Annotated in this window: 43 protein-coding genes, 19 tRNA genes, 1 rRNA gene, 1 pseudogene, 1 riboswitch and 2 other annotated features; of the genes and pseudogenes, 6 read left to right on the plus strand and 58 right to left on the minus strand. The window is 31.6% G+C overall.

The features are described 5' to 3' along the window. Nucleotides 1-439 precede the first annotated feature (439 nt). From HV819_RS08875 to srtB, 19 genes and pseudogenes are all read right to left on the minus strand, one after another. Nucleotides 440-1,240 (minus strand): class I SAM-dependent methyltransferase, encoded by an 801-nt coding sequence (locus HV819_RS08875; protein ID WP_154540908.1) that lies wholly within the window; start codon nucleotides 1,238-1,240, stop codon nucleotides 440-442. Between the two features lie 165 nt (nucleotides 1,241-1,405). After that, nucleotides 1,406-2,252, minus strand: a pseudogene (locus tag HV819_RS08880) (KilA-N domain-containing protein). Nucleotides 2,253-2,426: 174 nt separating this feature from the next. Continuing rightward, nucleotides 2,427-3,281 (minus strand): hypothetical protein, encoded by an 855-nt coding sequence (locus HV819_RS08885; RefSeq protein ID WP_154540906.1) that lies wholly within the window; start codon nucleotides 3,279-3,281, stop codon nucleotides 2,427-2,429. A 127-nt stretch (nucleotides 3,282-3,408) separates the two neighbouring features. Continuing rightward, complete coding sequence (locus HV819_RS11640) at nucleotides 3,409-3,669, minus strand: Fic family protein (RefSeq protein ID WP_229771222.1); 261 nt, start codon at nucleotides 3,667-3,669, stop codon at nucleotides 3,409-3,411. A gap of 739 nt (nucleotides 3,670-4,408) precedes the next feature. After that, nucleotides 4,409-4,885, minus strand: a complete 477-nt coding sequence (locus HV819_RS08895) for an NUDIX hydrolase (protein ID WP_154540904.1) — start codon at nucleotides 4,883-4,885, stop codon at nucleotides 4,409-4,411. 601 nt (nucleotides 4,886-5,486) lie between these two features. Then, nucleotides 5,487-6,353: a MetQ/NlpA family ABC transporter substrate-binding protein gene (locus HV819_RS08900; RefSeq protein ID WP_154540901.1), complete on the minus strand. Its 867-nt coding sequence runs from the start codon at nucleotides 6,351-6,353 to the stop codon at nucleotides 5,487-5,489. Between the two features lie 15 nt (nucleotides 6,354-6,368). Beyond that, entirely contained in the window at nucleotides 6,369-7,241 is an 873-nt protein-coding gene (locus tag HV819_RS08905; RefSeq protein ID WP_154540899.1) for a MetQ/NlpA family ABC transporter substrate-binding protein, read from the minus strand. An 18-nt stretch (nucleotides 7,242-7,259) separates the two neighbouring features. Further along, nucleotides 7,260-7,925, minus strand: coding sequence for a methionine ABC transporter permease (locus tag HV819_RS08910; RefSeq protein WP_154540897.1), 666 nt, complete (start codon nucleotides 7,923-7,925; stop codon nucleotides 7,260-7,262). After that, the gene (locus HV819_RS08915) at nucleotides 7,912-8,940 is read right to left on the minus strand and encodes a methionine ABC transporter ATP-binding protein (RefSeq protein ID WP_154540895.1); all 1,029 of its coding nucleotides are present in this window, start codon (nucleotides 8,938-8,940) and stop codon (nucleotides 7,912-7,914) included. Before HV819_RS08915 ends, HV819_RS08910 begins: the two co-directional genes overlap by 14 nt. 12 nt (nucleotides 8,941-8,952) lie before the next feature. Further along, nucleotides 8,953-10,167, minus strand: a complete 1,215-nt coding sequence (locus HV819_RS08920) for an amidohydrolase (protein ID WP_229771221.1) — start codon at nucleotides 10,165-10,167, stop codon at nucleotides 8,953-8,955. Nucleotides 10,168-10,230: 63 nt separating this feature from the next. Beyond that, nucleotides 10,231-10,454: a binding site (T-box leader), on the minus strand. A gap of 498 nt (nucleotides 10,455-10,952) precedes the next feature. Then, nucleotides 10,953-12,773 carry a glutamine--fructose-6-phosphate transaminase (isomerizing) gene (gene glmS / locus HV819_RS08925; RefSeq protein ID WP_154540893.1) on the minus strand — a complete coding sequence of 607 codons (1,821 nt, stop codon included), beginning with the start codon at nucleotides 12,771-12,773 and terminating at the stop codon, nucleotides 10,953-10,955. A gap of 356 nt (nucleotides 12,774-13,129) precedes the next feature. Next, nucleotides 13,130-14,473 (minus strand): alanine/glycine:cation symporter family protein, encoded by a 1,344-nt coding sequence (locus tag HV819_RS08930; protein ID WP_154540891.1) that lies wholly within the window; start codon nucleotides 14,471-14,473, stop codon nucleotides 13,130-13,132. 10 nt (nucleotides 14,474-14,483) lie between these two features. Beyond that, nucleotides 14,484-15,200 (minus strand): glycerophosphodiester phosphodiesterase, encoded by a 717-nt coding sequence (locus tag HV819_RS08935; protein ID WP_154540889.1) that lies wholly within the window; start codon nucleotides 15,198-15,200, stop codon nucleotides 14,484-14,486. Between the two features lie 335 nt (nucleotides 15,201-15,535). Next, nucleotides 15,536-19,066 carry a pyruvate:ferredoxin (flavodoxin) oxidoreductase gene (gene nifJ / locus HV819_RS08940; RefSeq protein WP_154540887.1) on the minus strand — a complete coding sequence of 1,177 codons (3,531 nt, stop codon included), beginning with the start codon at nucleotides 19,064-19,066 and terminating at the stop codon, nucleotides 15,536-15,538. A gap of 77 nt (nucleotides 19,067-19,143) precedes the next feature. Beyond that, nucleotides 19,144-20,352 (minus strand): dicarboxylate/amino acid:cation symporter, encoded by a 1,209-nt coding sequence (locus tag HV819_RS08945; RefSeq protein ID WP_176270022.1) that lies wholly within the window; start codon nucleotides 20,350-20,352, stop codon nucleotides 19,144-19,146. 580 nt (nucleotides 20,353-20,932) lie between these two features. Next, nucleotides 20,933-22,546 carry a chaperonin GroEL gene (gene groL / locus HV819_RS08950; RefSeq protein ID WP_154540883.1) on the minus strand — a complete coding sequence of 538 codons (1,614 nt, stop codon included), beginning with the start codon at nucleotides 22,544-22,546 and terminating at the stop codon, nucleotides 20,933-20,935. A 10-nt stretch (nucleotides 22,547-22,556) separates the two neighbouring features. Beyond that, nucleotides 22,557-22,838: a co-chaperone GroES gene (locus HV819_RS08955; RefSeq protein WP_154540881.1), complete on the minus strand. Its 282-nt coding sequence runs from the start codon at nucleotides 22,836-22,838 to the stop codon at nucleotides 22,557-22,559. Between the two features lie 84 nt (nucleotides 22,839-22,922). Next, complete coding sequence (locus HV819_RS08960) at nucleotides 22,923-23,828, minus strand: DNA-3-methyladenine glycosylase family protein (protein ID WP_154540879.1); 906 nt, start codon at nucleotides 23,826-23,828, stop codon at nucleotides 22,923-22,925. Between the two features lie 10 nt (nucleotides 23,829-23,838). Next, nucleotides 23,839-24,603, minus strand: coding sequence for a class B sortase (srtB, locus tag HV819_RS08965; RefSeq protein WP_154540877.1), 765 nt, complete (start codon nucleotides 24,601-24,603; stop codon nucleotides 23,839-23,841). Nucleotides 24,604-24,685: 82 nt separating this feature from the next. Here srtB and HV819_RS08970 point away from each other — a divergent pair, with 82 nt between their 5' ends. Together HV819_RS08970 and HV819_RS08975 are read left to right on the plus strand one after the other, a co-directional pair. Further along, entirely contained in the window at nucleotides 24,686-24,919 is a 234-nt protein-coding gene (locus tag HV819_RS08970; protein WP_176270023.1) for a glutaredoxin family protein, read from the plus strand. Nucleotides 24,920-25,058: 139 nt separating this feature from the next. Continuing rightward, nucleotides 25,059-25,886, plus strand: coding sequence for a Cof-type HAD-IIB family hydrolase (locus HV819_RS08975; RefSeq protein ID WP_154540873.1), 828 nt, complete (start codon nucleotides 25,059-25,061; stop codon nucleotides 25,884-25,886). Nucleotides 25,887-25,922: 36 nt separating this feature from the next. Here HV819_RS08975 and HV819_RS08980 read toward each other — a convergent pair whose 3' ends face one another. The 13 genes from HV819_RS08980 to thiD all read right to left on the minus strand — a co-directional run bounded on the left by HV819_RS08980 (nucleotide 25,923) and on the right by thiD (nucleotide 33,800). Further along, nucleotides 25,923-26,150, minus strand: a complete 228-nt coding sequence (locus tag HV819_RS08980) for a hypothetical protein (RefSeq protein ID WP_176270024.1) — start codon at nucleotides 26,148-26,150, stop codon at nucleotides 25,923-25,925. A 10-nt stretch (nucleotides 26,151-26,160) separates the two neighbouring features. Beyond that, a complete protein-coding gene (locus tag HV819_RS08985) occupies nucleotides 26,161-26,334 on the minus strand; it encodes a hypothetical protein (protein WP_176270025.1) in 174 nt (57 codons plus the stop codon). 123 nt (nucleotides 26,335-26,457) lie between these two features. Continuing rightward, nucleotides 26,458-27,156 carry an aldose epimerase family protein gene (locus tag HV819_RS08990; protein WP_154540869.1) on the minus strand — a complete coding sequence of 233 codons (699 nt, stop codon included), beginning with the start codon at nucleotides 27,154-27,156 and terminating at the stop codon, nucleotides 26,458-26,460. Between the two features lie 176 nt (nucleotides 27,157-27,332). Beyond that, nucleotides 27,333-27,818, minus strand: coding sequence for a ferritin (locus tag HV819_RS08995; RefSeq protein ID WP_154540867.1), 486 nt, complete (start codon nucleotides 27,816-27,818; stop codon nucleotides 27,333-27,335). Continuing rightward, a complete protein-coding gene (locus tag HV819_RS09000; protein WP_154540865.1) occupies nucleotides 27,811-28,113 on the minus strand; it encodes a UDP-N-acetylmuramoyl-tripeptide--D-alanyl-D-alanine ligase in 303 nt (100 codons plus the stop codon). The genes HV819_RS08995 and HV819_RS09000 overlap by 8 nt, the downstream gene beginning before the upstream one ends. Before the next feature lie 52 nt (nucleotides 28,114-28,165). Beyond that, a complete protein-coding gene (locus HV819_RS09005; protein WP_176270026.1) occupies nucleotides 28,166-28,795 on the minus strand; it encodes an epoxyqueuosine reductase QueH in 630 nt (209 codons plus the stop codon). An 8-nt stretch (nucleotides 28,796-28,803) separates the two neighbouring features. After that, on the minus strand, nucleotides 28,804-29,361 hold the full coding sequence (locus HV819_RS09010; protein ID WP_154540861.1) for a chromate transporter: 558 nt from the start codon (nucleotides 29,359-29,361) through the stop codon (nucleotides 28,804-28,806). Further along, nucleotides 29,351-29,914: a chromate transporter gene (locus HV819_RS09015; protein WP_154540859.1), complete on the minus strand. Its 564-nt coding sequence runs from the start codon at nucleotides 29,912-29,914 to the stop codon at nucleotides 29,351-29,353. The genes HV819_RS09010 and HV819_RS09015 overlap by 11 nt, the downstream gene beginning before the upstream one ends. Nucleotides 29,915-30,038: 124 nt before the next feature. After that, on the minus strand, nucleotides 30,039-30,431 hold the full coding sequence (gene rpsI / locus HV819_RS09020; protein WP_154540857.1) for a 30S ribosomal protein S9: 393 nt from the start codon (nucleotides 30,429-30,431) through the stop codon (nucleotides 30,039-30,041). A gap of 11 nt (nucleotides 30,432-30,442) precedes the next feature. After that, nucleotides 30,443-30,883, minus strand: coding sequence for a 50S ribosomal protein L13 (gene rplM / locus HV819_RS09025; protein WP_154540855.1), 441 nt, complete (start codon nucleotides 30,881-30,883; stop codon nucleotides 30,443-30,445). A gap of 174 nt (nucleotides 30,884-31,057) precedes the next feature. Further along, nucleotides 31,058-31,801 (minus strand): sirohydrochlorin cobaltochelatase, encoded by a 744-nt coding sequence (locus tag HV819_RS09030; protein ID WP_154540853.1) that lies wholly within the window; start codon nucleotides 31,799-31,801, stop codon nucleotides 31,058-31,060. A gap of 17 nt (nucleotides 31,802-31,818) precedes the next feature. Beyond that, nucleotides 31,819-32,991 (minus strand): putative hydroxymethylpyrimidine transporter CytX, encoded by a 1,173-nt coding sequence (gene cytX, locus HV819_RS09035; protein ID WP_176270027.1) that lies wholly within the window; start codon nucleotides 32,989-32,991, stop codon nucleotides 31,819-31,821. Further along, the gene (gene thiD, locus HV819_RS09040; RefSeq protein ID WP_176270028.1) at nucleotides 32,988-33,800 is read right to left on the minus strand and encodes a bifunctional hydroxymethylpyrimidine kinase/phosphomethylpyrimidine kinase; all 813 of its coding nucleotides are present in this window, start codon (nucleotides 33,798-33,800) and stop codon (nucleotides 32,988-32,990) included. Before thiD ends, cytX begins: the two co-directional genes overlap by 4 nt. A 150-nt stretch (nucleotides 33,801-33,950) precedes the next feature. Next, nucleotides 33,951-34,053, minus strand: a riboswitch (TPP riboswitch). 230 nt (nucleotides 34,054-34,283) lie between these two features. Next, nucleotides 34,284-34,510 (plus strand) — a binding site (T-box leader). 85 nt (nucleotides 34,511-34,595) lie between these two features. Here thiD and ilvB point away from each other — a divergent pair. The 4 genes from ilvB to ilvD are packed head-to-tail and all read left to right on the plus strand — an operon-like array spanning nucleotide 34,596 to nucleotide 39,425. After that, nucleotides 34,596-36,257, plus strand: coding sequence for a biosynthetic-type acetolactate synthase large subunit (gene ilvB, locus HV819_RS09045; RefSeq protein WP_176270029.1), 1,662 nt, complete (start codon nucleotides 34,596-34,598; stop codon nucleotides 36,255-36,257). Between the two features lie 3 nt (nucleotides 36,258-36,260). Then, entirely contained in the window at nucleotides 36,261-36,740 is a 480-nt protein-coding gene (ilvN, locus tag HV819_RS09050; protein WP_176270030.1) for an acetolactate synthase small subunit, read from the plus strand. A 16-nt stretch (nucleotides 36,741-36,756) separates the two neighbouring features. Next, the gene (gene ilvC, locus HV819_RS09055; protein ID WP_176270031.1) at nucleotides 36,757-37,761 is read left to right on the plus strand and encodes a ketol-acid reductoisomerase; all 1,005 of its coding nucleotides are present in this window, start codon (nucleotides 36,757-36,759) and stop codon (nucleotides 37,759-37,761) included. Further along, on the plus strand, nucleotides 37,761-39,425 hold the full coding sequence (ilvD, locus tag HV819_RS09060; RefSeq protein ID WP_176270032.1) for a dihydroxy-acid dehydratase: 1,665 nt from the start codon (nucleotides 37,761-37,763) through the stop codon (nucleotides 39,423-39,425). Before ilvC ends, ilvD begins: the two co-directional genes overlap by 1 nt. Nucleotides 39,426-39,590: 165 nt before the next feature. Here the strand turns inward: ilvD and HV819_RS09065 are convergent, their stop codons facing one another. The 26 genes from HV819_RS09065 to rrf all read right to left on the minus strand — a co-directional run bounded on the left by HV819_RS09065 (nucleotide 39,591) and on the right by rrf (nucleotide 48,783). Next, a complete protein-coding gene (locus HV819_RS09065) occupies nucleotides 39,591-41,051 on the minus strand; it encodes a TrkH family potassium uptake protein (RefSeq protein WP_154540841.1) in 1,461 nt (486 codons plus the stop codon). Between the two features lie 2 nt (nucleotides 41,052-41,053). Continuing rightward, nucleotides 41,054-42,421: a Trk system potassium transporter TrkA gene (trkA, locus tag HV819_RS09070; RefSeq protein ID WP_154540839.1), complete on the minus strand. Its 1,368-nt coding sequence runs from the start codon at nucleotides 42,419-42,421 to the stop codon at nucleotides 41,054-41,056. Between the two features lie 187 nt (nucleotides 42,422-42,608). After that, entirely contained in the window at nucleotides 42,609-43,511 is a 903-nt protein-coding gene (locus HV819_RS09075) for a helix-turn-helix domain-containing protein (RefSeq protein WP_154540837.1), read from the minus strand. 81 nt (nucleotides 43,512-43,592) lie between these two features. Then, nucleotides 43,593-44,216: a hypothetical protein gene (locus tag HV819_RS09080; protein ID WP_154540835.1), complete on the minus strand. Its 624-nt coding sequence runs from the start codon at nucleotides 44,214-44,216 to the stop codon at nucleotides 43,593-43,595. A gap of 9 nt (nucleotides 44,217-44,225) precedes the next feature. After that, nucleotides 44,226-44,513 (minus strand): hypothetical protein, encoded by a 288-nt coding sequence (locus HV819_RS09085; RefSeq protein WP_176270033.1) that lies wholly within the window; start codon nucleotides 44,511-44,513, stop codon nucleotides 44,226-44,228. A gap of 212 nt (nucleotides 44,514-44,725) precedes the next feature. Beyond that, nucleotides 44,726-46,039, minus strand: a complete 1,314-nt coding sequence (locus HV819_RS09090; RefSeq protein WP_154540831.1) for an alanine/glycine:cation symporter family protein — start codon at nucleotides 46,037-46,039, stop codon at nucleotides 44,726-44,728. Nucleotides 46,040-46,469: 430 nt separating this feature from the next. Continuing rightward, nucleotides 46,470-46,546, minus strand: a tRNA-Ile gene (locus HV819_RS09095). 24 nt (nucleotides 46,547-46,570) lie between these two features. Further along, nucleotides 46,571-46,647 (minus strand) — tRNA-Ile (locus tag HV819_RS09100). A gap of 16 nt (nucleotides 46,648-46,663) precedes the next feature. Next, a tRNA-Trp gene (locus HV819_RS09105) sits at nucleotides 46,664-46,739 on the minus strand. 63 nt (nucleotides 46,740-46,802) lie between these two features. Then, nucleotides 46,803-46,878, minus strand: a tRNA-Phe gene (locus tag HV819_RS09110). 3 nt (nucleotides 46,879-46,881) lie between these two features. Further along, nucleotides 46,882-46,975, minus strand: a tRNA-Ser gene (locus HV819_RS09115). A gap of 25 nt (nucleotides 46,976-47,000) precedes the next feature. Continuing rightward, a tRNA-Ser gene (locus HV819_RS09120) sits at nucleotides 47,001-47,091 on the minus strand. Between the two features lie 6 nt (nucleotides 47,092-47,097). Continuing rightward, nucleotides 47,098-47,173, minus strand: a tRNA-Lys gene (locus HV819_RS09125). Between the two features lie 95 nt (nucleotides 47,174-47,268). Next, a tRNA-Lys gene (locus HV819_RS09130) sits at nucleotides 47,269-47,344 on the minus strand. A 3-nt stretch (nucleotides 47,345-47,347) separates the two neighbouring features. After that, nucleotides 47,348-47,423: transfer RNA gene (locus tag HV819_RS09135), tRNA-Gln, on the minus strand. 5 nt (nucleotides 47,424-47,428) lie between these two features. Beyond that, nucleotides 47,429-47,505 (minus strand) — tRNA-Arg (locus tag HV819_RS09140). Between the two features lie 3 nt (nucleotides 47,506-47,508). Next, nucleotides 47,509-47,582 (minus strand) — tRNA-Gly (locus HV819_RS09145). A 4-nt stretch (nucleotides 47,583-47,586) separates the two neighbouring features. Beyond that, nucleotides 47,587-47,672, minus strand: a tRNA-Tyr gene (locus HV819_RS09150). 75 nt (nucleotides 47,673-47,747) lie between these two features. Next, nucleotides 47,748-47,823: transfer RNA gene (locus HV819_RS09155), tRNA-Thr, on the minus strand. A gap of 66 nt (nucleotides 47,824-47,889) precedes the next feature. Then, nucleotides 47,890-47,966, minus strand: a tRNA-Asp gene (locus HV819_RS09160). 66 nt (nucleotides 47,967-48,032) lie between these two features. Then, nucleotides 48,033-48,108 (minus strand) — tRNA-Val (locus HV819_RS09165). Between the two features lie 64 nt (nucleotides 48,109-48,172). Then, nucleotides 48,173-48,247, minus strand: a tRNA-Glu gene (locus HV819_RS09170). Nucleotides 48,248-48,270: 23 nt separating this feature from the next. Further along, nucleotides 48,271-48,347, minus strand: a tRNA-Met gene (locus HV819_RS09175). A 4-nt stretch (nucleotides 48,348-48,351) separates the two neighbouring features. Continuing rightward, nucleotides 48,352-48,440: transfer RNA gene (locus HV819_RS09180), tRNA-Leu, on the minus strand. A 57-nt stretch (nucleotides 48,441-48,497) separates the two neighbouring features. Further along, nucleotides 48,498-48,572, minus strand: a tRNA-Asn gene (locus tag HV819_RS09185). Between the two features lie 94 nt (nucleotides 48,573-48,666). After that, a 5S ribosomal RNA gene (rrf, locus tag HV819_RS09190) occupies nucleotides 48,667-48,783 on the minus strand. Nucleotides 48,784-48,790 lie beyond the last annotated feature (7 nt).

A 48,790-nucleotide genomic window follows, 5' to 3' on the forward strand; every position in this document is an offset into this window, starting at 1 on the left:
ATGGAATTATGAAATCTTTGGGTAAGTTCGTGACTTTCAGGCAGATTAATAATCCTTCCTATTTTATCAAAATCATTTATATCTTTATTTTCTATCCTAGGCCATAAATTAAAATCAGAAAACTTGGTGACTTCTTCAATAAGATTTTTTATCCTAAATTACTTTCTATCGAGCTTTTTACATCCTTATAAAGCTGCATTATAAAATTGTCCCCTAATTCCTTGTACTTACTATCAAACTTATCATTTTCTAAATATCTATTATTCTAATTTTTGTAAATAAGCTATCTCTTAGCACTTCGTTTTTCATCAAAGATTTTAATAACAAGATGTCACTACAGGGTAAAAAATCTAAAACAATATCAATAAACTTAAAAACTTAATTGTTTTTTATTTTGGTGGTTATTAAACATTATGTCTTTTAGCATTTTATTCTATATTCACTTTTTGCAAACAAAAAGATAATGATTACTTGCTCCTAGTAACTCTTCTTTATCACAATGAGCAAGGTGCCAATCAATATATCTTCCATAAGATAAGTTACTCATATCATTAATCTGATTTTGTAATAATTCAGAATATCCACTTGTGGCAACTTTTCTAATGATTATAAGATTTTCCTTTTCAAGCATTTCAATGCACTCTGATAATGTAAAGAAAATAAAGGGTCTATTTATAAGTCTTTGCTTTGTGGGATTATATCCTTCAGTTTCAAAAAAATTTGAATTATAGACCATTTCTGTCATTGGAATCATGTCATGGTTGATAAAAGATACTAGTATATGTCCTCCAGCTTTAACAACACGCTTTGCTTCACTAAGTGTATGTACTCTGTCTTCTTCGCTTGATAAGTGATACATAGGTCCAAATAGCAGGACTATATCGAAATATTCATCTTTTAGCTCTTCCATATTAAGTGAACTTTTATTTTCAACTGTAATATTCTGCAAATTATTCTTTTTGATTTTTTCTTTTATTTGTATATAGTTATTAGTTGCAGGTTCATAAGCAATAACTTTATTTACTTTTTCAGCCAAAGGGATACTGTAAACCCCAGTTCCTGCTCCAACATCTAGAATTTTTGAATCTTGACTAATATAATTAGAAATTTCTTTTAAGGTAGTAATTTTTTCAATCTGACCTGATTTACTAAATAGTCTTTTTTCTTCGTCAAAAAATTTATACAATTTCTCATTTCTAATAAAATCATTATCTATTTTTGAAATTTCTTTAAAATCCATTTTTTATTCCTCTTATATTTTTCGCAGATAACTCTAAAATCCATTCATCATCTTTACTATATGCCGTTGTCATAATTATGAAATAAGGTCCACTTCTTACATCTTAAATAAAATATTAGTACAATTAATAAATACATTTATTTTCATCAAATCTATTTTTTATACTTAATTTTCTCTATTCTGATAACTCTTTAATTCTAAATTATTTAACCTTTCTAGAGAAATTAGTTGTGCTCTAGCCAAGTTTCTTAGCTCAATCATTCTTTCTTTTTGACAAATTCCCTTTTCAATTAAAATCACATTATATGACTCCATATGGCAAGTACTAAGAGTTCATTAAGGCTTGCATAGTCCTTCATGTTTCTTTTTAGTTTTGGATTTTCTTCTCTCCGCTGTCTGGCTATTTTTTTAAATAATGCCACGTTTAACATATCAGCTTCACTTGCATATTTAAATGACAATTGTTCATTCGTCAAATCTTTTATCAAATATTCTTTGCTTGCATAAGTATGAATTTTATAATTTATCTTTAATATTTCTCTATGAAGATTCCATGATAGAGATAATTTTAAATTTTCATCTTCCTTTAATCTCTGATAATCTTTTATTATATATAGTTCAAACTCAGCTGATATCCAAAATGCAAATTTAAACGCAATATCTTTATGGGCGAAAGTTCCTCCGCATCTTCCAAGTTTTGCAAATAATCCAATTACATTTGTTGTTTTTTGCCACTTTTGAGGTGATAGAGTAAAAGCATCGCTACCTGCTTCTTGTAATACCACTCGAATTCGAGGGGGTTAAAATTTGGATTGTTTAACTTACTCTCATATCCCTAAATATTCATAGTATTATAATTTCTCATACAATTGGCTACAACGACATTGAACTCTTGCTTATTTTTATATTTAGCTATATCTGTTAAGCTAATATAATCATTCTTAAAGTCTTCAGTATAAACTTGAATGCTAAATCCCTTAGCAGTAATCTTTTCCTTTCTAATCTTTGTCAACTTACTTCCTCCTTATACTGGTATACTCCTTACAATAATTATATTATTACCCTAAGCAGCACACCAACTATTTATTTTTTGAGTTTTAAACTTTGGTAGAAACTCTAAACTCCTTATATTTACATAACTATTTTCCTCTATCATTATTATGACACAAAAGCCGGGTTTCTTAATCTAATTGTGAAAGTATTCTAAATATGAATCGACTTTGTTTATGATAGTATCTTTAGCATCCTGAGTCCAGGATAGATAAACATTTCTTTCCATTGCAATAATCAATGCAATAAATGGCGCAATTAACTTTTCTAAATTTAACAATTGGTAATCAATGCCACCATACTCATCAATGAATAATTGTTTGTTTTCTTTAGAAAACCAATAAGTAACATTCAAAATATCCGATATATATGAACCTTTGCCAAGCATATTATAATCGAACATAAATGCTTTACTTTCATCTATGCTAACCACCATATTTGTATAATAGAAATCCTGATAGATAAGAGTCTTCTTAGCATTTCTCATTTTTTCACAAATTCTAGGATAAAAGTTCATAAAGTTTATAAACGATTTTTCATTAGATAAATCAAATTTATTAGCCATCTTATATAAATTTAATTCAGACAGATAATCCCATTGAGAATATAAATTGTTATCCTCAGCATATTTCATACCATTTTTATGGAGAAGTTTATACCATCTCGCCAAGGCCTTAATAATATTTTTATTTTCAAAATCTTCCTTCTGACCTAAACGAAATTCAAATGATCCATTAATATTTTCAAGAAGAATTGAAGATTGTGTACTTCCAAACACTTGAATTGTCGGAATATTCAAGGATTTTAGAGTTTGATAATAACTAATTTCTCTACGAAATTCTTTATTGTAGAAATATTTTAATACATATGAATGACCTGGTGTTTCAACACGATATACACCAATTCCATCTTTTTCTCGAATCAAATTGACTTTAGTATTTTCTAATTGGTATTCTATTAATTCTTCTATAATTTTTTTATCATTAGTCATATAAATATCCTTTTCCAATAAATTATGAACCATCTCTTATTAGTTTTCTAGTAGAATGATTGAAAGCCAATGTCCATCTTACTATCTGCCATTATCACAATTATGACAAGAGACCCAGGCGTTAAATCTACTCATCACTTAATATATTAATGTAATATTTAGGCCTTTCAATTAAATAACCAGCAAATAAATTTTCCATATCTGATAAATCTCCTTTAGTATGATGTTCGTTAAAATCTTTATAGTAAGAAACTCTATTAGTAAACTTAATATCAATAGGAGGGTAGCCTGTTTTAATTAGCTCTAAGTTGACCAAGAATCTTCCAGTCCTTACATTTCCATCTATAAATGGATGAATTGCTTCATATTCAATATGGAATTTATTCAAATTTGAAACAATATTTTCTGAAGCTTCTTGATATCAATTTAATAACTCATTCATCTTGGGCTCTCTTAAATAGGGTTGCACTGATTCATACTTAACTCTCATTATACCTTAACTCTCATTATACGAGCAGGAACTGTTCAATAAACTTCTCTATCATCTTTTTTATCTGATAAAATCAAATAATGTATTTGCTTAATAATACTCTCTGTTAATTGTGCTTTCTCTTTTACTAAGGACCTTACAAAATCAAAAGCTTCTTTGTGACCTATTGCTTCGAGGTAATATTTTAAGGGTTTTCTGTCAATCGTCAGCCCCTTAAAACCATATCTTTTTCTCTTAGGGTTAGTGTATTCCTTTCAATAGCATTAGAGTTAAAAGTATATTCAACTTTAAATTCTTCGTTTAGTCCTCTAGCCTTCCCCAAGTTAGTGGACGTTTGTTATCTAATATCTTTTTATTCTTTTCAATTTTAAACAGTAAATCATCAACTTTTTTCAAACATCCATCTTAGATTTTTTTTACTTGAAGGAATCTACCAAAGTTTGCCTCTACGAAAAGCAACTGGAATTTTTTCCTCTTTCAAGAGCACTCATATTCTTCTATCTGAAATTTCCCATTTCTCTGTGGCTTCTTTTATACTAATACATTTTCATCACATAAAGCATATTATAAAAGGCTTTTTCAGAATGAAATAAATCGTTTTTCGGAATAAAGGAATCTATGTAGGTAAATAAAATAACTACTCTATTTCAGTAAGTAGTGTAAATGTCTCAGGAATATTAAATATTTCATCTTTTAAAAACAAAGGATAAAAATATAAATCTGTTAGTGAATCAAAGTATAACCATTCAAAGTCATGGGTATGGTTACCTTCTTGTAAAGTAAATTTATTTCCCTTTTGTGAAATAGATGTATTTTCAATATCCATTAAAAAGTAAATACACAGCTCATGATATTGAAGTTTATCTACATTTTCTCGAAAGAAAGCTTGGTTAAGCCATAGCGGTCTAATAATCGAAGCATCTATTTCAAGCTCTTCCTTTATCTCACGAATGATTGCATCTTCTGCTCGTTCCCCTATCATAACTCGTCCACCTGGCAAATAATAATAAGAGGATCTCTCGTCTTTCATCGCCAAAATTTTATTTTCTTTGATGATTATCCCACATACTCTATAATTAAATTTTTCTTTATTATTTATAAAACTAATATCCATCTTCTCTCCTAATACACGTTATTTCAAGTTGGTTTTTAAATTATCGTTCAAATTCTATTAATTGTTATTTTTATTTTTTTGTAGAGGCTCTAAAACCAAGTATCCATCGTAACTATCTGACGTTGTCATAAGGTGAAACGAAACTCACAAGCTGGATCTATTATTAAATCATCAGCTTTTGTCTAACTAGTTCTACTATCATTTTTATAATATATCTTGGTGTGCGAAGAAGTTTGGATAAAAGGTATTCGTAGATATTTCCTTTTATGTCGTTATCTTCTGTAGGAAGTTCATCTATAGCCTTCTACTATTTTTTGTAAAGTTTTAGCCTTATTTATTTTGACGTTTTCATCTTTTTCGAGGTTTATATCTCTTTCATCAAGACATTTAATAAAAAATAGGTATGTAATTTGCTCTATATTTGTAAGTGGTTGGTTTAACCCTCTATACACAAGGTAGTCCAGATGGAGTCCACCTTATTTCTAATTTCTCCTATTAACATAAATCTCTAATTTTTTATGTCATTATACTATAATTTATGTAAATTTAAGCAATAGAAAAGACCCAGCAAGGGCCTTTCTACGATTATGGTTTGATATTTTTACCAAGCAGGTATCCAAGCTCCACCTGTGAATTTCTCGTAGTCTTTTTTTGTTTCGTCTGTTTGATAGTAGTTTCTAACAAAGTCATTTAATACTTTATCATCTTTTCTATCTTTTTTAGCTACGATTATATTAACATATGGGTTGTCATCTGTTGGTTTTGATTCTTCAAATTTTAGTGCTGGAAACTCTGTTGCAATCTTTGAGTCAAGTGCAAAGGTGTCATTTACTACAGCAAGAGCTGCCGATTCTAGGTTTCTTGCTGTTTGTGAGGCATCTACTTCAATTATTTCAAGTTTTTTAGGGTTTTCTGAAATATCTGTTACAGTTACTGGATCTCCTTTTTTGCCATTTACTTTTATAAGCCCTGCATCTTGAAGTAAGAATAAGGCTCTTGCTCCGTTTGATGCATCATTTGGAATTACTACTTTATCACCGTCTTTTACTTCATCAAGTGACTTGTATTGTTTAGAGTAGATTCCTAAAGGTGCAAGCATTGTATTTCCTATAGATACTAAATCTGTTCCATGGTCTTTGTTAAATCCTTCTAGGAACTTTTTGTGTTGATAGGCATTTAGGTCAATATCACCTGCTTCTAGAGCTTCGTTTGGCTGGTTATAGTCGCCGAATACTACAATTTCAATTTTATTGCCTGTTTTTTCTTCATATCTTTTAGCAACTTCTTTTAATACATCATTAAATTCTCCAACAACACCAATTTTTATGGTTTGTTTTTCACTTGCTTGTGTAGAATTTGATGTATCATTTGAAGCTGCCTTTTTGCTATCATCTTTATTATTATTTCCACACGCTGTTATTCCAATAATTAGTGCAAGACTTAATCCGATTTTTGCTAGTTTTTTCATTATTCTCTCCTTATTTTACCATGCTGGTATTTCTGAACCTTTTGATTCTTTTTCTACTATTTTTTTTGTTTCGTCTGTTTGATAGTAGTTTTTAACTATATTTTCTAAAGTTTTTGAGTCCTTATCTTCTTTTTTAGCTGCTATTATATTTACATAAATTGCTTTTGCCGGATCATTTTTATCTTCAAGATAGATTGCATCTTCTGTTGGAATAAATCCTGCATCTACTGCCATCCCTGAGTTTATTACTGATGCCTTAACTTCTGTTAGGTTTCTTGCTGTTTGTGAGGCATCAAGTTCTATTATCTCAAGGTTTTTAGGGTTATTTTTAATATTGGCAACTGTAATAGCATCTCCTTCTTTTCCATTAAGCTCTATTAGGCCTGCTGATTGAAGTAAGAAAAGTGCACGTGCTCCATTGGTTGGGTCGTTTGGAATAGCGATTTTATCACCAATTTCAATTTCTTTTACATCTTTAATCTTATCTGAGTATATTCCCATTGGTGCAAGTAGGGTGTCTCCTATAGATACTATGTCTGTCTTATGGGATTGATTATAGTCTTCCAAGAATTTCTTGTGTTGGAAAGCATTAATGTCAATATCTCCTGAATTCAATGCCTCGTTTGGTTGATTATAATCTGAAAAAGATATGATTTCAATTCTCTTCCCTGTGTCTTTTTCATATCTTTTGGCTATATCTTGCCATACCTCGTTTTTTTCACCAACTACACCAAGTTTAATAGTATCAGCATTGGCAAATCTGTCTTCTGCTTGACTTTGATTTGAAGAGTTATTACTTTCTACATTTTTATTACTACTATTATTTGAACAAGCTGTAACTGAAAGTATAAGTCCAAATGTAAGTGCTAGTTTTGTAAGTTTTTTCATCATTTCCTCCTATATTTATTAATGTGATGTTTTCTTTATTAATAAATTGGCTATACCCTGTATAGCATATACAATTATTAAAATTACTATTACTGAAATTATTACAACATCATTTTTATATCTGTTATAGCCAACTGCTATGGCAAGATTTCCTATTCCTCCTGCCCCTATAGTTCCAGCCATAGCTGTAAGACCTAGAAGGGAGATAAGAGTTATGGATGATGCCCTTATAAGTGAAGGAAGACCTTCTCTTAAGTAAACTGCTGTTATTATTTCAAAAGGGGAGTTTCCCATAGCTTCTGCAGCCTCTATTACTCCTGGATCTACTTCTGCAAGTGCTTGTTCTACTTGTTTGGCAAAAAATGGCACACATGAGAAAACTAAGGGTACTATTGCAGCTGTTGGCCCTATCCTTGTTCCTACTATTATATTTGTAAGAGGGCTTATTACAGCAAGAAGTATGATAAAGGGTATAGCTCTGAAGAGGTTTGTTATTTTATCAAGGATTGAGTAAACTTTTTTATTTTCTAAAATCCCCCCATCATTTGTTACAACTAAAATAACTCCTATTATAAGTCCAAATATTCCAGAAAATATAGCTGATAAGATAAGCATATAAAATGTTAGGCCTATATCCTCAAATATCCTATCTTTTATTGAAAGTGCATAATCAAAGTATTCCATTACTATCTCCTAAAAAAGTTACATTCGTTCCACCTGATATTAGATACTCAACGGCTTGATCAATTTTTTCTTTATCTCCCTTAAAGGTTACTATTAGGTTTCCTACAGGAGTTCCTGTTATAAACTCGATATTTCCTGCAAGTACATTTGTCTTTATAGAAAATTTCTCATAGATTTCATTTATAACTGGTTCTGTTGTACTCTCTCCTACATAAGAAAGTTTAACTAGGGACTCATCAGGTCCAAGTGCTGATATATTATTTTTGACTTCTTCTATGGTTTGGTTTACATTAGTTGAAGTTTCAACAAAATCCTTAGTGAGTTTGTTTTTTGGATTTGAGAAAATTTCAAGCGTTGTTCCCTCTTCTACAACTTTCCCATCCTGCATTACTGCAACCTTATTACACAAGTCTTTTACAACTTCCATTTGATGAGTGATTATTACTATAGTAAGGCCGATTTTATCTTTTATTTCTTGTAAAAGGGCAAGGATCTGCTTGGTTGTCTTTGGGTCAAGGGCACTTGTTGCCTCATCACAAAGAAGAATCTCAGGATCAGATGCAAGAGCTCTTGCTATGGCACATCTTTGTTTTTGTCCTCCTGAAAGCTCTCTAGGATAAGAGTTTGCCTTATCCCCTATTCCTACAAGCTCTAGCAACTTTTGAGCCTTTTCTAGTTTTTCTTTTTTACTCTTTTGATCTTTTCTTATCGGAAATATCACATTGTCTATTACAGTAAGATTATTAAGTAGGTTAAAATGTTGAAAAATCATTCCGATTTTTTTACGTCTTTTTCTTAATTCTTTATCTGAAAGCTTTAGAAAATCTTCTCCATTTACTATTACTTCGCCTTCTGTTGGTTTTTGTAGAAGATTTATACATCTTACTAGGGTTGACTTTCCAGCCCCCGAAAATCCCACTATGCCAAAGGCATCTGCCTTTTCTATTTTAAGACTTACCTTATCGACTGCCTTAAAGCCATCAAAGTCGACACTTATATCTTTTAATTCTATCATTTATTCCTCTTTCTAATTATTTAAAAAGTCTTTTACAAAATTAACTGCATTAGCTATTGCATAGTATAGTGCATCATTATCAAGATCAAATATATCTGTGTGGACTCCTGCTCCAGCTCCAACATCTTCATTTCTAACTCCAATTTTTACGAAAACTGTAGGACATAGTTTAGCATATCCAAAAAAGCTTTCTCCACCAAAGGATCTTTCTACCTCAACAAGAGAGTCTTCAAATAAGTTTTCTAGAGAATTTCTTGCAAATAGTGCAAGCTTTTTATCATTAAAGACTGGGTAGGCAACAATTCTTGTAAAGTCATTAAATCTTACCTTACAGCCATAAACTGAAGCAGTGGCACTAACCACTTCTTTAAGCTTATCTAGAGCCCTTTCTCCAACCTCATCTTTGAAAAATCTTAGGGTTGCCTTGAGATTTGCCTTATCTGGTATTACATTTGAAGCATGACCTGCATTTATAGCCCCTATACCTAAAGTAATAATCTCCTCAGGATTAAAACCTGTTGCCCAAGTTGTTGTTAGAGCATTTATGATGCTTGTGAGGGCTGTTATAGGAGAAATTAGTAAATCAGGTCTTTTACCATGACCACCACGACCTATAACATCAAAGTCAACTCCTACGCTTCCTGCATAGACTGAATCAAGAGGTATACCTATTTTTCCAACAGCAAGGTCTGTATCAATATGGTTTCCATATATTGCATCAAATCCTACATCCTTTAGATGCTCAATCATTGGATAGATACCAGAACCAGTTTCTTCACCTTCTTCAAAGATAAAGTATATTTTTCCAGAAAGTCTATCTTTAAGGTTTGTTAGAATTTTTGCACTTGTAAGTACTATTGCCATATGAGCATCGTGACCACAAGCGTGCATTACGCCAGGATTTTTAGATACTTTCTCTTTTTTTCTATTTAAGTTAAATTCACTTTCATCTATAGGAAGGGCATCTATATCTGTCCTTATTCCTACAATTTTACCTGGCCTTTTAGTATCAAGAATTGCAACAAAGCCAGTTGAGTTTTGTACTTCTTCAATTTCAAGGCAAAGTTTTCTACACTCACTTATCAGAAATTTTCTTGTTTTAAATTCCTTACTTGATAGTTCAGGAAACTCATGCAGGTAATTTTTGACATTCTTAGCAAAGTCTAGATTTCCTTTAGATAAATCTTTTATTTCTTGACCACTTATTCCTATATCTTTAACTGCCATTTTTATATCCTTTCTCTTGATTTTTATTTGTAATAAAAAAGTCCTTATCATAGCCTAAGCTACAATAAGGACGAAAATTTTCCGCGTTACCACCTTTTTTGCATTAAAAAATGCCACTTCAGATACTAGCATATCCTAACCCTGTAACGGGAGTTCCCGTATAAGTCTAACTATCGACTTATCCCATCTGAGGCCATCTTCATCACATTTCTCATCCACCCTTCTCAGCTAAACAGGGCTCTCTGTAGAATAATCCACGTAATTACTCTTCTCTTTGTCTGGTTTATTTTAGTCTAATTCGATTTGATATTGTAATAATACTATTTTTTCTTGAAGCTGTCAAATATTTTTTTATAATTTATTATTAAACTCGTAATTTATGAAAATAAATGCCTATTTTAAAGGATTTTTTATATAAGGCTAATATATATAGTTCGATGATTATTACAAATTTTTGAAAAATTTTAGCTATACTGTAGGCAAGTTAATAGGAAATCCATATATAATGATAAGTAAAGTATAATACTTGATACTTTTATAAGTTTTATCCTTATTTTTTAAAAAGATAACTAATCTTAAAGATTAATATAGGAAATTTGATTATATATTATAATTAATAAGCAATATATAGTAGTATCATCTTTTAAAATTTCTCATTTATCCAAAGTCTTATAATCTTATATAAAATATAAATTTATACAAAAAAAGAAGTCCTAAAGGACTTCCCCATGGTTTTGGTAAAATAAATTCACTAATAATATACTGTATTTAAACATTTGTGCAAGTTATTCTACAGTAACTGATTTAGCTAAGTTTCTTGGCTTATCTACATCTATCCCCTTAGCATTTGATGTATAGTAGGCAAGTAATTGTTGTGGAATTACTGCAAGTACTGGATAAAGAGCATCAATTGTCTTAGGTAAGATGTAGGCATAATTTGATATTTCTTCAAGATGGTCATCTGGAGTACAGATTGCAAAAATATTTGCTCCTCTTGATATTACCTCTTTTACATTGGATATAGTTTTTTCTATAATATTTGATTGGGTTGCAACAGTTACAACTGGAGTACCTTCTTCTATTAAGGCTATAGTTCCATGTTTAAGCTCTCCTGCAGCAAAGGCTTCTGAATGGATATATGAAACTTCCTTTAGTTTAAGTGCACCCTCTATTACAGATGAATAGTCAAGACCTCGACCTAAATAAAACATTGATTCAAAGTCTTTAATTTCTTGAGCATATTTTTTAATATCTTCAATATTGTTTAGGATTTCTTTTACCTTTTCTGGTATAGCCTTAATCTCTTCTAAGATATTTTTATATTCATCTTCTGAGATTGTTCCTAGTTTTTTGGCAAAATCTAGAGCAAGCATATATAAAGATATAATTTGGGTTGTATAAGCCTTGGTTGATGCTACTGCAATTTCAGGACCTGCATAACAATATATTGTCTTATCAGCTTCCCTATCAAGAGATGATGCTACCACATTTGTTAAGACTAAAGTTTTTGCTCCCTTTTCTCTTGCAAGTCTTAGTGCCGCTAGAGTATCTGCTGTTTCACCTGATTGAGATGGAAGGATTATTAGAGAGTTTTTATCTATAAATGGATCGTTGTATCTAAACTCACTAGCTATATCAGTTATAACTGGAATTTTAGCAAACTTTTCAAAGGCATAAGCTCCAACTATTCCTGCATTGTAGGCAGTACCACAAGCTACCATATAGATTTTATTAAAACCTTCAATCTCCTCTTTAGTAAAGGCATTTTCCCCAAAATCAATATCTCCCTCATGCATCTTATATTTTATAGTATCAGCTATAGCTCTTGGTTGTTCATTGATTTCTTTAATCATGAAATGGTCATAGCCTTCTTTTGTTGCATCTTCAAATGAAAATGTAACCTTTGATATTTCTCTTTCAATTTCTTCATTATCTCTATTATAAATTGTGTACTTATCTCCATTAATATCTACAAGGTCGCCATTGTCAAGATAAATTACATCTTTAGTATATTTTATAATAGATGGAAGGTCGCTTGCTGCAAGGATTCCACTTTCTGTAAGACCTAAAACTAGTGGACTTTCTTCCCTTAACACTATAAGCCTATCATCTTCATTTTCTGAAATAATTCCTAAAGCATAGGAACCTCTTAAGTCAAGTCTCGCTTTTTTTACAGCTTCAAGTAGGTCTCCGTCATAGTATTTTTCTATCAAAACTGCGACTACTTCTGTATCTGTATCTGACTTAAACGTATATCCTTCCTTTTTAAGACCTTCTTTTAATTCATTGTAGTTTTCAATAATACCATTGTGGACTACTGCAATCTTACCATCATTTGATAAATGTGGGTGGGAGTTTATGTCTGAAGGACCACCATGAGTTGCCCATCTTATATGGCCAATTCCAAGATTTCCTTCAATAGGGTTTTTTTCAAGTTCATCTTTTAAAACCTTAACTTTACCACTTTTCTTAACAGTAGACAATTTACCGTCCTTAATTAGAGAAATTCCAGCTGAGTCGTATCCTCTATATTCTAGTCTTTCTAAACCTTCTACAATTACATTTCTAGCATTTAAATTTCCCTTATAACATACTATTCCGCACATAGTATCCTCCTTAAATATTTAATTTTAGAGGTCACTTTATTTCTTTTGTGATAGGAATTTCTTCCTACTTTTGTGAAATACTAAGCCTGTGAAAGCCATGGAGCACCCGCCGAATTTTCGATAGCTCCATTCCTCGTCATCCCTTAGGGATCTGGCGCTAATTTATTTTTTTACCTCGTGTTTAATTATACGATAAAATTGTGAATAAATAAAGTATTTGTAAAAGTCATAAATAAAACCTAAAGGTTTTTGTTAAACTTTACACAATTCTACATAAGTATATCGAAATTTTTATACTAAGAAAATTAGACAAAAATACAGAGTTAGTAAAATTAACCCTGTATATTTTCTAATATTTATTTTCCAAAAAAATCTTTAGTTTGGTTTCTTACCTCTTTTACCAAGATTAATAAAGCAATTATATTTGGAATTATAACAAGTCCCATTGCTATATCTTGAATTGTCCAAACCAAATTAATTTTTCCAAGACATCCTACGATACAAAGAAATGGATAAACATATTTTACTTTTGAAGTAAATTTTTCTCCATATGCATAGGTAAATGATTTTGCAGCATTAAACCATTGACCCATAAGTGTTGTAAAACAAAATATTAATAAGGCAAATATAGCTAAATATGATAATGGTTTAAATACAGTAGATATAGCTGTTATTGCCATGTTTGATGCTAATATACTTTCTCCATCTATAGGAATTTGGGAAACACCTATAGTTATAGCTGTAAGTGAACAAATAACTATGGTATCAATGAAAACTTCAGTAACACCAGTAATTCCTTCTTCAACAGGATGATCCACTATAGCTGTACCATGTGCAAATGGTGCAGTACCTTCACCTGCTTCATTTGAATACATACCACGTGCTATACCATATTGCATGGCTCTTGCAATAACCAGTCCACCTACTCCACCACTTGCAGCTTTAAAAGAAAAAGCTTGATTGAATATATTAAAAATAACAATTGGAACATTCTTTATATTTACAATAATCACAAGTAAGCAAAGAATTACATACAAAATTGACATAATAGGTACAAGACTTGTTGCAACTTTGGCTAATCTTTTCAATCCTCCTATAGCAATAATAAAAAGTAATATTGTTAATATAATTCCTGTCATTAAATTATTGAATTTAAAATTGTCATATAGGATTGTTGCTATTGTATTTGATTGAACTAAGTTCGCACCCATCATCTTTATAGTCATGAGAATTGCTATAATTATACCCAAAAATGGCGCTTTAAGCCCATCTCTTATGTAATACATAGGACCGGATAATATATTTTTATCTTTATCCTCTCCTCTATATAGTTGAGATAATACTATTTCACCATATTTTAAAGCCATACCAAAAAAAGCAGCCAACCACATCCAAAATATGGCTCCATAACCACCAGATACTATAGCTGTTGCAACACCAACTACATTTCCTCCACCTATGTTACCAGCCAAAGTAACCATCATAGCTTGAAAAGTTGATAAGGAGCCCTCTCTTTTTTCAATATTTCTTTCCTTAAAACTTTTTATTAATGTGCTTTTTATTATATATTTAAAGTGCCTTACTTGAACAAAATCAGTTGCTATGGTGTATAGAATACCTAATCCTAAAAGAACAAAAACTAACCAATTACCCCATAATACTTTATTTATTTTTTCTAATATCAGTTCTAAATTTTCCATAAAGTTCTCCTTATTTATTTGTTAAATTATAAATTTTTTCAGGATTATCTGTGATAATTCCATCTAGATCATAATCTAGGTACTTTAAGTAATCATATTTTTGCTTAGATGACATCCATGCATTTACCTTTATACCATTATCATGCATCATTTTCACCAAGTCTTTATTAATTGTATTAATTAGTGGGTGAAAATAAGATATTCCATTATCCTTTAGGTATTTTATAGGATTTGCAAGAACTGATTCTTCAAGAAATCCAAGTTTTAAAGTTTCATCAATTTCTTTCATTCTCATAATAGATTCATGATTAAATGATGAAATTATAACCCTATCTTTAAGATCATATTCTTTAATCATATTATAAATTTTTTCTTCAATGCCTTGATAAAAGATTAACCCATTTTTAATCTCAATATTTGTTATTAGATTGCTTGTCTTAATAAAGTCAAAATACTCCCTAAGAGTTGGAATTTCTTCTTTATATTCTTCATAATCAAAAGATGCATTTAATTTCTTTAATTCACTTAAAGTTTTATCTTTAACAAGGCTATCTTCACCACAAGTTCTTAATAAATTTTCATCATGGATTATTACTAGTTCACCATCTTTACTTAAGTGTACATCAAGCTCTATACCATCTGCTTTATATTCAAGAGCCTTCTTGTAAGCTAGCATAGTATTTTCTGGAAACTTTTCTTTGAAACCTCTATGTGCGTAATTTAACATTTTTACCCCCTATAATAAAATAAGCCCAGCAATAATTAACTGGACTATTATTTATATAATAGCATATTTAACATTGCTGTCAATATTTTTTTTATATTCTTAAATAATCATAAATTTACCTGTTAGACATAAAAAAGGGACCGTTACAGAATGAATTAATCATTTCAAAATCATTGCAAGCTCCTCCACGAAAATTTAGCATCCATGAGCCATTAGGATATTTTCAAATTGTCTATGAGTAACTTGTAATAATGAACATTAGAAATTCATATTTTGCAACAGTCCCTTTTATAAAACACTTAGTAATTCATATGATATTTTTAGGATTTATCAGCTTATTTATTTTCCATTTTTAGGTATGATTCGTACCTATCTTTTGCAGCTTCTTCTGCTTCTGCATAGAGTCTGTCAGCATCTTCTGGGAAGGCTTTCTTAAGGGAAGCATATCTTACTTCTCCTTGTAAGAATTCTTGGAATGATTCTGTAGGCTCCTTACTATCTAAAACAAAAGGATTCTTTCCTTCTTCTTTAAGCATTGGATTGAACCTCCATAAGTGCCAATAACCACTTGCTACAGCTTCTTTTTCTCTTCTTTGGGTCTTACCCATACCTGCCTTTATACCATGGTTTATACATGGTGCGTAGGCAATTATGATTGAAGGACCATGGTATGATTCTGCTTCTTTTATAGCCTTAAGAGTTTGGGCTTGATTTGCTCCCATTGCAACTTGTGCTACATATACATATCCATAGCTTGTCATCATAAGTCCTAGGTCTTTTTTCCTTACTTTCTTGCCACTTGCTGCAAATTTAGCTACAGCTGCAAGAGGTGTTGCTTTTGAGCTTTGCCCACCTGTATTTGAGTAAACTTCTGTATCAAATACAATTATATTTATATCTTCCCCACTAGCTAGTACATGGTCTACTCCTGAGAAACCTATATCATAAGCCCAACCATCTCCACCATAAATCCATATGGATTTTTTAACTAGGTAGTCTTTTAGTGATTTAATTCTTTCCAAAATCCCATTTGCTTCGTCATTATCAGTTTTATTTCCTAGAAGTGCTCCAATCTTTATAGCTGCTTTCTTGCTCTCTTCAAAATCATTGTTATTTTCAAGCCATTCGTTAAATACTTCGTTAAGAGCAGATGTTACTTTAAGTCCTATAAACTTCTTCATTAATGTTTCAAGTAAGAACTTGTTAGATTTTGTTGCTAGAAGCATACCGTAGCCATACTCTGCTGCATCTTCAAATAAGGATGATGCCCAAGCTGGGCCTTCACCCTTGCTATTTGTGCAATATGGCATTGATGGAACTGATGAGCCCCAGATTGATGAACATCCTGTTGCATTTGAGATGATTTGATGATCACCATATAGTTGAGTTATAAGTTTTGCATAAGGTGTTTCTCCACAACCTGCACAAGCTCCTGAAAATTCAAGAAGTGGTTGGCTAAATTGTGAATTCTTAACATTTGTTGGTGCTATTTCGTCATTCCTATATCCAACTTGACTATGGGCAAATTCCCAATTATCTGCTTCTTTTTCTATTTGTTCTTCTATTGACTTCATTTCTAAGGCTTTTTTAGGAGCTGGACATACATCAACGCAGTTTCCACATCCCATACAGTCATATGGTGATACTTGGATTCTAAATTCATATCCTTCTAGACCTTTTCCTATAGCTTTTTTAGTTTCAAATCCTTCTGGTGCCTTAGCTTTTTGTTCTTCATCTAATAAAAATGGTCTAATTGTTGCGTGTGGACAAATATAAGAGCATTGATTACATTGGATACAATTGTCTATATTCCATTCTGGAACGAATAAGGCTATACCTCGTTTTTCATATCTTGATGTTCCAGGCATGTATTGACCATCATCGTATGGAAGGTATGTTGAAACTGGAAGTTCATCTTCTTTTAAGTTTATGATTGGCCTAACCATATTTTTGATAAAATCAGGTTCATTTTCATTTACATTTTCTTCATCATCTTTTAGGTCTTTCCATTCTTCTTTTACTTTTATTTTTTGTAATTGTTCACTAGCACGATCTACTGCCTTATTGTTCATATCAACAATATCTTGACCCTTCATACCATAAGATTTTTCTATAGAATCTTTTAGATATTTTATTGCATCATCTATAGGGAGTACTTCTGATAAGATAAAGAAGGCTGTTTGAATAACCATATTTGTCCTATGTCCTAGTCCAACTTCTTGGGCAATCTTTGATGCGTTTACTGTATAGAATTTGATATTTTTCTCAGCTATATCCCTAAGCATTTTGTTTGGTATATGATCTTCAAGTTCATCTTCTGACCAAATTGTGTTAAGTAAGAAGATACCACCTTCTTTAAGATTTTCTACCAAGTCATATTGTCTAACATAGGCTTGAGGTGAGCATGATACAAAGTCTGCTTCATCTATAAAGTATGCTGCATGAATTGGGTTTGGTGAAAATCTTAAGTGACTCATTGTAAGCCCATTAGATTTCTTTGCATCATAATCAAAATAACCTTGAGCAAACATATCTGTATTATCTCCTATAATTTTTATAGCAGATTTGTTTGCACCAACTGTACCATCTCCACCATTACCCCAGAAGATACAACGTCTTGTTTGTCCATCTGAAATTACAAAGCTTTCGTCTGTTTCAAGTGATGTATTTGTTACATCATCATAAATACCTATAGTAAAGTGATTTTTCATCTCACCTTGTAGGTTGTCAAACACTGATTTAAAGTGAGCAGGTCTTGTATCTTTTTGTCCAAGTCCATATCTACCAGCTATTATTTTTGGATTTCTACTAGAGTCTGAGAATGCTTCTAACACATCTAAGTATAGTGGTTCTCCAGCAGATCCTTTTTCCTTTGTCCTATCTAGTACTGCAATCCTTTCTACTGTTTCTGGAATTGCTTCAAGTAAGTGTTTTGTAGAGAAAGGTCTATAAAGGTGAACTTTTACAAGCCCTACTTTTCTTCCCTCTTTATTTAGCTCATCTACAGTTTGTTGGATAGTATCTGTACCAGAACCCATTGCAACAATTATATCAGTAGCATCTTCAGCTCCTACATAGTTAAATAAAGAATAATCTGTTCCGATTTTTTCATTTATCTTATTCATATATGAAATAACGATTTCTGGTAATCCAATATAAGCCTTATTTTGAGCTTCAGCTCTTTGGAAATATCCACTCTTTTCAAATACTCCACGCATAAATGGTCTATGTGGATTTAAGGAATCGTTTTTAAACTCATCAACAGCTTTCCAATTTACCATATCTTGAAATTGGTCATAATCCCATACATCTATCTTTTGAATTTCATGACTTGTTCTAAATCCATCAAAAAAGTTTACAAATGGAATTCTAGCCTCAATTGCTGAAAGATGCGCTACTGGCGAAAGATCCATTATTTCTTGAACTGAACCACTCGCTAAGAAAGCAAATCCTGTTGCTCTTGCTGCCATAACGTCTTGATGGTCACCATACATATTGATAGTCGATGTTGAGACTGAACGAGCCGCCACATGAAATACTGCAGGAAGTCTTTCTCCAGCAATCTTATACATATCAGGAATCATTAGTAAAAGTCCTTGACTTGCTGTGTATGTAGATGTTAATGCTCCCGCTGCAAGAGATCCATGTACCGCTCCTGCCGCTCCCGCTTCATGTTGCATTTCTGTTACTGAAACTGGGTTTCCAAATAAATTTAATCTGCCATTGGCTGCCCATTTATCAATAAACTCTGGCATTGGTGATGATGGTGTAATAGGATATATGGCAGATACTTCACTAAAAGCATAGGAAACATGAGCCGCCGCAGTGTTACCATCCATGGTAACTTTTCTTCTCTTTATAGTCATTAAATACTCCTTTTAATATTTTTTTGATAATTTTGATCTTAACGATTAAAAATAGAACTCAAAAAAGAGTTCTATTTTTATTGTTTTACTAATTCATCTATATATTCTGCATTTGCTGCAGGATCTAGTTTGAATCCAGAAATCTTGTTTACAATACATGCTATAGCTGCATCTCCTGTAATATTACAAGCTGTTCCAAATGAGTCTTGAGCTACGTATAAAGCTATAATAAGAGCTGTCATAGGTTCTGTAAATCCAAGCATTGATTGAAGAATACCTAATGCTGCCATTACTGCTCCACCTGGAACTCCTGGTGCTGCTACCATTGTCACTCCAAGCATTAAAATGAATGGAAATATGTGTTGGAATCCAACATCTGATCCGTTAAGCATAAGAATTGACATTGAACAAGATGTAAGTGTTATTGTTGATCCAGATAAGTGTATTGTCGCACAAAGTGGAATAACAAAATCTGCTATACCCTTATTTACACCAATCTTATATGTTTGGTTAAGTGTAACTGGTATTGTTGCTGCTGATGATTGTGTACCTATAGCTGTCATATATGCTGGGATCATAGTCTTAATTTTACTAAATGGACTTCCACCACTTGCTGTACTAGCTATTGAAAATTGTGCAGTAATTGTTAACCAGTGAAGGATTATTACCATTATGAATACTTTTGAAAATACAGATAATACTGTTACCACTGTTCCTTGATAAGCCATATTTGCAAAAATACCACAAATATGAACTGGTAATAATGGAATTACTATTGTTGATATAAGCTTTGTGATTATATCAGAAAATTCGTGTACTGCTTTTTTAAGAACATCAGCCTTAGCTGCTGCTATACCAACACCTAAAATGAATGAAATAATTAGAGCTGTTGTTACAGAAAATATTGGATCCATTGGTGATTGGAAAAATGGTTCTAGTACCCTTCCTGCATTATCTTCTGGATTAAATGAAATAGCTCCAACCTTGATAAAGTTAGGTAGTATAATTCTTCCTACAAAATATGTAATAGTACCAAACACAATTGTTGATAAGTATGCAATTCCTGCTGTAATTGCTAGTGTCTTTCCTGCTGAATCTCCTAAGTCTGCTATTCCTGGGATTACAAAACCCATAATAATTAATGGAATAACAAAGTTAAGGAAGTTGCCAAATAGACCATTAAAAGTAATTAATATTCTTACTAGGACTGCTGGTCCTACTAAACCTATTATAATACCTAAGATAATTGCAATAATAAGCCTTGGCAATAAACCTAATTTTTTCATTTTTTTCCTCCAAAATGAATTATTAATCTTAAGATCACCTAAATATTATCAAATTTACGTTTTCATGTCAACTTTTTAAGGCTAATTCCAAAGTCTTGTCAATTTTTATACATATTTGCTAAATATAATTTTTAATTCTAGTAATTTAAAAGAATTTAAATCTATTTTTAGTAATATTTTTCATAGAATCTTATGCTTTTTTATAAATTTCTTATTAAATTTTTAAAAATAGTTAGGTTTTCCTATAAGCCATGATAAATTATACTGTTAATTTTAACAATAATATCTTTATAATTTCACTCATTTTTTTAATTGTTTTCCTAAAATATATAATTTTTAACTTATAATCCTTGTCTTATAGTCTTTTTTACAAAATCTTCTATTTAGATATTTATTATTTTATCAAATCTATCTAAACTATCCTTAGTTATTTTGTGAGAGATAATTATAATAGTAGAGTTTAAAGAAAGAATCCTATCAAATACAAGTTTAGCATTTTTATCATCTAAACTTGCTACTGGCTCGTTTTTATTTTAAATATAAAAAAAGCCACAATATCTTGCAGCTTTTTTATAATTTTTTAATATCCCATTGGCATTTGTGGTGCTTCTGGTTTTTCTTTTGGTATATCTCCTATGGCTGCTTCTGTTGTAAGAATCATGCTTGCAATGCTTGTTGCATTTTCAAGGGCTGACCTTGTTACTTTTGTAGGTTCCACAATTCCCTTATCAAACATATTCACATATTCATCATCATAGGCATCATAACCTTCATTTTGTCCAGCTTTTTTAACGTTTTCTAGAACTACTGATCCGTCCATACCAGCATTTTCTACTATTTGTCTAAGTGGTGCTTCAAGAGCCTTGGCAATTATTTTTGCTCCTGTCTTTTCATCATTTTCAAGTGTTTCTTCTATTTCTTCTACCTTTTTGATAGCTTCTATTAGAACTGTACCGCCACCTGCAACAATTCCTTCTTCTACTGCTGCTCTTGTTGCTGATAGAGCATCTTCAATTCTATATTTTTTATCTTGCATTTCTGTTTCTGTTGCAGCTCCAACATTTATAACTGCAACACCACCTGCAAGTTTAGCTACTCTTTCTTGGTATTTTTCTTTATCATATTCAGAATCAGATGCTTCGATTTGACCTTTGATTTTTTCAACTCTTTCAGCTAATTTGGTTTTGTCACCTTTGCCTTCAACTATTACAGTCTTATCTTTATCAACTTTAACCTTTTTAGCAGAACCCAAGTCTTCTATTGTAGCTTCTTTTAACTCCATTGATAAGTCTTCTGAAATTACCTTGCTTCCTGTAAGGATTGCTATATCTTCAAGCATTTCTTTTCTTCTATCACCATAGCCTGGAGCCTTTACTGCAACTACATTAAATGTTCCTCTAAGTTTGTTTAAAACAAGTGTTGTAAGAGCTTCTCCATCAACATCTTCTGCAATTATTAATAGTGGTTTTGATGATTGAACTATTTGTTCAAGTAAAGGTAGGATTTCTTGAATATTTGAAATCTTTTTATCAGTTACTAAAATATATGGGTCATCTAAGTTTGCTACCATTTTTTCATTGTCTGTAGCCATATATGGTGATAAATATCCCTTATCAAATTGCATACCTTCAACTACATCAAGATAGGTATCAGTTGTTTTTGATTCTTCAACTGTTATTACTCCATCATTTCCTACTTTTTCCATAGCATCTGCTATAAATTTACCAATTTCAGGATCTGCTGATGAGATTGTTCCAACTTGTTCAATTGCTTTTTTATCTTCTACTTCTTTTGAAGATTCTTTTATATATTTTACAACTGCTTCACTTGCTTTTTTAAGACCTTTGTTCAATACTACTGGGTTTGCTCCTGCAGCTAAGTTTTTTAGTCCTTCTTTGATGATAGCTTGAGCTAAAACTGTAGCTGTTGTTGTTCCATCTCCTGCTACATCATTGGTTTTTGTTGCAACTTCTTTTACAAGTTGAGCTCCCATATTTTCAAATCTATCCTCAAGTTCAATTTCTTGAGCTATGGTTACACCGTCATTTGTAATAGTTGGTGCTCCATATGATTTGTCAAGTACTACATTCCTTCCCTTTGGTCCAAGTGTAACTTTTACAGCATTTGCTAATTTATCAATTCCTCTTTCAAGACCATCTCTTGCACTCTTACCATATTCTATATTTTTTGCCATTATAAAACTCCTATTCTACTACTGCTAATACGTCTTTGTATGCAATAACTACATAATTGTCTTTTTCGATTTTTACATCTGTACCTGCATATTGTGAACAAATAACCTTATCGCCTACTTTTAATGAATCTTTTTTATCATCATCGTTTAAAATATCATTACTTACAGCCACAACTTCGGCATATTGTGGTTTTTCTTGAGCTGATTCAGGCAAAACTATTCCTGATTCAGTTTTCTTTTCTGCTTCTAATTTTTTTATAACTATTCTTTCACCGATTGGTTTTAATTTCATTTTTCATCCTCCTTTTAGCACTCATTATCTTTGACTGCTAACTCTCAATATTAAGTATACGAGTAATAAAAAAAATTTCAAGTTTTATTTTCCTATAGCATTTTCTCTTCCATAATAGAATAGATATTGTTGGACATAACCTGCATTTTCTCCAAAATACTTATCAGCATATTCTGAAATTTGTTTTTTAGGAACTTCTTTTTTTATAAACAACGCCTCCATTACTCTTTTTATCCAAACGTCAACTGGAAATGTTTCTCTTTTATGAAAGGCAAAAAGCAAAATACAATCAGCTACTTTAGGACCAATGCCTGGAAGCTCTTGTAGTTTCTTTCTTAAATCTGGAGTTTTCATTTTTATATCTTCTTCAAAGTCAAAATATCCGTCATTTATTATATTTGCAGCCTCAACTATTCTTTTATCACGAAAACCAACTCTTGCAAATTCTCTTAAATCTTCTGACTTTGCCTTTGAAAGAGAAGCAGCAGTTGGGAAAGAATAATAATCTCTTCCCCTATATTCTCCAATATAGTCTCCATACATCTTGGAGATTATCCTAACAGACTTTTTAATCCTTGGTATTTGATTATTAGCTGAAATTATAAAAGAGATAAGTGTTTCAAAAAATTCTTGATTTAATATCCTTATTCCAGCTCCATATTCTGTAGCTTTTTTCAAAGTTTCATCTATTGAAATATAGTTTTTTATCTTTTCATAGTTTGTGTTAAGGTCAAAGTAATCATAGAAAATGTCATAAAATTCATCTAAACTAATATTATCTATAATCACCTTATCACCATCACTTTTGAGGTTGATAATTTTGCTCAAAAAAACCGCAGTAAATGAACCATCATCTTCTTCATAAAAGTTAAAACACTGCCCACATGTGAAGATATCCTTTGGGTCAAAGGATTCGTGAATTAGAATCAATTGACCCTTATCTTCTCTAATATTTAATTTCTTTTTACTATCTGTTTTAAATCTTGACATTAATACTTCCTTATCTAATTCTCAGTGCATGAACCGCAAGCCTTTGGTCTGCATAATCATATTGGCAAGTTGATAGGGTTATTATTTTATCATCTTCCCTAAAGTCTGGGCTTTCAAGATTTACTTCGGACTTATCCTTAAGTTTTTTAAAATAATTTAGCTTATATTCACCATCTCCAAAGGCTAAGCTTCTGTAGTCATAATCTGCTGGAGTTCCATATACTGAGAATATCTCATACTCTCTTAAACCCTTATCAGTTGTTATATAAATTGTTCTATTGTTTTGAGCATATTCTTGCTCCCTAAAATCCTTTAAGGCTGTAAACATAGAAGGTATATCTTCTAAAAAGTGACCATATATCACAGTATTGTCATCATTAAACTCTCTATCATTCTGATAGTCCATAAAAAGTGAACCTGCTATGTCATACTCTTTATTAATACCCTTTCTTAGATAAAATTCATTATCATTTGACTTCATAACAGGATAAGCTATATAAGTTCCTGGTATTTCAATAAATCCTGTCACATCGGAATTTTCTTCTTGAAGCTTTTTTAGTATAGCCAAGGACTTTTCTTCCTTTTGCTCAAAAGTTTCTTTGTCTTTTCCCTTTTTCTTATAATCTTTCTCTACACTTTCTACTATATCTGAAATATGTTCGTTATTCTTGTGGTTTGTATAGTAATCATAGCCTCTTTTTCCAAGAATTATTAAGCATACTATAATTATAATTACAAGAATAAATCTAAATACCTTTAGTAATTTATCTTTCATCTCTCCACCTTTATTTTTCTTCTCATATTAGTATAATAATATAAATTGAAGAATTTATGAAATTTAGTTAGGAGATAAATAAATGTCAAATTATAAATTATTTGTCGGATCAATGTGTCCACATTGTAGAAAAGTAGAAAACTTCATGGATGAAGAAGGTATAAATATAGATATAGTTAATATAAATGAAGATAGGGATGCTATGATGGAACTTATTAAAAATGGAGGAAAAAGACAGGTACCATGTCTATATCATGATGGAGAATATATGTATGAATCCAATGATATTATAGAATTTTTGAAAAGTTCAAAATAATAAAATCTAAGGGGACTTGTTTATCTTACATGTCTCCCTTTTTTATTTACCAAAAATTCACCTATACTTAATATAAAATATATTAGATTTTGTAATTATAAAAGAACTGTTTTGGGTATCAAGCAATAAAGGAGTTTATATGATTAAATTAATTGCAACGGATTGTGATGAAACACTCCTATCTTCAGATAGGACAATCCACGAAAGAAATAAAAAAGCCATAAAAAAAGCTCAGGATATGGGAATAAAGGTTATAATTGCAACAGGTAGAGGTCCATACCAACTTTTTAATATATTAGAAGAAATCGACATTGAGAAAGAAGATAGGTATTCTGTTTTATGCAACGGTGGACTTATTATGGATAATATGAGTAAAAAAATAGTCGATTCATCTCCTATAAAATATGATAAGGCTATGGAAATATCTGACTACTGTAAAAATCTTGGCATACATTTTGAAATATATACTGACAAACATTGTATTATAAGTCCGAATGGAAATAAGATTTTTGGAAACTATGATGGAGATATTTATAAATTTGTAGAAGATCCTAAAAAAGAGGATTTCATAAAAGATGAGATAATTATAAAAGTGCTCTTAAAAAACCATAACTTAAACTATCTTATGAGTCTTGAAGAAGATATAGCAAGGATTTGCGATTGGGACGTTTCTATCTCTTATTCATCAGATATATATATGGAAATAAATAGGAAAAATGTAAATAAGGCAAATGCTATTAAAAAGATTTGTAAGCACTATGGTATAAGTATGAATGAAGTCTTAAGTATTGGTGATAATTACAATGATAAAGAAATGTTAGAAGAGGCTGGATATTCTGCTGCTGTTCAAAATGCTCATCTTCTTCTTAAGGATGTATCAAAATATACAACCAAGGCAAACAATAATGAGGGAGCTGTAGGTGAGGCTATAGAAAAATTCGTATTTGATAAAAAACAACAAAAATAGAAGCCCACTTAGCCAAGGCTTCTTTTTTGTTTGCAATCAATTCAAAGAATCTTTTTTAAAGAAATATTTGTAAATACCATATATTAATATAACTGGAATTGCTATACTTAGTCCTAAAAGCATTAATGGAACTAAGATAAAACCTCCACAGAATATAATAAGAAAAGCTAGACCAAAAAAAAGTGATAAGATAAAACCCGCTAATTTAAGACCTATAATAATAACTATTATTCCTAGTATAATTTTAAAAACTTTATTATCCATCATAAACCACCTAATAAAAAATATCTTCTTTCTTTATAATTATCTTGTATAAAACATAAATTACTAGTAGGGGTATTATAACAGACACTATAACATTTATTGCAAATCCCAATAACTTAAGGGCTATAACAGCTATAAGGGCTAAAAATAAAACCCCTAGCACATTTTTTGCTTTATTATTCATAATAACCTCCTAATCTTAAGATTATTATACTTTGTTTTTAAAAAAATCAAAGTTTGTCTTGATATTTTTAAATATTTTCATATGTTTTTTTAATATATGAATTTCATTTTAAATTTTCTTTATTTAATCCAATATCTTTATGTTTATTTCATCGTTGAATTCATCCCCTGGATTTAGGTATAAGGGATTGTTAATCTCTTTACTAAAAGCTGGTCCATTTAAACTTGGCTCGAGGCAAATATAATCACCATGAAAGTCAGTCCAAATAGCAAACGTATTCATCTTATTAGCCTCAATCCTTATTTTACTAAATTTCGCCTTAAATATAAGATAATCTCTTTTTATAAAAAAAGTATCTTCAAGCTTTACATCTTTTAAAGAAAGATTTTCAACGGTAAAATCATCACCTATACAAAAGTAAGGATGAAATCCTGGTGCTATTGGAAGTCTTTTCTCCGACTTATTTCTTATCTTAAAACTAGTCTTAAAATTCTTATCTGAAATCTCATATTCTATAAAAGTCAAAAGATTTTCAAATTTTTTCTTTCCATTAAGTTTAAACAGGACCCTTTTTTCATCTTTTTCTAGGACTTCCCAAAAAGAAATCCTACCATAACCATGTTGGTCTAAATCTTCAATATCACTTTTTCCAAAATTAGGCAGGCACGGATGCATACCTCCCCTTGTTTTAAGTTCATCTTTAATCTTTATTAAAAGTTTTGGAAAAAATACCGGATTTTTTTTGAAACTAAATTCTTCTACATATGCTCCATAAGAGTTTATAATAAGATTTAGTTTATCATTATTTAATATAATCTTCATATCTGAGTACTAAAAAAGGGGCTATTGCAGAATGAATTAATCGCTCCAAAATCATTACAAACTTCTCCAGACAATTTAACCTCCACAAGCGGAGTACCACCCTCAAATTGTCTATGAGAACTTATAATGATAGAACGTTAGAAATCCATAATTTTACAACAGCTCCTTATATTTGCTTATCCTCTTTTAGCAAGTTGACCATCAAGAATGTAAAGACCACCGTAATTTCCATTGATTCTTTCAAGTCTTGTAACAAGTTTTCCAAAATTATCTTCTTCTTCAACTTGTTCATCAACGAACCACTTTATAAATGAAATTACTCTTTCATCTCCTTCTTCTCTTGCAGCTTTTGCAATTTCGTGGATTCTTCTTGTAACTTCTTTTTCATGATCAAGGGCTACTTTTGCAACATCTAATAAATCTTCAAATTTATTTTCTGGTTGTTCAAGTGCTTTATAAAGTGGTTTATAACCTACTTCTAAAAGAAATCCCTCAATTTTTAAAGCATGTTCCAATTCTTCTTTAACTTGTTTGCCAAACCAATAAGCAAATCCATCAAATTCTATGTCATAAGCAAAGATTTGCATAGCCTTATATTCGTATGCTGATTGTAATTCAAAATTCATTTGTTCATTAAGCATATCTAGTAATTTTTCACTCATTACATTCTCCTTCCAAATAATCATCATATAAGATATATACCCCATATATCATGAAATTATTCTCTATTAATTCTTTTGTGACTTTGGTAATATTTGAAGAGATTATATCTATAGTAAAACTTGAATTTTTAATATAAATCCTATTAGATTTAACAAGATTTTTTTCTTTTAGGTAATTAAAAAAGCCAACAAGCTTACATCTATCACTTGTATCTGTAGTAAATGTTACAGGTATAATATTATTACTATTAAATTGTCCCTTATCTAATTTTTTAATCAATAGCATATCGCCCATATTATCTCTCCTTTTATAAAATTACCCAAAGAAAGATAATTGTAACATTTTTTTATTTATTTTTCTTTTTCTCTTCCATTTCTTTAAAAGAAAAAATACATCCACAATAATCTTGCCTGTATAAATTGTATTTTTTAGAAAAGTCTATTGAGTCCTTATAGCCATTTTTCTTTTTAAAATCAGAATAAAGATAATTTATCCCGTATTCTCTTTCTAGAGTCTCCCCTATCTCATTTAACCAGTCACTTCTTTTGTAAGGAGATATAGAAAGGGTAGTAGTAAAATAGTCATAAGAGTTTTTTTTGGCATATTCCGCAGCAGACCTAAGCCTTAATTCATAGCATTTATAACAAGATTTACCACCTTCATGGTCATCCTTACGACTATCTACATAAGAATAAAAATCTTTTGGATTATTTTCTGGAAAAATCACCTTACTATTTAGGTCAATTTCATCTAGCAAAATTCTTACAGTATCAACCCTCTTATTAAGCTCACTTATAGGATATATGTTTGGATTGTAATAATATATATCTATATCAAAATCATTTCTTAAGCGACTTAATACACTTGAAGAACAAGGTGCGCAACAAACTTGGAGTAAAACCTTGGGTCTATTCCCATTTTTTCTTATTTTTTTAATTATTTCTTCCATTTTTATATTATAATTTATTTTGTTCATAAAGTATTCTACCCCACTAATAAACTTATAAAAAGATATAAAAATCCTGATAAAAGCATTAAAAATATAGGATCTAGCTTTGTCTTTCTTATAATAATTAGAATAAAAACAAATAATAAAAGCATAATAAAATCCAAATTTTCCAATCTTATGCGATTTATATCAAAAAGTGCAGTCTTTAGTATATCAATACCAGCAGCAAAAATCATAGATACAACAGCAGGCCTTAAAAATCCTAGTACATTTTGCATAGTATCAAGATTTTTATATTTCGTATAAAAATAAGAAATAGTTCCTACTATGATAAAAGAAGGCGTAACACATCCTAAAGTTGCAGCAATAGCTCCAGAGAGCCCAAAAACCCTAGTACCTACAAATGATGCCGAGTTTATGGCAATAGGCCCTGGTGTCATCTGACTTATAGTTATAAGATTATTAAATTCACTAATTTTAAGCCAACCATTAGCATTTACAACTTCTTCTTGGATTAAGGGAAGAGCAGCATATCCTCCACCAAAAGAGAAAAGTCCTACCTTAAAAAAACTTATGAATAACTTAAGAAGCATGGTTTCTCCTTTCTATAAAAGAATACAAAAGCCCTGTTATTATAAGTGTAAGTATTATATAAATTATATTTACATTTAAAAATACATTTAATGCAAAAGAGCTTAAGGCTATAACATAGATTAAAAATGATTTTCCAACAATTACCTCTTTTATCATATCTATTACCACACTCATAATAAGAGCGGCAACTCCTGCTTGCATACCTTTTAATACTAAGGCTATATATTTATTTGATATAAAAGCCTCATAGAAAAATGAGATAAGAGATATAATTACAAGAGGAGGAATGACAGTTCCAAGTGTTGAAATTACCGCTCCTAAAATCCCAAAAAGCTTATAACCCACACTAATTGATGCATTAATAGCAACAGCTCCAGGTGATGACTGGGCGATTGCCGTCATATCAAGCATCTCTTCTTTATTAATCCAACCAAGCTTATTTACAAAGGTATTTTCCATCAAAGATAAGATTACATATCCTCCACCAAAAGTAAAAGCCGAAAGTTTGAGGGTATTTATAAAAAGTTTAAATAGTTTGTGTGTTTTTGACATAGCAAAATCCTTTCATATTTACATTTTACTATATTTTTATTAAATAGTTATTTTAAAATTTTCCCACCTATTTTTATACATTAAAAAAACAAGGAATAAAAATCCCTTGTTTGTAATATACTTCTTATCTCTTTGAAAATTGTGAAGATTTTCTTGCTTTCTTTTGACCGTATTTGTATCTTTCTTTCTTTCTTGAGTCTCTTGTAAGAAAACCTGCTCTTTTGAGAGCTTTTCTATATTCAGGATTTACTTCAAGTAGGGCTCTTGCTATAGCGTGTCTTATAGCTCCTGCTTGTCCATTAAATCCACCACCTTTTACATTAACTTTGATATCATAGTTTGATTCATTTTCTGTTAATTTAAGAGGTGCTTTTGCTATAACTTTTAATGTGTCATATGCAAAATAATCATCTAAATCTCTACCATTTACTAAAAGACTTCCACTACCTGGTTTCATTGTAACTCTTGCTACTGAAGTTTTTCTTCTACCTGTAGCTTGATATATAATATCTGCCATCTAAATCCCCCTTACTTTAAATCCAATACTTCTGGGTTTTGAGCTTGGTGTGTATGTTCACTACCTACAAAAACCCTAAGTTTTTTGGCCATTTGTCTACCTAATTTGTTATGTGGAAGCATACCCAACACAGCATGTTCTACAATCCTTTCTGGATGTTTGTCCATCATATCAAGGTATTTTGTAGTCTTAAGTCCACCTGCATAGCCAGAATATCTCTTATATTCTTTTTGGTATTGTTTGTTTCCAGTAAGAATGACTTTTTCAGCATTTACAACTATCACATAATCACCTGTGTCAGTATTTGGAGTAAATGTTGGTTTGTGTTTTCCTCTAATTATAGATGCAACTTGTGTTGCAAGTCTACCTAGTACCATATCTGTAGCATCAACTACATACCATTTTGGTTCGATTGTTGACTTTGTAGGTACATATGTCTTTTGATTTTTCATCAAGTTCCTCCTTAAATATTTTGCCTATCTACTTTGATACCGCTCGGATAGGTGGCGGTTTTACTCGTCCTGGCATTTATAAATCGCCTCCAGGATATGCGATTATGTCAAAAGTTAAGTGAAACTTTTTCATACCCACTTATGATACACTAAATTCCCAGCTTTGTCAATGATTTAAGAAAGTTTTTCTACAATTATATTAAGTATTTCATCATACTCTATGAGTCCCTTTTTAATTATTTCTACAGAGATTGCATTTTCTTTTAGAATACTTTTATAGGAAGCTTTGTCTTCACTTTCTATATCTCTATAAACATGGTTTCCAGCAAGGATTAAGAAAGGTATTATCCTTATCTTTTTTATATCCTTTTTCTTAAACTCACTTATTAAATAATCCTTATTATTGTCTTCAAAAGTTGAAAAATAGAGCTTATCAGACTGATTATCAATCTTTTTTTTGAAGTTTTCAAATTGATTCAAATCTTTTTTTGGACTTCCATGAGCTATTATTAAGCTTTCCTTGTTCTCACTAATTTCTTCAATTAATTTTAAGATTTTTTTATCACAGAAGTCTTCTTCAAGCAGGGCCTTAGTGAAGGTAAAGGTGAAAAATTCATCTTTATTTAGGCTGTGGGCAAGCTTTATTAGCTTTTCATACTCTATACCCCTTACCACATAAAGCATCAAAAACTTAACTTCTCTAATATTTTTTTCCCTTAAATTTTTTAAGATATCTTCTAACTCTATTTTTAAGTCTTTATCTTTTATCTTTTTTCTTATACTATTTCCCGCAAGATAAGCCCCTATATAGCTTTTTGGATAAGTTTTCTTTATTTTCCTACTAACCCTTTCGATAAGCTCATATTGAAGATTTAATCTTGATGTTCCATGATTAACTATAATCGTTGCAAAATCCATAAAATATCTCTTTTCTTTTACTTGATTTTACTCCTCTTTGTTATTTTTTCAACGATTAGTGTAAGAGCTATAGTTATAAGAATACTTAAGAAAGTTGCTCCTATTATAACATCAGTATTTAAAAGTATCCTATAGATTATAAATCCTATTATCCAAATTATAATATTTTTAAGATAAAAGTCCTCACCTGTCCTATCGATTTTTATTATAAAAAAGTCCGCAATTAAAATTGCAATCATAGGTGCAAAAACTGAGCCTATAAAATATAGAAAATCAGTAATATCATCCATTGGAAAGATAATTGCTCCAATAGTTCCTATAATTGTAACAAGGATACCACATTTTTTAATATCTATATTTTTATTTAAGGAGTTTGCAGAAACTCCTGCTGAGTAGGCATCAAGGAAGGTTGTAGTTACTGTTGATAGGACAATTATTAAAAGTCTCAAAACTCCCATACCTGATTTTAACATAATCTCTCCAATATCATTTGTTCCTGCAAAAAGTGATGCAGAAAGTCCTATAGTATACATAAAAAATGAAACTATACCATAGGCGAGGACTGAGGCTAATGATGATTTTTTATAATTGTCATAGTCTTTGGAGTAGTCTGCTATAAGTGGAATCCATGATAGAGGCATAGCTATAGAAAGCTCGACCCCATTTCCAAATGATAGTTCATCTCCACTTATACCAAGACTTGCGCCTCTATTTTTAAAGATTACAAAGGCAAGTACAAGACTTAGAACAAATAAAAGTGTCATAGATATCTTATTTACAGGTCCAAGATTTTTAATACCTATGAATATCCAAAAGATAATTAAAAACCCTATTACTAAAGACCATATCCAATTTCCTATATTAAAAATATTTCCAGCTGCTATAGCTCCATCATAGATCATAATTCCAGTCCATGCTACAAGCTGGATTATATTTATTATTGCAAATATAGCAAAACCCTTACTTCCAAAAGAGTATTTCACACTCTCCATAGCAGACATATTTAATCTTGCTCCAATTATTGCAGCCAGATAAAGCAAAAAACAGCCAAAAATGTGGCCAATAATAATAGCCGCCATAGCTTTAGTAAAGCCTAAGGAAGAAAAATATGTTCCCGTGATAATTTCAGCAATTGATACTGCAGCCCCAAACCATATTAGGCTATCTTCTAAAACTTCTTGTTTTTTCATCTATTTTCTCCCAGCTTTTTATACTTGTCTTTTATATCAAAAGCATGGTTCATAGGACCAGACCCTTTTCCCAGATTGAGACCATCTTTTAAGGCAGCTGATAAAAAGTCCTTAGCCATTTTTATAGCTTCCTCCATAGAAAAACCCTTTGAAAGATTTGCTGCAATTGCAGATGATAGGGTACAACCTGTTCCGTGGGTATTGGGATTGTCTATTCTTTCTCCCTTAAACCAAACACCTTTTCCCTCACTATATAAATAATCATTGGCATCATTTAGCTTATGCCCTCCCTTAATAAGGGTTTTACATGAAAACTTTTCAGAGATAATTTTTGCCGCATCCTCCATATCATATATAGACTTAATTTCTATACCTGATAAAATCTCGGCTTCTGGAATATTGGGTGTAAGCAAATCTGCCAATGGTAAGAGCTTTTGCATCAATGTTTCAATTGAATCATCTAATAAAAGCTTTGAACCACTAGTTGCAACCATTACAGGATCCACAACTATGTTTTTGGTCTTTCTTTCTTTTAGGCAATCTGCTATAACCTCAATCAAAGCCTTGCTTGATACCATGCCTATCTTTACGCTATCTGGATATATATCATCGAAGATTGCATCAAGTTGGGCTTTTAAAAATTCAGGACTTGATTCTAATATATCATATACTCCTGTTGTGTTTTGAGCAGTCAAGGCTGTTATGGCACTTTCTGCATACACTCCATTTAATGTCATTGTCTTAATATCCGCTTGGATACCAGCGCCTGCCGACGAGTCACTACCCGCTATGGTTAATGCTATTTTCATTAAAAACTTCCTTTCTTAGCACTTTTCTTAAGCGATATAAAGTGGTCTGCCCGATATACCGCTATCGTTACAAATACTCAAAGGAAGTTACAAACTCAGAATAAAAAAGGTAAATAAAAAAGGAAATAGCAAAAGGCCATTTCCTTATAAATTCAATAAATGAAATATTCCCTACGCCAGCATTACCTGGATCAGGTAAGGTCGAAGATTTATCTTCCTCTCAGATCTTTTTAGAACTCCCTTTGTCACTTTTATAATAAATTAAAATGAAGTTCTTGTCAATTTTGAAAGTTTATAGTCTTTTAGAAAAAAAATTGTCTTTCTATTATAAGATTGCTATAATAGATTAAAATTACATTCTTTATATAAAACATTATTATGTCAATGTTTCCAAGTATAAACTTACTCAATTATAAAAAAATATACAAAAAAACTTGACATTTTTAAACATAGATATTATTATATGTATTAACATTTGAATTTAAAAATTATCAGAAAAAACGAGTAGGATTATAAAGATTTAAAGAGAGTAAGCGGCTGGTGTGAGCTTATAGTTGATATAATTTGAATATCCTTTTTCTTATGCAAGTCTGAAAATAAGTAAGATTTGTCGCTATGGTTGGCGTTATCTAAACCCGGCATTGTTAGATGCTTGAGAGCTTATTTTTGTATAAGAAAAAAGGTGGTACCGCGATAATTTCGTCCTTTGTCAATAAGACAAAGGACTTTTTTTATTGAAAATTTTATAAATGTTAAAGAATAATGAGAATTAAGTAATTAAAAAGAGGTGATTAAATGAAGGTGAAGGGTGCTGAAATAATTGTAAAAACACTTATAGACGAAGGAGTTGATATTATCTTCGGCTATCCTGGTGGGGCTGTAATTCAAATCTTTGATGCACTTTACGACTATGAAGATAAACTCAGGCTTATAAGGACAAGTCATGAACAAGGTGCAGTCCATGCAGCCGATGGATATGCAAGATCTAGCGGAAAAACTGGAGTAGTTATTGCGACATCTGGGCCTGGTGCAACCAATATTGTGACAGGTCTTGCGACTGCCTTTATGGATTCCATTCCCTTAGTTTGTATAACAGGCAACGCAAATAGAAAACTTATTGGAAAAGACTCTTTTCAAGAAATTGACATAATGGGTATAACTATGCCCATTACCAAGCACAATTTCGTAGTAAGGGATATAAGAGATCTTCAAAATACTCTAAAAAGAGCTTTTTTAATAGCCCAATCTGGAAGAAAGGGACCAGTTCTTGTTGATATACCTAGTGATATTACAGGAGATTTTATTGAATATGTAAAAAAAGATATCTTTAGAAAAGAGAGAAATTTTGAAGTTTCAGATAATGATATAAAAAAAATCGCATCCTACATTAATAATGCAAAAAGACCAATTATATATTCAGGAGGAGGAGTCACTTCGTCAGAAAGCTTTAAAGAGTTAAGACAGTTAATCCATAAGTCTCAAATTCCAGCTTGTAATACTATCATGGGTATAGGAGTTTTAGGATATGAAGATGAACTAAATCTTGGAATGGTTGGTATGCATGGAAAATATTCCACAAATAACGCTATAGACGAATGTGACCTTTTAATAGCTTGTGGAGTAAGATTTTCTGACAGAGTCGCTCTAAATACAAAGAAGTTTGCCAAAGATGCTAAAATTATTCATATTGATATAGATAAGTCAGAAATTGATAAGAATATCTTTGTTGATTTTGGTCTAGTAGGAGATGTAAAAGAAATTTTAAATAAACTTTTACCTTGTGTAGAAAAAAGAGAAAGAAAGGATTGGATTTCAAGGATAAATGATTTGAGAAAAAAAGACTTTAAAGCAGAAGATTCAAAAGAATTATTAAAACCACATCAAGTTATAAAACACATATCTAACACTTTGGGTGATGACTTAATCTTTGTTACAGATGTTGGTCAGCATCAAATGTGGACAGCCCAATATTGTGGAAGAACAAAGCCTAGATCATTTTTAACGAGTGGAGGACTTGGAACTATGGGATTTGGTTATGGAGCCGCCATGGGAGCAAAACTAGCCAATCCTAACAGACCTGTAGTTTTAATTACAGGTGATGGATCCTTTAATATGAACTTTAATGAAGTTTTAACGGCAGTCAATGAAAATATAAAGGTCATAACTGTAGTCATGAATAACAATACCCTAGGAATGGTAAGGCAATGGCAACACCTTCTTTATAAGGATAGGTTCTCAAAAACCAATATTGAAAGTAAACTTAACTATGTGATTCTTGCCCAAGCCATGGGCGCAAAAGGATTTAGTGCTTGTACTATAAAGGAATTTAAGGATTGCTTTGATAAGGCCATAAAAATAGATGGCCCATCTATCATAGAGGTAAAGATTAACACAAATGAATTAGTCCTTCCTATGATACCAGCTGGCGGATCAGTTGATGATGTAATAATGGAGTAAAAAGTGAAAAAATTAAGTACTATAAATGTTTTAGTGGAAAACAATGCTGGTATACTTACGAGAATTTCTTCGATTTTTTCAAGAAGAGGATACAATATAGAAAGCATAAATGCAGCTGTAAATGGTAAAGGTAACAAGACAAGGATTATCGCGACCATATCTGAAGAAGAAGAGCTTGTAAGGCAGGTTGTAAAGCAAATTGAGAAGCTTGAAGATGTAATAAATCTTGAGATAATGGATGATAAAAACTTTATTTCAAGAGAAATGCTAATTGTTAGGCTAAAGATACATAAAAAAGACTATTTGGAATTAAATGCCCTAACAAATCTATATAAGGCAAATATAATTGACTATTCTAAAGAAGACCTCTATTTAGAGCTTACTGGAGATAGGGATAAGGTTAATGATTTTTTAGCAATAGTTTCAAAATACCAAATAGAAGATGTAACTAGAACTGGAATAACAGGGATAAAAAAATATTAAATTTAAGGAGTAAAAAATGATAAAAAAATACTATGACAAGGATTGTAATATAAACCTACTTAAGGAAAAAACTGTAGCTGTAATAGGATTTGGTTCACAAGGTCATGCCCACGCCCTCAACTTAAAAGAATCTGGTATAGATGTCCTTGTAGGACTTAGAAAGGACTCAAAATCTTGGAAAAAAGCAGAAGGCTTTGGACTTAGAGTTTATGAAGTAAGTGAAGCTAGCCAAAAAGCAAATGTGGTAATGATGCTTGTACCAGATGAAGTATCTGCAGACATATACAACAGTGAAGTTGCCCCTTACATGAAAAAAGGTGACACTTTGATGTATGCTCATGGATTTAATATCCACTACTGCCTAGTAAAACCTGCTGAAGGTATTGATGTGGCAATGGTCGCTCCAAAAGGACCAGGTCACACTGTAAGAAGTCAATTTGTTAAAGGTAATGGTGTTCCTTCTCTTGTAGCAGTCTATAAAGATTATTCTGGTAAGGCAAAGGATCTTGCCCTAGCCTATGCCTCTGCTATAGGTGCAGGTAGAGCAGGTATTCTTGAAACAACTTTCAAAGAAGAAACTGAAACTGACCTTTTTGGAGAACAAGCAGTTTTGTGTGGTGGTATCTGTGAACTTATGACAGCAGGTTTTGAAACCTTGGTTGAAGCAGGATATGAAGCAGAAATGGCATACTTTGAATGTATTCACGAAATGAAACTTATAGTTGATATGATTGTTGAAGGTGGTTTTTCAAATATGAGAAACTCCATCTCAAATACTGCAGAATATGGTGACTACTATGCTGGCAAGAAAATAATAGGAAAAGAAACAAGAGATGCTATGAAAAATATCCTAGAAGATATCCAGTCAGGTGCCTTTGCAAGTCAATTCATGCAAGAATTCTCATCAGGAAGAAAGATAGAATTTCTTACAACTAGAAGAAGAAAAAAAGAACATCAATTAGAAGAAGTCGGAAAAGATCTGAGATCTATGATGACTTGGCTTAATAAAAAGGAGAACTAATGAAATTAAATAGTGATAAAGTACTAAGGGGAAGCGAAAGAGCTCCAAATAGATCGCTTTTTTATGCCCTAGGCTATAGCAAAGAACAGCTTAATAGACCTTTGGTTGGAATAATATCAGCCTATAGTGAAATTGTTCCAGGTCATATGTACCTAGATAAGGTAGCTGACTCTGTAAAAGCCGGAGTTTTAATGAATGGAGGAACACCTATAACTATTCCTTCAATTGGAGTTTGTGATGGTATTGCAATGGGTCATATAGGTATGAAATATTCCCTTCCAAGTAGGGAAATTATAGCGGATAGCGTTGAAACTATGGCAATAGCCCATGGACTTGATGCTCTAGTGCTTGTTCCAAATTGTGATAAGATTGTTCCTGGCATGATAATGGGAGCTTTAAGGCTTAACCTACCTACAATTCTTGTAAGTGGTGGTCCTATGCTAAGTGGAAAAAATAAAGGTAAGGAACTTTCCCTATCATCAGTTTTTGAAGCTGTAGGAGCAAATAAGGCTAATCTAATAAATGATGAACAACTTTATGAGATTGAAAAGTCAGTATGCCCTACTTGTGGATCTTGTGCTGGAATGTATACTGCAAATTCTATGAACTGCCTATCAGAAGCCATAGGTCTAGCCTTGCCTGGAAATGGAACAACTCCTGCTGTTTATTCTGAAAGATATAGGCTTGCTAAAGAATCTGGCTTTCAAATAATGGAACTTTTAAAAAATGACATTAGGATAAATGATATAATAACAGAAAAGTCAGTTAAAAATGCCATAGCATGTGATATGGCTTTGGGTTGTTCTACAAACACAGTTCTTCATCTATTAGCCATAGCTAGTGAAAGAGGACTTGATATAGACCTAGATATATTCAATAAAATAAGCGAGAAAGTGCCTAATCTTTGCCACCTTGCTCCAGCAGGTCCTCACCACATGGAAGACTTATATCTAAGTGGTGGAATAGGAGCTGTTGAAAAAGAGATCTCTAAAAAAGGATTAATCGATTTAAGTCTTATTACTGTAAGTGGGAAAAGTGTAGGAGAAAATATCAAAAATATTGAAAATAAAAATAATGAAGTTATAAGAGATATTGAAAACCCGTACTCTAAAGTTGGAGGACTTGCAATTCTTTTTGGAAATATAGCCACTAAGGGTGCAGTTGTTAAAAGATCTGCTGTAGATGAGTCTATGCTCAAACACACTGGTCCTGCAAGAGTATATAATTCAGAAGATGATGCCATAAAAGCAATTTATAACTCTCAAATAAAGCCTGGAGATATTGTTATTATAAGGTATGAAGGTCCAAAAGGTGGCCCTGGTATGAGAGAGATGCTTAACCCTACATCTGCCCTTGCTGGAATGGGACTTGATAAAAGTGTCGCGCTTATAACTGACGGAAGATTCTCTGGAGCATCTAGAGGTGCCTCCATAGGTCATGTATCACCAGAAGCAGCACTAGGTGGACCTATAGGCATTATAGAAGATGGTGATATTATAGAGATAGATATACCATCTTATTCTATAAATTTAAAAATAAGTGATGAAGAATTTAAAGAAAGAATTGATAAATTCATACCTCTTGAAATAAACAAAGTAAATGGTTGGTTAAATAGGTATAGAAGACTTGTAACAAGCTCAGATAAGGGAGCTATTTTAAAATAATTTTATCAAATTTTTCCTTTATTAAGTCCATTTTAAATTTTTATTTAAAATAATAAATTAAATCTACGACTAATGTATAAATGAATTTTGCCTTATAAAAATCATCTAATCTATACCAATAAAACCCACATTAAGCGAAAATTTCCTTATTGTGGGTTTATTTTCTTATTTATCCTTCAAATACCTGTAAGTAGATGGATATAAAAGTAAAAGCACTGGGAATATTTCAAGTCTTCCCAAAAGCATAGCTAAGGTTAAGACAAATTTTGAAAGTTGTGACATTTGTGCAAATGTTTCAATTGGCCCAAAAGCTCCAAGACCTGGACCTACGTTATTAAAAGTTGTAGCAACTGCTGCAAAGGCCGTTTCAAAGTCATTCATATCTATAGACACAATCATAAAAAAAATTATAAAAATTAAAATATATATAACTAAATACTTTGATACTGATTTTTCAGTCTTTTCATCAACTCTCTTTCCATCAAGTCTATTTATGGTTATTTTCTTAGGATTCATTGCTTCTCTTATTTGGTTTATACCACCTTTTATTAGGATAACAAATCTAGATACCTTAAGTCCACCTGCAGTTGAACCTGCACATCCTCCTATAAACATTAGAAGAATTAAAATAGACTTAGAAAAAAGTGGCCATTTTCCAAAGTCTGCTGATACATAACCTGTTGTGGTTATTATAGATGAAACTGAGAAAAATGAATTTACCAAAGAATATATTACATCCTTGTACATAGATAGGATATTTATAAATACAAGCACACTTGATATTAGGATTATACCTACATACCATTTTAATTCCTCACTATCAATAGCAACTCTTAGGTTTTTTGTTATGGCATAAAAATAAATATTGAAGTTTACACCAAATACTGCCATCATAATTCCTAAAATAAATTCTATATATCTAGAATTATAGGCTCCTATTGATATACCCTTACTCGAAAATCCACCAGTCCCAGCTGTCCCAAAAGCGTGAACAATAGAGTCAAAAAGATTCATTCTTCCCAACATAAGTAAGATAATAGTAAGTATGGTTAAGATTATATACATAAGGTAGAGGTTTCTTGCTGTGTCTGAAAGTCTTGGTGTAATCTTTCCAAAGCTTGGACCGGGAACCTCACTTTTCATTAGTAGAGATGATTCCTTGTTGGAATTTGGAAGAATTGCTATGGTAAATACAAGTATACCCATACCCCCTATAAAGTGAGAAAATGACCTCCAAAATATTATAGAATGAGGTAAATCTTCTACATTAAAGGCAACCGATGCTCCTGATGTTGTAAAACCTGATACCATTTCAAAAAATGCATCTATATATGATGGGTAATTTGACTTTGTAAGAAATAAGGGAATTGCCCCTATAAGTGAAAATATAAGCCAAGTTGATGCTGTTATAAACATAGCCTCTTTTGTATAGATGTGACTTTTATTATCTCCAAGTTTTGATAGTAACATACCTAGTATTATAGATATTATAATTGGTAGTATAAAATTTATCTTATCAGCTATTGATTCTTTATAAATAAAAGAAACTATTAATGGGAATACCAACAAGCCTGCCAAAACCAAAAGAAGCTTTCCTATAGAATATTTGACAATTTTTAAGTTCATAATTACTCCAATATATCGTCTATTTCTGTAAAGTCCTTGTGCTTGGTTATAACCATAACTCTATCACCAAGTTTTATTACAGATTCTCCATTTGCAACCTCGATTTTTCCACCCAAATCTTTTCTAGATATGCATACTATGAGGGTATTAGACTTAAGGTTTAAATCTTTAAGTCTAATACCTGTTAGCTTAGAATTTTCTATAACTGTAAAATCAATTGCTTCAACCCTATCATCAGATAGCCTATAAAGGTTTGATATAGACTCTCCCCTTGAATTTTCCTTACTTCTTAGGAGTCTTGATACATAAAAAGAAGCAGATTTTTTAGGTGTTACTGTAGTATCTACATCGAGTATCCCAGTTATCCTCAATAGTTGGGTTCTATTAACCTTAGCTATAGTTTTTTCTATACCACATTTTTTGGCAAGTAAGGAGATAAGAATATTCTCCTCATCAATGCCTGTAAGAGAAACCACTGCATCATAGTTTTCAACCCCTACCTCATCTAGGATTTCTGGATCTGTTCCATCTGCATTTATAACATCGCAATCAGGAACAGACTCAGAAAATTCAATAGCCTTTTTCTTATTATTTTCAAGAACTGTTACAGCAAAGTTTCTCTTTAGTAGAAGTTTTGTAAGATAAATGGCAATAGAGCCTCCACCTATTATTAGAACATCCTTTATATTTTTTTTAGAGTCAACTTGACTTTTATAAAACTTATCTATATCCTCCCTAGGACCTGCTACATAGATTTTCTCTCCAACCTCTAATATATGGCTACCATTTGGTATAACAACTTGATCATCTTTTTCCCCAATAGCTATTATAATATTTCCCAAAAGTCCTTCTTTATTCAAGTCCATTAAAGACTTATTGATAAGTTTGGAATTTCTATCTAATTCAAGCTCTATAAGTATGACTTTTGAATTAAGGAAATTTTCGACATTTACCGCATAGGTATATTTTAAGGTTCTTTGAATCTCTTTTGCTGCAAAAAACTCAGGATTTACTAACCTATCAACTTCCATTGCCTTTCTCATAAATTCTTGATCTTTTATATATCTTGGATCACGGAGTCTTACAATAGTAGACCTTGCTCCTTTTCTCTTAGCCATAATTGATGATATAAGGTTTACATCATCATCAAATGTCATAGCTATAAAGACATCACATTTATCGACATTAGCCTCATCTAATACATCAAGGTCTCTACAATCTCCCAGAATTCCCATAACATCATTTTGAGAAAGAAGTCTTTCTAGTACATCTTGATCTTTATCTATAACTAAAATATTGTGTCCTTCATCAGATAATTGACTTGTAAGGTAAGAACCTACCTTACCAGCACCCACAATAATAATATTCATAATCCCTCCTAAAGATACTATCTTTATATGTTCTTATTGTATAATATCTTAAGTAAAAATCAAAGTAATAAAGTCTGATCAGATATATGATACAGGTTGGGCAAAATATTTTTTAAATATAATAAGTTACTTTAAAAAACTTTTTCAAAAAAACTATTTTAGTATATGATTGTCTTTTTTTAAAAATTTAATTACTTTCCAGATGTTTGTCTAAGTAATCTAACCTATCTCTTGAATCACAAATCACCTTAGATAGTATATCTGCTTTTTCTTCATAATGTTTGGCTAAACCATATTTATCAATCTTATAATATATTTTAGATAATATATGAAACAAAAGATCTAAATATTTCATATCAAACAATCTTTTAGAATTATCAATTCCCTTTATTGTATATTCTAAGGATTTTTCATAATTTTTACTCATGTAATTATTAATAGCTAAAATATACATTAAATAATTTGATGTAACAGAATCATCTCCTAAAATATCATATACAAAACATAAAATCTCATTAGATTTGTTAATATTATAATTCATTTTTGTCATTAAATCTGCTATCTTAATTAGAACATGCAGTGATCTTTGATTATAATTAAAACTTTCAAACTTATTTATATCGTAATTCTTAATATATATTTCAATAGATTCTTCATATTTAACTAAAGCAAGTTTATATTCTTTTTCACACAACTCTAAAAATAAGGCTTCATAAAATTTTAAATTAGCATTAATCTCTACTTGTATATAAGGTGCAAACTTATCAAGGTCAATAGATTTCACATTTTCATAGATATCTGATACTTTTTTTAAATAGTTACAATTTAAATTATAGTTTAATTCAATAAAAAGATTATTTATTTCATGCAATTTGGAGCCATTTGTATCTAAAAACAATTTTCTAACACTGATATTTAAGGCATCTAGTATATTTGCTAGGGTAGTTAATTTAGTATCTATTTTACCTTGCTCACATCTTCTTAAAGTTTGTTCACTAATATTTGAACTATCTGCTAATTCTTTTTGAGTCATATTTTGATATTTTCTAATATTTTTAATTTCTTTACCTATAAAACTATAATCGTTCATGATAATCTCCTTGTATTAAAAAAGAACTGCTATAAATATAACAGCTCTAATTATTAAAATATGGAAGCTTAAAATAGTGTATTATTCTACACCATCACAAGCATATCCAAATGCAGGTCCACATATTATTGAACATGCTACACCGAATACTGGAAACGCCGCTCCTACTCCTCCACAGAAGGTTGCACATGCTACGGCTCCTCCCAAATCACATACAAATTTTGGAAGAGAATATCTTATTTCTCTGAAATAAGATATATTATTATATGCAAAAAATTCATTTAGTTCTTCATTTTCATCTAGCTCAGCAGAAGCTACTGATAAAACGATTTTTTGATCAGGAATATATACTACTTGTGTAAATAATTTAGAATTGTTATTTTCATAGTAAATTGGTAATATGATAGCCTTATCATATTCTTTAGATTCAACTTTTACTGGTACTAATTTTGAATTATTAAATTCTTTGTAGTTATTCTTATCTATTTTATTAAGGTATCCACTATAAGATAACTCTTTATTTATTATTTCCCAATCATCATTACTCAAATCGTACTTTTCTGATTTATAATCTAAATTATTATCTTTTAATGTAGATTCAACTATTTCATCAAAAGTTTTACTCTCTTCACTAGCTAATGAAGGTCTAATACCACTTAAGATCATTAATATTGAAATTGAAACTGCTATCACTTTTTTTAACATATTGTTCTCCTATATACTTTTTAAGTAAGCTAATACTTGAATTATCAAAAATACTATTATGAGTATAATAATAAGATTTTTATTTTTAACCAGTATTTCATCTTCTAAATACTTTGTCCCAAACAAACCAATTACTGTAAATATAGCAAAGTAGATTATAGGTTTTATTAAATATTCGGTTTGAAATTTTTTTCCCATCAATACATAAAATAAAACGCTAATAAGTACAGCAACTATAGAACCAGCTAGCGGCAAGTAAGAAAAGTATTTTGATAAATTAGTATTTTTCTTATCCATCTTATCCTCCTTAAGCTTCCATAGAATAACCTAACTATCTTATGTTTAGTTTATAACACAATTCATTTTCATACAACTATCATTTGTGTATGTTTTTTCTAAGTTTATAATATTTACTAAGTAGATTTATAGAATATTATAAACTTAGCATTAATATTAGAAAAATTTGATAAAATTATTTAAGTTATTATTAAAGTAAAAAAAATGAATTCTTATACCCTATCCCTTAATAGGAATAAGGCTATAATATTTGGTATTACCATAAGGGAGTTAAAAAGGTCTGATAAATTCCATACAAGGTTAATTTTAAGAAAAGAACCTGTAATTATAAAGGATATGAATATAGCCCTAAATATATTGATGTTTTTTTCACCAAATAAAAATTTATAGTTACTCTCTGCGAAATAATACCAAGCTACAATTGTTGTAAAGGCAAAAAATGTAAGTGCTATGGCAAGCATTACCTTTCCAAAGGGTCCAAAACTCAATTCAAAAGCCCTTTGAGTAAGGACAGCTCCATTTAAATCTTCTTTATATACTCCTGTAACTAATATTATTAAAGCAGTTGCTGAACAGATTATTATAGTATCAACAAAAACACCAAACATAGCGATATAACCTTGACTATAAGCGTTTTTTGCATTGGCAGATCCATGAGCATGGGCTGTAGTTCCCATACCAGCTTCATTTGAAAAAAGTCCCCTAGCAACCCCAATAGAGATTGCCTTTTTCATAGAAATTCCCATAAGTCCACCCAAAGCTTGTTTATATCCAAAAGCTGAGGTGAAAATAAGCTTAAATGAAGGCAGGATATTTTCCTTATACTTAAAGAGTATTATGATAGAAAATACTATATACAAAATAGCCATAAAAGGAACTAAAAGTTGGGCAAAATTTGATATTCTATTAATTCCACCTATAAGGACAACAAAAGAGACTATGGCTATAAGAATCCCAATTAAAATCAAAGGGATATTATTATTTATAGCATGGATAGATGAAGCTATAGAATTTGCTTGTGTCATATTTCCAAAAAATCCTAAGGCTATTATTAATAAAATTGAAAAAGACCTTGATAGTAACTTAGCCAATCTCTTATTTTTTATACCTTTCATTATGTAATATGAAGGACCACCAATTAAGCTTCCATCTGGAAGTTTTTCATTAAACTTTTGGGATAGGACACTTTCAGCATAAATCGTAGCCATACCAAAAATAGACATTACCCACATCCAAAATATAGACCCCGGCCCTCCTGTTACAATGCAAGTTGCAACACCTGCTATATTTCCTGTCCCAACCTGACCTGCTATAGCAACCGAAAGGGCCTTAACAGGTGAAATTCCTTCATCATTTTGTCGAAACATTCCACCAAAAGCTTCGATAAAAGCTGTCTTAAATTTTCTAAATTGAACAAATCTTGTTTTGAAAGTGAAGTAAATTCCTATAGAAGATAGAAATAAAACCAAAATCCAATCTCTTACAAAGGAATTTAAAATTCCAACAATATTATTTAAGTTTTCCATTATTTTCTCCTAATATTAAATATGTTTAAATTTTATCATAAATAGTATGTCATGTTAAATTAATTTAATTATTAACGTTTAAAATTAAAAATAACTTAAATAATGTTAAATATTAGTAATATTTTTAAAATTACAAAGATAAAATATATTAGCAAAAGATAATAAGCTAATATAAAATTTATATTGATTCAGTTATTCATCTAAATCTTATTTTCCTAAAATCTATATCATGATTTTTAGTAAAATTTCTAATCTTTTCATCTAAGAGAAATTATTCATTGCAAATTTTATATATTTGCCATTATAAAAAATATAAAATATTTCATTAAGTTGCAAAGTACTGATTTTAAATACTTATATATTCAAAACTATTGTAGAATTTGAATTATTACATATAAAAAACACCAATCAAAAATGATTGATGTTAGTATGGTGGGCCTCCAGGGACTCGAACCCTGGACCTACCGGTTATGAGCCGGGCGCTCTAACCGACTGAGCTAGAGGCCCAAATAAATCTATAAGATTCATTTATGGTGGACCTGAGTAGACTCGAACTACCGACCTCACGCTTATCAGGCGTGCGCTCTAACCTGCTGAGCTACAGGTCCATATTAAAATATAAAATGGCAGGGGTTACAGGACTTGAACCCGTGACATCCGGTTTTGGAGACCGACGTTCTACCAACTGAACTAAACCCCTACTTAAACTCCCATTATCCTTAAGATTACATAAAGAGTTTTCCAGAAGCCGAGTAGGCTTGTTTGGTGCCCAGAGGCGGAATCGAACCACCGACACGGGGATTTTCAGTCCCCTGCTCTACCGACTGAGCTATCTGGGCATATGGCGGAGAAGGAGGGATTTGAACCCTCGCATCCCTTTTGAAAGGATCTACTCCCTTAGCAGGGGAGCCTCTTCAGCCACTTGAGTACTTCTCCAAAAGCCAATTAAGGCTTAAAATATTGGCGGAGAGGAAGGGATTCGAACCCTTGTGAGCCGTAAGACTCTAACGGTTTTCAAGACCGCCCCGTTATGACCGCTTCGGTACCTCTCCATATTTTGGTGACCCATCGGAGATTCGAACTCCGGACACCTTGATTAAAAGTCAAGTGCTCTACCGACTGAGCTAATGGATCAATCTAGAAATACAGTGGCTAAAGATTGCCTTTATCGCCTATTTAGCTTTGCCAGTATAACCACTAAACTAATTACATATTATAAAAAATGTTAATGGTGACCCATCGGAGATTCGAACTCCGGACACCTTGATTAAAAGTCAAGTGCTCTACCGACTGAGCTAATGGATCATATGGCTGGGATAGCAGGACTCGAACCTACGCATACCAGAGTCAAAGTCTGGTGCCTTACCGACTTGGCTATATCCCAACATGTGGCGCGCCTGGGAGGATTCGAACCTCCGACACACGGATTAGAAGTCCGTTGCTCTATCCAACTGAGCTACAGGCGCATATGGAGCGGGTGAAGGGAATCGGACCCTCGCAACCAGCTTGGAAGGCTGGGGCTCTACCACTGAGCTACACCCGCAAATTGGTGGGGAAGAGCGGATTCGAACCACTGAAAGCAAAGCTAACGGATTTACAGTCCGTCCCATTTGGCCAACTCTGGAACTTCCCCAAAATTTGTATTTCTTAAAAATAAGTAAATATAATGGTTTACACCATTTTTTATTTTATTGAATCACAATAAAATTGGAGCTGATGATAGGACTTGAACCTACAACCTATTGATTACAAATCAATTGCTCTACCAATTGAGCTACATCAGCACATTGGATCTCTTTTGAAATCCAAAGGCTTTATCCTTTTGTAGCAATAAATGCTTAAAGGACTTTTGGCGACTTAGATGGGACTCGAACCCACGACCTCCGCCGTGACAGGGCGGCATTCTAACCAGCTGAACTACTAAGCCAGAAAATCTAGTTTTGCTAAATTTGTACTCCGCTCGAATCTTCTCAGAACCGGACGGCTTGTTTAATGGTGGAAGTAACAGGGCTCGAACCTGTGACCCCCTGCTTGTAAGGCAGATGCTCTCCCAACTGAGCTATACTTCCAAAAAATTATCAAAAATCTAATACATGATTTTAATTAATAAACTAGAATTGATAAATTTAAAAATGGTGACCCTACCGGGATTCGAACCCGGGATACCACCGTGAAAGGGTGGTGTCTTAACCGCTTGACCATAGGGCCTTATTATATTTAGAGTAATTAATTGGTTGCGGGAGTAGGATTTGAACCTACGACCTCCGGGTTATGAGCCCGACGAGCCACCAAGCTGCTCCATCCCGCGATATTGGTGCCGAGAATCGGAATCGAACCGATACGGTGTTTGACCACCGCAGGATTTTAAGTCCTGTGCGTCTGCCAGTTCCGCCACCCCGGCTTATCTCGCTAAGCGAGTGCTCCGCACGAATCCTTCAGGAACCGGACGGGTTTTAAATGGCGCTCAGGGTGGGGCTCGAACCCACAACCTACCGGTTAACAGCCGGGTGCTCCACCATTGAGCTACCTAAGCACATGCAATATATATAATTATAAAATATGTATTGACTTTTGTCAAATTATCTTATGGGTTTTTGTGAAGAATTATTCTTCACAAAAACTTCTAAGTTTGGCAACTTCCTAATCTCCCGGGAGGTCTCCCTCCGAGTACCATCGGCGTTAGAAGGCTTAACTTCTGTGTTCGGTATGGATACAGGTGTATCCCTTCTGCTTTTGTCACCATATTTTCTT

Source organism: Anaerococcus faecalis, assembly GCF_013371425.1.
GTDB classification, from domain to species: Bacteria; Bacillota; Clostridia; order Tissierellales; family Peptoniphilaceae; genus Anaerococcus; species Anaerococcus porci.

Bases quoted from the DNA above. Each gene is read 5' to 3' on its own strand.
- cytX (WP_176270027.1), bottom strand. From the start codon at position 32,991: ATGAAAAAACAAGAAGTTTTAGAAGATAGCCTAATATGGTTTGGGGCT.
- ilvC (WP_176270031.1), top strand. From the start codon at position 36,757: ATGATAAAAAAATACTATGACAAGGATTGTAATATAAACCTACTTAAG.
- HV819_RS08980 (WP_176270024.1), bottom strand. From the start codon at position 26,150: ATGGATAATAAAGTTTTTAAAATTATACTAGGAATAATAGTTATTATT.
- HV819_RS08875 (WP_154540908.1), bottom strand. From the start codon at position 1,240: ATGGATTTTAAAGAAATTTCAAAAATAGATAATGATTTTATTAGAAAT.
- ilvD (WP_176270032.1), top strand. From the start codon at position 37,761: ATGAAATTAAATAGTGATAAAGTACTAAGGGGAAGCGAAAGAGCTCCA.
- HV819_RS09065 (WP_154540841.1), bottom strand. From the start codon at position 41,051: ATGAACTTAAAAATTGTCAAATATTCTATAGGAAAGCTTCTTTTGGTT.
- HV819_RS09005 (WP_176270026.1), bottom strand. From the start codon at position 28,795: ATGAACAAAATAAATTATAATATAAAAATGGAAGAAATAATTAAAAAA.
- HV819_RS09010 (WP_154540861.1), bottom strand. From the start codon at position 29,361: ATGCTTCTTAAGTTATTCATAAGTTTTTTTAAGGTAGGACTTTTCTCT.
- HV819_RS09085 (WP_176270033.1), bottom strand. From the start codon at position 44,513: ATGGATAAGAAAAATACTAATTTATCAAAATACTTTTCTTACTTGCCG.
- HV819_RS08955 (WP_154540881.1), bottom strand. From the start codon at position 22,838: ATGAAATTAAAACCAATCGGTGAAAGAATAGTTATAAAAAAATTAGAA.
- rplM (WP_154540855.1), bottom strand. From the start codon at position 30,883: ATGAAAAATCAAAAGACATATGTACCTACAAAGTCAACAATCGAACCA.
- HV819_RS09000 (WP_154540865.1), bottom strand. From the start codon at position 28,113: ATGGGCGATATGCTATTGATTAAAAAATTAGATAAGGGACAATTTAAT.
- HV819_RS08895 (WP_154540904.1), bottom strand. From the start codon at position 4,885: ATGGATATTAGTTTTATAAATAATAAAGAAAAATTTAATTATAGAGTA.
- HV819_RS08900 (WP_154540901.1), bottom strand. From the start codon at position 6,353: ATGAAAAAACTAGCAAAAATCGGATTAAGTCTTGCACTAATTATTGGA.
- HV819_RS09075 (WP_154540837.1), bottom strand. From the start codon at position 43,511: ATGAACGATTATAGTTTTATAGGTAAAGAAATTAAAAATATTAGAAAA.
- HV819_RS08915 (WP_154540895.1), bottom strand. From the start codon at position 8,940: ATGATAGAATTAAAAGATATAAGTGTCGACTTTGATGGCTTTAAGGCA.
- HV819_RS08885 (WP_154540906.1), bottom strand. From the start codon at position 3,281: ATGACTAATGATAAAAAAATTATAGAAGAATTAATAGAATACCAATTA.
- nifJ (WP_154540887.1), bottom strand. From the start codon at position 19,066: ATGACTATAAAGAGAAGAAAAGTTACCATGGATGGTAACACTGCGGCG.
- HV819_RS08935 (WP_154540889.1), bottom strand. From the start codon at position 15,200: ATGTTAAATTACGCACATAGAGGTTTCAAAGAAAAGTTTCCAGAAAAT.
- HV819_RS08960 (WP_154540879.1), bottom strand. From the start codon at position 23,828: ATGTCAAGATTTAAAACAGATAGTAAAAAGAAATTAAATATTAGAGAA.
- HV819_RS09015 (WP_154540859.1), bottom strand. From the start codon at position 29,914: ATGTCAAAAACACACAAACTATTTAAACTTTTTATAAATACCCTCAAA.
- thiD (WP_176270028.1), bottom strand. From the start codon at position 33,800: ATGAAAATAGCATTAACCATAGCGGGTAGTGACTCGTCGGCAGGCGCT.
- HV819_RS09030 (WP_154540853.1), bottom strand. From the start codon at position 31,801: ATGGATTTTGCAACGATTATAGTTAATCATGGAACATCAAGATTAAAT.
- trkA (WP_154540839.1), bottom strand. From the start codon at position 42,421: ATGAATATTATTATTGTGGGTGCTGGTAAGGTAGGTTCTTACCTTACA.
- HV819_RS08985 (WP_176270025.1), bottom strand. From the start codon at position 26,334: ATGAATAATAAAGCAAAAAATGTGCTAGGGGTTTTATTTTTAGCCCTT.
- HV819_RS08975 (WP_154540873.1), top strand. From the start codon at position 25,059: ATGATTAAATTAATTGCAACGGATTGTGATGAAACACTCCTATCTTCA.
- groL (WP_154540883.1), bottom strand. From the start codon at position 22,546: ATGGCAAAAAATATAGAATATGGTAAGAGTGCAAGAGATGGTCTTGAA.
- HV819_RS08945 (WP_176270022.1), bottom strand. From the start codon at position 20,352: ATGAAAAAATTAGGTTTATTGCCAAGGCTTATTATTGCAATTATCTTA.
- ilvB (WP_176270029.1), top strand. From the start codon at position 34,596: ATGAAGGTGAAGGGTGCTGAAATAATTGTAAAAACACTTATAGACGAA.
- HV819_RS08920 (WP_229771221.1), bottom strand. From the start codon at position 10,167: ATGGCAGTTAAAGATATAGGAATAAGTGGTCAAGAAATAAAAGATTTA.
- HV819_RS09080 (WP_154540835.1), bottom strand. From the start codon at position 44,216: ATGTTAAAAAAAGTGATAGCAGTTTCAATTTCAATATTAATGATCTTA.
- HV819_RS09090 (WP_154540831.1), bottom strand. From the start codon at position 46,039: ATGGAAAACTTAAATAATATTGTTGGAATTTTAAATTCCTTTGTAAGA.
- glmS (WP_154540893.1), bottom strand. From the start codon at position 12,773: ATGTGCGGAATAGTATGTTATAAGGGAAATTTAAATGCTAGAAATGTA.
- HV819_RS08995 (WP_154540867.1), bottom strand. From the start codon at position 27,818: ATGAGTGAAAAATTACTAGATATGCTTAATGAACAAATGAATTTTGAA.
- srtB (WP_154540877.1), bottom strand. From the start codon at position 24,603: ATGAAAGATAAATTACTAAAGGTATTTAGATTTATTCTTGTAATTATA.
- HV819_RS08970 (WP_176270023.1), top strand. From the start codon at position 24,686: ATGTCAAATTATAAATTATTTGTCGGATCAATGTGTCCACATTGTAGA.
- HV819_RS08990 (WP_154540869.1), bottom strand. From the start codon at position 27,156: ATGAAGATTATATTAAATAATGATAAACTAAATCTTATTATAAACTCT.
- HV819_RS08905 (WP_154540899.1), bottom strand. From the start codon at position 7,241: ATGAAAAAACTTACAAAACTAGCACTTACATTTGGACTTATACTTTCA.
- HV819_RS08910 (WP_154540897.1), bottom strand. From the start codon at position 7,925: ATGGAATACTTTGATTATGCACTTTCAATAAAAGATAGGATATTTGAG.
- rpsI (WP_154540857.1), bottom strand. From the start codon at position 30,431: ATGGCAGATATTATATATCAAGCTACAGGTAGAAGAAAAACTTCAGTA.
- HV819_RS08930 (WP_154540891.1), bottom strand. From the start codon at position 14,473: ATGGAAAATTTAGAACTGATATTAGAAAAAATAAATAAAGTATTATGG.